Annotated in this window: 57 protein-coding genes (1 of these 57 cut by a window edge); 25 read left to right on the forward strand and 32 right to left on the reverse strand. The window is 72.3% G+C overall.

Features of this window, described 5'->3' with window-relative positions; all coding sequences use genetic code 11:
* The first annotated feature begins 128 nt into the window (after positions 1-128).
* Complete coding sequence (locus ACFT2C_RS14795) at positions 129-266, forward strand: hypothetical protein (protein ID WP_377207816.1); 138 nt, start codon at positions 129-131, stop codon at positions 264-266.
* A gap of 68 nt (positions 267-334) precedes the next feature.
* On the opposite strand, the gene ACFT2C_RS14800 is transcribed toward ACFT2C_RS14795, so the two are convergent.
* A complete protein-coding gene (locus ACFT2C_RS14800; RefSeq protein WP_377207817.1) occupies positions 335-1,615 on the reverse strand; it encodes an MFS transporter in 1,281 nt (426 codons plus the stop codon).
* 55 nt (positions 1,616-1,670) lie between these two features.
* Here ACFT2C_RS14800 and ACFT2C_RS14805 point away from each other — a divergent pair, with 55 nt between their 5' ends.
* Entirely contained in the window at positions 1,671-2,660 is a 990-nt protein-coding gene (locus ACFT2C_RS14805; protein ID WP_377207818.1) for a DUF5937 family protein, read from the forward strand.
* Positions 2,661-2,732: 72 nt separating this feature from the next.
* On the opposite strand, the gene ACFT2C_RS14810 is transcribed toward ACFT2C_RS14805, so the two are convergent.
* Positions 2,733-3,731 carry an NADP-dependent oxidoreductase gene (locus ACFT2C_RS14810; RefSeq protein ID WP_377207819.1) on the reverse strand — a complete coding sequence of 333 codons (999 nt, stop codon included), beginning with the start codon at positions 3,729-3,731 and terminating at the stop codon, positions 2,733-2,735.
* A 69-nt stretch (positions 3,732-3,800) separates the two neighbouring features.
* Between ACFT2C_RS14810 and ACFT2C_RS14815 the strand changes: the two genes are divergently transcribed.
* On the forward strand, positions 3,801-4,760 hold the full coding sequence (locus tag ACFT2C_RS14815) for a GlxA family transcriptional regulator (protein ID WP_377207820.1): 960 nt from the start codon (positions 3,801-3,803) through the stop codon (positions 4,758-4,760).
* 89 nt (positions 4,761-4,849) lie between these two features.
* Here the strand turns inward: ACFT2C_RS14815 and ACFT2C_RS14820 are convergent, their stop codons facing one another.
* Positions 4,850-5,461, reverse strand: coding sequence for a small multidrug efflux protein (locus ACFT2C_RS14820; protein ID WP_377207821.1), 612 nt, complete (start codon positions 5,459-5,461; stop codon positions 4,850-4,852).
* A 237-nt stretch (positions 5,462-5,698) separates the two neighbouring features.
* The gene (locus tag ACFT2C_RS14825) at positions 5,699-6,175 is read right to left on the reverse strand and encodes an Lrp/AsnC family transcriptional regulator (protein ID WP_377207822.1); all 477 of its coding nucleotides are present in this window, start codon (positions 6,173-6,175) and stop codon (positions 5,699-5,701) included.
* Between the two features lie 116 nt (positions 6,176-6,291).
* Here ACFT2C_RS14825 and ACFT2C_RS14830 point away from each other — a divergent pair, with 116 nt between their 5' ends.
* The 3 genes from ACFT2C_RS14830 to ACFT2C_RS14840 are packed head-to-tail and all read left to right on the forward strand — an operon-like array spanning position 6,292 to position 9,676.
* On the forward strand, positions 6,292-7,398 hold the full coding sequence (locus ACFT2C_RS14830) for a thiamine pyrophosphate-dependent enzyme (RefSeq protein WP_377207823.1): 1,107 nt from the start codon (positions 6,292-6,294) through the stop codon (positions 7,396-7,398).
* Positions 7,398-8,402, forward strand: a complete 1,005-nt coding sequence (locus ACFT2C_RS14835) for an alpha-ketoacid dehydrogenase subunit beta (protein WP_377207824.1) — start codon at positions 7,398-7,400, stop codon at positions 8,400-8,402. Before ACFT2C_RS14830 ends, ACFT2C_RS14835 begins: the two co-directional genes overlap by 1 nt.
* On the forward strand, positions 8,399-9,676 hold the full coding sequence (locus ACFT2C_RS14840; protein WP_377207825.1) for a dihydrolipoamide acetyltransferase family protein: 1,278 nt from the start codon (positions 8,399-8,401) through the stop codon (positions 9,674-9,676). The genes ACFT2C_RS14835 and ACFT2C_RS14840 overlap by 4 nt, the downstream gene beginning before the upstream one ends.
* Positions 9,677-9,735: 59 nt before the next feature.
* Here the strand turns inward: ACFT2C_RS14840 and ACFT2C_RS14845 are convergent, their stop codons facing one another.
* The 7 genes from ACFT2C_RS14845 to ACFT2C_RS14875 all read right to left on the reverse strand — a co-directional run bounded on the left by ACFT2C_RS14845 (position 9,736) and on the right by ACFT2C_RS14875 (position 14,777).
* Positions 9,736-10,506, reverse strand: coding sequence for an enoyl-CoA hydratase/isomerase family protein (locus ACFT2C_RS14845; protein WP_377207826.1), 771 nt, complete (start codon positions 10,504-10,506; stop codon positions 9,736-9,738).
* A complete protein-coding gene (gene paaE / locus ACFT2C_RS14850) occupies positions 10,503-11,654 on the reverse strand; it encodes a 1,2-phenylacetyl-CoA epoxidase subunit PaaE (RefSeq protein ID WP_377207827.1) in 1,152 nt (383 codons plus the stop codon). Before paaE ends, ACFT2C_RS14845 begins: the two co-directional genes overlap by 4 nt.
* Entirely contained in the window at positions 11,654-12,175 is a 522-nt protein-coding gene (gene paaD / locus ACFT2C_RS14855; protein WP_377207828.1) for a 1,2-phenylacetyl-CoA epoxidase subunit PaaD, read from the reverse strand. The genes paaE and paaD overlap by 1 nt, the downstream gene beginning before the upstream one ends.
* The gene (gene paaC / locus ACFT2C_RS14860; protein ID WP_377207829.1) at positions 12,175-13,002 is read right to left on the reverse strand and encodes a 1,2-phenylacetyl-CoA epoxidase subunit PaaC; all 828 of its coding nucleotides are present in this window, start codon (positions 13,000-13,002) and stop codon (positions 12,175-12,177) included. The genes paaD and paaC overlap by 1 nt, the downstream gene beginning before the upstream one ends.
* A 44-nt stretch (positions 13,003-13,046) precedes the next feature.
* The gene (gene paaB, locus ACFT2C_RS14865; protein ID WP_377207830.1) at positions 13,047-13,352 is read right to left on the reverse strand and encodes a 1,2-phenylacetyl-CoA epoxidase subunit PaaB; all 306 of its coding nucleotides are present in this window, start codon (positions 13,350-13,352) and stop codon (positions 13,047-13,049) included.
* On the reverse strand, positions 13,349-14,350 hold the full coding sequence (paaA, locus tag ACFT2C_RS14870) for a 1,2-phenylacetyl-CoA epoxidase subunit PaaA (protein ID WP_377207831.1): 1,002 nt from the start codon (positions 14,348-14,350) through the stop codon (positions 13,349-13,351). The genes paaB and paaA overlap by 4 nt, the downstream gene beginning before the upstream one ends.
* 61 nt (positions 14,351-14,411) lie before the next feature.
* On the reverse strand, positions 14,412-14,777 hold the full coding sequence (locus ACFT2C_RS14875) for a winged helix-turn-helix transcriptional regulator (RefSeq protein WP_377207832.1): 366 nt from the start codon (positions 14,775-14,777) through the stop codon (positions 14,412-14,414).
* A gap of 80 nt (positions 14,778-14,857) precedes the next feature.
* On the opposite strand from ACFT2C_RS14875, the gene ACFT2C_RS14880 reads away from it, so the two are divergent.
* The 6 genes from ACFT2C_RS14880 (at position 14,858) to ACFT2C_RS14905 (ending at position 21,024) form a co-directional block, all read left to right on the forward strand.
* Positions 14,858-15,562: an SDR family oxidoreductase gene (locus ACFT2C_RS14880; RefSeq protein ID WP_377207833.1), complete on the forward strand. Its 705-nt coding sequence runs from the start codon at positions 14,858-14,860 to the stop codon at positions 15,560-15,562.
* A 28-nt stretch (positions 15,563-15,590) separates the two neighbouring features.
* The gene (locus ACFT2C_RS14885) at positions 15,591-16,217 is read left to right on the forward strand and encodes a TetR/AcrR family transcriptional regulator (RefSeq protein WP_377207834.1); all 627 of its coding nucleotides are present in this window, start codon (positions 15,591-15,593) and stop codon (positions 16,215-16,217) included.
* Positions 16,218-16,581: 364 nt separating this feature from the next.
* Entirely contained in the window at positions 16,582-17,325 is a 744-nt protein-coding gene (locus ACFT2C_RS14890) for an enoyl-CoA hydratase/isomerase family protein (RefSeq protein WP_377207835.1), read from the forward strand.
* Between the two features lie 94 nt (positions 17,326-17,419).
* Positions 17,420-18,274, forward strand: a complete 855-nt coding sequence (locus ACFT2C_RS14895) for a 3-hydroxyacyl-CoA dehydrogenase family protein (protein WP_377207836.1) — start codon at positions 17,420-17,422, stop codon at positions 18,272-18,274.
* A gap of 36 nt (positions 18,275-18,310) precedes the next feature.
* Positions 18,311-20,404: a phenylacetic acid degradation bifunctional protein PaaZ gene (gene paaZ, locus ACFT2C_RS14900; RefSeq protein ID WP_377207837.1), complete on the forward strand. Its 2,094-nt coding sequence runs from the start codon at positions 18,311-18,313 to the stop codon at positions 20,402-20,404.
* Positions 20,405-20,448: 44 nt separating this feature from the next.
* A complete protein-coding gene (locus tag ACFT2C_RS14905; RefSeq protein WP_377207838.1) occupies positions 20,449-21,024 on the forward strand; it encodes a hypothetical protein in 576 nt (191 codons plus the stop codon).
* Between the two features lie 57 nt (positions 21,025-21,081).
* Here ACFT2C_RS14905 and ACFT2C_RS14910 read toward each other — a convergent pair whose 3' ends face one another.
* Positions 21,082-22,338, reverse strand: coding sequence for a hypothetical protein (locus tag ACFT2C_RS14910; protein ID WP_377207839.1), 1,257 nt, complete (start codon positions 22,336-22,338; stop codon positions 21,082-21,084).
* Between the two features lie 92 nt (positions 22,339-22,430).
* Here ACFT2C_RS14910 and ACFT2C_RS14915 point away from each other — a divergent pair, with 92 nt between their 5' ends.
* Positions 22,431-22,832, forward strand: coding sequence for a RidA family protein (locus tag ACFT2C_RS14915; protein ID WP_377207840.1), 402 nt, complete (start codon positions 22,431-22,433; stop codon positions 22,830-22,832).
* Here the strand turns inward: ACFT2C_RS14915 and ACFT2C_RS14920 are convergent, their stop codons facing one another.
* Both ACFT2C_RS14920 and ACFT2C_RS14925 read right to left on the reverse strand, forming a co-directional pair.
* Positions 22,833-23,426, reverse strand: a complete 594-nt coding sequence (locus tag ACFT2C_RS14920) for a dihydrofolate reductase family protein (RefSeq protein ID WP_377207841.1) — start codon at positions 23,424-23,426, stop codon at positions 22,833-22,835.
* A gap of 62 nt (positions 23,427-23,488) precedes the next feature.
* Positions 23,489-24,853: an MFS transporter gene (locus ACFT2C_RS14925; RefSeq protein ID WP_377207842.1), complete on the reverse strand. Its 1,365-nt coding sequence runs from the start codon at positions 24,851-24,853 to the stop codon at positions 23,489-23,491.
* 163 nt (positions 24,854-25,016) lie between these two features.
* Here ACFT2C_RS14925 and ACFT2C_RS14930 point away from each other — a divergent pair, with 163 nt between their 5' ends.
* Entirely contained in the window at positions 25,017-25,823 is an 807-nt protein-coding gene (locus ACFT2C_RS14930; RefSeq protein WP_377207843.1) for an LLM class flavin-dependent oxidoreductase, read from the forward strand.
* A 30-nt stretch (positions 25,824-25,853) separates the two neighbouring features.
* On the opposite strand, the gene ACFT2C_RS14935 is transcribed toward ACFT2C_RS14930, so the two are convergent.
* The 3 genes from ACFT2C_RS14935 to ACFT2C_RS14945 are packed head-to-tail and all read right to left on the reverse strand — an operon-like array spanning position 25,854 to position 28,724.
* Positions 25,854-26,642 carry an MBL fold metallo-hydrolase gene (locus tag ACFT2C_RS14935; RefSeq protein ID WP_377207844.1) on the reverse strand — a complete coding sequence of 263 codons (789 nt, stop codon included), beginning with the start codon at positions 26,640-26,642 and terminating at the stop codon, positions 25,854-25,856.
* Positions 26,643-26,650: 8 nt separating this feature from the next.
* Positions 26,651-27,475 carry an aspartate/glutamate racemase family protein gene (locus tag ACFT2C_RS14940; protein ID WP_377207845.1) on the reverse strand — a complete coding sequence of 275 codons (825 nt, stop codon included), beginning with the start codon at positions 27,473-27,475 and terminating at the stop codon, positions 26,651-26,653.
* Entirely contained in the window at positions 27,465-28,724 is a 1,260-nt protein-coding gene (locus ACFT2C_RS14945) for a carboxylate--amine ligase (RefSeq protein WP_377207846.1), read from the reverse strand. Before ACFT2C_RS14945 ends, ACFT2C_RS14940 begins: the two co-directional genes overlap by 11 nt.
* Before the next feature lie 389 nt (positions 28,725-29,113).
* Here ACFT2C_RS14945 and ACFT2C_RS14950 point away from each other — a divergent pair, with 389 nt between their 5' ends.
* On the forward strand, positions 29,114-29,983 hold the full coding sequence (locus ACFT2C_RS14950) for a phosphatidylinositol-specific phospholipase C/glycerophosphodiester phosphodiesterase family protein (RefSeq protein ID WP_377207847.1): 870 nt from the start codon (positions 29,114-29,116) through the stop codon (positions 29,981-29,983).
* Here ACFT2C_RS14950 and ACFT2C_RS14955 read toward each other — a convergent pair.
* Genes ACFT2C_RS14955 through ACFT2C_RS14965 form a run of 3 tightly spaced genes read right to left on the reverse strand, consistent with a single transcriptional unit; the run spans position 29,980 to position 31,588 of the window.
* Complete coding sequence (locus tag ACFT2C_RS14955) at positions 29,980-30,237, reverse strand: DUF6510 family protein (protein WP_377207848.1); 258 nt, start codon at positions 30,235-30,237, stop codon at positions 29,980-29,982. The two genes, ACFT2C_RS14950 and ACFT2C_RS14955, sit on opposite strands and share 4 nt — an antisense overlap.
* Positions 30,237-30,998 (reverse strand): ferredoxin reductase, encoded by a 762-nt coding sequence (locus ACFT2C_RS14960; protein WP_377207849.1) that lies wholly within the window; start codon positions 30,996-30,998, stop codon positions 30,237-30,239. The genes ACFT2C_RS14955 and ACFT2C_RS14960 overlap by 1 nt, the downstream gene beginning before the upstream one ends.
* Positions 30,995-31,588 carry a molybdopterin-dependent oxidoreductase gene (locus ACFT2C_RS14965; RefSeq protein WP_377207850.1) on the reverse strand — a complete coding sequence of 198 codons (594 nt, stop codon included), beginning with the start codon at positions 31,586-31,588 and terminating at the stop codon, positions 30,995-30,997. Before ACFT2C_RS14965 ends, ACFT2C_RS14960 begins: the two co-directional genes overlap by 4 nt.
* A gap of 159 nt (positions 31,589-31,747) precedes the next feature.
* On the opposite strand from ACFT2C_RS14965, the gene sigJ reads away from it, so the two are divergent.
* Both sigJ and ACFT2C_RS14975 read left to right on the forward strand, forming a co-directional pair.
* Entirely contained in the window at positions 31,748-32,701 is a 954-nt protein-coding gene (gene sigJ / locus ACFT2C_RS14970) for an RNA polymerase sigma factor SigJ (protein WP_377207851.1), read from the forward strand.
* Between the two features lie 106 nt (positions 32,702-32,807).
* Entirely contained in the window at positions 32,808-33,989 is a 1,182-nt protein-coding gene (locus ACFT2C_RS14975) for an NAD(P)/FAD-dependent oxidoreductase (protein WP_377207852.1), read from the forward strand.
* A gap of 82 nt (positions 33,990-34,071) precedes the next feature.
* Here ACFT2C_RS14975 and ACFT2C_RS14980 read toward each other — a convergent pair whose 3' ends face one another.
* Positions 34,072-35,427 carry a sulfatase gene (locus tag ACFT2C_RS14980; protein ID WP_377207853.1) on the reverse strand — a complete coding sequence of 452 codons (1,356 nt, stop codon included), beginning with the start codon at positions 35,425-35,427 and terminating at the stop codon, positions 34,072-34,074.
* Positions 35,428-35,493: 66 nt separating this feature from the next.
* Between ACFT2C_RS14980 and ACFT2C_RS14985 the strand changes: the two genes are divergently transcribed.
* The gene (locus ACFT2C_RS14985) at positions 35,494-37,182 is read left to right on the forward strand and encodes an FAD-dependent oxidoreductase (protein WP_377207854.1); all 1,689 of its coding nucleotides are present in this window, start codon (positions 35,494-35,496) and stop codon (positions 37,180-37,182) included.
* A gap of 70 nt (positions 37,183-37,252) precedes the next feature.
* Here ACFT2C_RS14985 and ACFT2C_RS14990 read toward each other — a convergent pair whose 3' ends face one another.
* Positions 37,253-37,723: a MarR family winged helix-turn-helix transcriptional regulator gene (locus ACFT2C_RS14990; RefSeq protein WP_377207855.1), complete on the reverse strand. Its 471-nt coding sequence runs from the start codon at positions 37,721-37,723 to the stop codon at positions 37,253-37,255.
* 97 nt (positions 37,724-37,820) lie between these two features.
* Between ACFT2C_RS14990 and ACFT2C_RS14995 the strand changes: the two genes are divergently transcribed.
* The 4 genes from ACFT2C_RS14995 to ACFT2C_RS15010 all read left to right on the forward strand — a co-directional run bounded on the left by ACFT2C_RS14995 (position 37,821) and on the right by ACFT2C_RS15010 (position 41,658).
* On the forward strand, positions 37,821-39,626 hold the full coding sequence (locus ACFT2C_RS14995) for a flavin-containing monooxygenase (protein ID WP_377207856.1): 1,806 nt from the start codon (positions 37,821-37,823) through the stop codon (positions 39,624-39,626).
* A gap of 14 nt (positions 39,627-39,640) precedes the next feature.
* Positions 39,641-39,775: a hypothetical protein gene (locus tag ACFT2C_RS15000; protein ID WP_377207857.1), complete on the forward strand. Its 135-nt coding sequence runs from the start codon at positions 39,641-39,643 to the stop codon at positions 39,773-39,775.
* 161 nt (positions 39,776-39,936) lie between these two features.
* On the forward strand, positions 39,937-41,082 hold the full coding sequence (solA, locus tag ACFT2C_RS15005) for an N-methyl-L-tryptophan oxidase (RefSeq protein ID WP_377207858.1): 1,146 nt from the start codon (positions 39,937-39,939) through the stop codon (positions 41,080-41,082).
* A gap of 78 nt (positions 41,083-41,160) precedes the next feature.
* Positions 41,161-41,658, forward strand: a complete 498-nt coding sequence (locus ACFT2C_RS15010) for a hypothetical protein (RefSeq protein ID WP_377207859.1) — start codon at positions 41,161-41,163, stop codon at positions 41,656-41,658.
* A gap of 170 nt (positions 41,659-41,828) precedes the next feature.
* Here ACFT2C_RS15010 and ACFT2C_RS15015 read toward each other — a convergent pair whose 3' ends face one another.
* Complete coding sequence (locus tag ACFT2C_RS15015) at positions 41,829-43,004, reverse strand: NAD(P)/FAD-dependent oxidoreductase (protein ID WP_377207860.1); 1,176 nt, start codon at positions 43,002-43,004, stop codon at positions 41,829-41,831.
* Between the two features lie 129 nt (positions 43,005-43,133).
* On the opposite strand from ACFT2C_RS15015, the gene ACFT2C_RS15020 reads away from it, so the two are divergent.
* Positions 43,134-43,784: a hypothetical protein gene (locus tag ACFT2C_RS15020; protein WP_377207861.1), complete on the forward strand. Its 651-nt coding sequence runs from the start codon at positions 43,134-43,136 to the stop codon at positions 43,782-43,784.
* A 23-nt stretch (positions 43,785-43,807) separates the two neighbouring features.
* Here the strand turns inward: ACFT2C_RS15020 and ACFT2C_RS15025 are convergent, their stop codons facing one another.
* The 3 genes from ACFT2C_RS15025 to ACFT2C_RS15035 all read right to left on the reverse strand — a co-directional run bounded on the left by ACFT2C_RS15025 (position 43,808) and on the right by ACFT2C_RS15035 (position 46,392).
* Complete coding sequence (locus tag ACFT2C_RS15025; RefSeq protein ID WP_377207862.1) at positions 43,808-44,638, reverse strand: transglutaminase family protein; 831 nt, start codon at positions 44,636-44,638, stop codon at positions 43,808-43,810.
* Positions 44,639-44,767: 129 nt separating this feature from the next.
* On the reverse strand, positions 44,768-45,592 hold the full coding sequence (locus ACFT2C_RS15030) for an SDR family NAD(P)-dependent oxidoreductase (RefSeq protein WP_377207863.1): 825 nt from the start codon (positions 45,590-45,592) through the stop codon (positions 44,768-44,770).
* Positions 45,593-45,645: 53 nt separating this feature from the next.
* The gene (locus ACFT2C_RS15035) at positions 45,646-46,392 is read right to left on the reverse strand and encodes an SDR family oxidoreductase (RefSeq protein WP_377207864.1); all 747 of its coding nucleotides are present in this window, start codon (positions 46,390-46,392) and stop codon (positions 45,646-45,648) included.
* Between the two features lie 100 nt (positions 46,393-46,492).
* Between ACFT2C_RS15035 and ACFT2C_RS15040 the strand changes: the two genes are divergently transcribed.
* Both ACFT2C_RS15040 and nhaA read left to right on the forward strand, forming a co-directional pair.
* The gene (locus ACFT2C_RS15040; protein WP_377207865.1) at positions 46,493-47,320 is read left to right on the forward strand and encodes a helix-turn-helix transcriptional regulator; all 828 of its coding nucleotides are present in this window, start codon (positions 46,493-46,495) and stop codon (positions 47,318-47,320) included.
* 28 nt (positions 47,321-47,348) lie between these two features.
* Positions 47,349-48,749 (forward strand): Na+/H+ antiporter NhaA, encoded by a 1,401-nt coding sequence (gene nhaA / locus ACFT2C_RS15045; protein ID WP_377207866.1) that lies wholly within the window; start codon positions 47,349-47,351, stop codon positions 48,747-48,749.
* A 12-nt stretch (positions 48,750-48,761) separates the two neighbouring features.
* Here nhaA and ACFT2C_RS15050 read toward each other — a convergent pair whose 3' ends face one another.
* From ACFT2C_RS15050 to ACFT2C_RS15075, 6 genes are all read right to left on the reverse strand, one after another.
* Positions 48,762-49,643, reverse strand: coding sequence for a slipin family protein (locus ACFT2C_RS15050; protein WP_377207867.1), 882 nt, complete (start codon positions 49,641-49,643; stop codon positions 48,762-48,764).
* Between the two features lie 195 nt (positions 49,644-49,838).
* Positions 49,839-50,429 carry a DsbA family protein gene (locus tag ACFT2C_RS15055; protein ID WP_377207868.1) on the reverse strand — a complete coding sequence of 197 codons (591 nt, stop codon included), beginning with the start codon at positions 50,427-50,429 and terminating at the stop codon, positions 49,839-49,841.
* Complete coding sequence (locus ACFT2C_RS15060) at positions 50,426-51,163, reverse strand: helix-turn-helix transcriptional regulator (protein ID WP_377207869.1); 738 nt, start codon at positions 51,161-51,163, stop codon at positions 50,426-50,428. Before ACFT2C_RS15060 ends, ACFT2C_RS15055 begins: the two co-directional genes overlap by 4 nt.
* A 10-nt stretch (positions 51,164-51,173) precedes the next feature.
* The gene (locus tag ACFT2C_RS15065) at positions 51,174-52,136 is read right to left on the reverse strand and encodes an alpha/beta hydrolase (RefSeq protein ID WP_377207870.1); all 963 of its coding nucleotides are present in this window, start codon (positions 52,134-52,136) and stop codon (positions 51,174-51,176) included.
* Positions 52,137-52,201: 65 nt separating this feature from the next.
* Positions 52,202-53,017, reverse strand: a complete 816-nt coding sequence (locus ACFT2C_RS15070; RefSeq protein WP_377207871.1) for a class I SAM-dependent methyltransferase — start codon at positions 53,015-53,017, stop codon at positions 52,202-52,204.
* Positions 53,017-53,398 carry the 3' portion of a GbsR/MarR family transcriptional regulator gene (locus tag ACFT2C_RS15075; RefSeq protein WP_377207872.1) on the reverse strand. 68 nt of this gene lie beyond the right edge of the window, so the window shows 382 of its 450 coding nt (coding positions 69-450); the start codon falls outside the window, past its right edge — the gene reads right to left on this strand; the stop codon is at positions 53,017-53,019. The genes ACFT2C_RS15070 and ACFT2C_RS15075 overlap by 1 nt, the downstream gene beginning before the upstream one ends.

Consider the following 53,398-nt stretch of genomic DNA (forward strand, 5'->3'; position numbering starts at 1 on the left):
TACTTTAACCCCCTGCCCCCCGCCGCCACGAAGCCCCTGTTCTACCGACTGTCCCGCCCGCCCCGCCGGCGCCCTGCCCACTGCGGTGGGCCTCGACGACGGCGGGCACCTCTTCGTTCGGATCCCCGATGCTGCTCTCGGGCGCAGGCGCGCTCCTCCTCGGTGGTGCGGTCGGCTTCGTCGTCGGACGGCGCAGCCGCCCCGCCCCGAACGCCTCCATCGGCGATGAAGCACACCCGGGCGACGAACCGTCGTCCGACGTGTGAGCGCACTGGCCGGCCTGGTTCGGAGTAGAGCTCGGAGCGCAGGGCGCGGCTGAGCGTGCTCCTGAGCGTCAGCGAGCGGAGCCCGACGCGCGCGAGGCGGTCGCGGCCGGCGGACCGACGTCGGCCCCGGGGCGGCGGCTGCGGGCCACCACCGCGGCACCGGCACCGGCGGCGACGAACAGAGCGGCCAGACCGAGCCAGCCCACGGTCCCGTGCTCGATGGCCGTGGCGGTGACGAGCGCCGGTGCGACCATCGACGCGAGGGCGTAGCCGGTCTGGCTGAGGCCCTGGTACGCGCCGGCGCGGCGGGGGTCGGCGAGCTCGAAGGCCATGCCCCAGCCGCCGGCTTCACCGAGGATCTCTCCGACCGAGTGGGCGAGGGCTGCCACCACCAGCAGGACGCAGGCGCCCACGAGGTTGCCGTACCCGGCCAGCGCGTACAGGACGCACGCGAGCGCGAGCAGCCACGACGCGCGCCGGACGGTGATCCCCGCCCGGCGCACGTCGTGCGTGCCGCGCGATGCGCGCACCTGGAGCGCGGCCACCACGACGGTGTTGAGGACGAGCAGCACCGCCACCATTGCGGTCGGCGCCTCGGTGGTGGCGACCCAGAGCGGGACGCCGACGGTCTGGAGGCCGAAGTGCATGGCGATGACGGCATTGCACGCCACGCTCGCGACGTAGGTGCGGTCCCGCAAGGGAGACGGCCCGCGTGGTGCGTCGGTCGTCTGCTCGTCGGCGGAGTGCTCGGTCATCCTGGCGGCGAGCTCGGGCACTCGGCGGCCGAGCCGCGCGAGCGGCACGGTGGCGAGCAGGAGCAGAGCGCCGACGGCGAGCATCGCCGTCTGGTAGGCGGCAGGCGTGTCGACGAGGAGGGCGGCAGCGGCCGCCACCGTGCCCAGGCCGATGAAGACGTTGGTGACCACGCGCATGCGGGCCCGCACCTCGACCCGCTCGGGCCCGGTGTACCAGCGGGCGAGCATCGCCTGCTTGGACGAGCTGCTCGCGGACCGCATGCCCACGGCGACGCACGCGACGAGGGTGAACACGACGGCGTCCGGGGCGAGGGTGTAGGCGAGCATCGCCGCCCCGTTCAGGCCCGTGGCCCAGGCCTGGACGCGGTGGGCGCCGACCCGGTCCGACAGCCTGCCCGCGGCGTAGGCAGCCAGGACACCCACACCGCCGGCGATACCCAGCCCGAGGCCGACCGTCGTGGGGCCGAGCCCGATGACGCGGGTGAAGTACAGCGCGCTCACGGTGTAGAAGACACCGCTGGACAGCGCGAACGCCATGGTGCTGAGGGTCAGGGAGCGCGCGACGCGGTCGCGAGGGAAGAAGGTCTGCTGCACGCCCCTTTCTCCGTCGTGCGAGAGGCTCGGAGCAACTGATGTAGCGTCCAGCTTCATGGAACGCGCACGGACCGGCGGCGGGCTGATCGAGTACGAGCTCGCCGGGATGGACGTCGCCGACGTGCGTTTCGCGGTATCGCCGCTCACCGAGCTCACGCTGTCGCTCCGCACGTTCCGTGACCCCGGCCGGTACCCCGTTCACCTGCCCTGGCTGCAGCGCACCGAGCGCGCCCGTTCGGCGCTGGACCTGCCGGTGCTGCGGGCCCTGACCAACAGCGTTCTGTGGACGCCCGACTACCTCACGCCCCGGCCGTACAGCCCGCTCACCCGGATCGGGGACGAGCTGGACGCCATCGAGAACGTCCCGGTGCCGCGCGTGGTCGGCGACCTGCGCGCCGTCCACCCCGGCGACCTGCCCGCGGCGCTGCGCGGCGACCCCGAGGCCGTGCGTGCGCGCATCACCGCGGCGCTGCGGGCGTACTGGGATACCTGCTTCGAGCCCTGGTGGCCGCGCATGCGGTCCGTCCTGCAGGCCGACGTCGTCCACCGCGGGCAGGTCATGTCCGCCTATGGGATGGCGTCGATGTTCGCCGACCTCAGCGAACGCGTCCGGCTCGTCGACGGCGTCGTGCGGGTGCGGCTGGCCAGCGACGCCTGGTTCCGGAGACCCACCACCGGCGAAGGGCTCACCCTCGTGCCGACGCTGTTCTCCCGGGGAGCGACGACCCCGATCTCGCCGGACGAGCCGCCCGTGATCATGTACGGCGCACGTGGCGTGGGGACCCTCTGGCAGACCGAGCCCCACCAGTCGCCGAAGGCGCTCGCGAGCCTGGTGGGCGCGACGCGAGCCGGCCTGCTCACGGTCCTGGCGACGCCGGCGTCGTCGACCGAGCTGGCGGGCCGGCTCGGCGTGACGACGTCCGCGGTCAACCAGCACCTGCGCGCGCTGCGCGCCGCCGGACTGCTCACCAGCGCACGCCATGGGCGCTCGGTCCTGTACCTGCGCTCCGAGCTGGGCGACGCCCTGGTCGCCGGGGTGTCGTAGCGACAACGATCACCGGCGGGAGTGGCCGTCGCCGAGTGGCGACGGCCCCCGCGGACCTGCGGCCTGCGTCGGTCAGAGCACCGTGTTGTCGTTGGCGGCGTTCTCCTCCATGGTCAGCACGATCTTGCCGGTGGTGCGGCCGGTCTCGCCGAGGGCGTGCGCCTTGGCGGCCTGGGCGAGCGGGAACGTGGCCTCGATGTGGGCGCGCAGGGCGCCGGTCTCGGCGAGGTCGGCGATGGCCCGCATCCCGGCGTGGTCGGCCTCGACGAGGAGGGCCTCGAAGCGGATGCCCCGCTCGGCGATCTCGGCCAGCTCGGCGGGGTCGATGGGCACCACCGGAAGGATCGAGATGAGGGTGCCGCCCGGGCGCAGCACGGCGAGGGAGCGGGCGCGGCCGACGGGGTCGATCGAGAGCGGGTCGAGGACCACGTCGACGTCGCTGACGACCTCGGTGAAGTCGACCGAGCGGTAGTCGACGGCCTCGTCCACGCCGATCGACCGCAGGAAGTCGTGCTTGGCGGCGCTGGCGGTGCCGATGACGTACGCCCCGCGGGCCTTGGCGATCTGCACGGCCAGATGGCCGACGCCGCCGGCCGCGGCCTGGATGAGGACCCGCTGCCCGGGCTGGACGTCGGCGGTGTCGACGAGCGCCTGGTAGGCGGTCAGAGCGGCGAGGGGCAGGGCGCCCGCTTGGACATGGTCGATGCCGGCCGGCTTGAGGGCGAACGAGCGGGCGGGCGCGGTCACGTACTCGGCGTGGGAGCCGACCCCGTAGGGGTAGGGCAGCATGCCGAAGACCTCGTCACCCGGCTTGAACACGGTGACGCCGATGCCGACGGCCTCGACGACCCCGGAGACGTCCCAGCCGAGGACGAGCGGCAGGCGGTCGAGGGTCGCGACCCGGGCGCGGTTCACCCAGTCGGTCGGGTTGACGCCGGCCGCGCGCACGGCGACCAGGATCTCGCTGATGCCCGGCACGGGCCGGGGAAGCTCGACGTCCTTGAGTACCTCGGGGGAGCCGTGGGTGTCCTGCTGGATGGCGCGCATGGTGGCGACGTCGGTGTGTGTCATGCCTCCAGCGTCGCCGTCGCCGTCGTCGAGTACCATGGCATGATCGCCAACTTTCGACGGGATCCTGCCATGGCAAGCGTTCATCGAGTAGTAGTTCTCGCCATCGACGGCGCCTATCCCTTCGACCTGGGCATACCCAGCCGGGTCTTCGGCGACGTGGACGGCCGCTACGAGGTCCTCACCTGCTCGGTCGATGGCCGCCCGGTCCGCACCAACTCCGACTTCTCGATCACCGTCGAGCACGGTCCGGAGGCGCTGCGCACGGCCGACACCGTCGTCATCCCGCCCTTCGTCACCACCGCCATCACCCGGGAGATGCCGGCGGCGCTGCTGGAGGCGCTCGGGTCCGTGCGCCCCGGAACCCGCCTCGTGTCCATCTGCACCGGCGCCTTCGTCCTCGCCGCCGCCGGGCTGCTCGACGGCCGGCCGGCCACCACCCACTGGGCGCTCGCGGACCTCTTCCGCGCCTGGTACCCCCAGGTCGCGCTCGACCCGGACGTCCTGTTCATCGACGACGGCGACGTGCTGACCTCGGCCGGTGCCGCCTCCGGGCTCGACGTCTGCCTGCACATCATCCGCAAGGACCACGGCAGCGAGGTCGCCAACCAGGTGGCCCGCATGTGCGTGGCACCCCCGTGGCGCGACGGAGGTCAGGCGCAGTACATCCAGCACCCCGTGCCCGAGGCCACGAACAGTGGAGTTGCGGTCTCCCGCGAGTGGGCCCTGGAGCACCTCCACGAGCCCATCACCCTGGCGGACCTCGCCGAGCGCTCCCGCATGAGCCTGCGCACCTTCGCCCGCCGCTTCAACGACGAGGTCGGCATGAGCCCGGGACGCTGGCTGATCCGGCAGCGCGTCGACCGGGCACGACACCTCCTGGAGACCACCGACCAGCCGGTGGACGAGGTCGCCTACCAGGTCGGCTTCGCCGGCGGCACGTCGCTACGGGAACACCTGCACGCCGCGATCGGCGTCTCGCCGCTCGCCTACCGGCGCACCTTCCGGGGAGCCCTGGCCCAGGCCCGCTGACCTGCGGTCCTGCTCTCCGGAAAGGACCGTGCCGACCGGTGAGGCAACGGAGATGCAGCAGTGCTGCGTGCCCGTTGCCTACCCCAGACTCAGGCCGCTTCGACGGCGGTGATGAAGCCGGCCGCGGCGAGGGTGAGCAGGGTGGTCCACAGCACTATCGCGATCACCTGCCAGGTGATGACCCAGCTCCTGCTGACCCCGGAGGCGACGAGCGTGGCGGCGGTGAGCTGGGTCGGCAGCGCGAGGGGACCGAGGAGACTCGCTCCGGGGACGCCGAACCGCACCAGCCACCGGCGCAGCCGCGCGCGGCCCTTGGCACGCCGCCCGGAAGAGTTCTCGTCGTCCTGGCCAATCGGCATCCGGCCGTCCTGCGTGCGGTTGTCCGGCCCGTCGGCCGTCAGCGTCGTGGTGCCGGACGGCGTGGTCGCCGCAGCGGCGGTGCGACGGGCCCGGCGCGCCAGTGCGGCGTCGCGGACGCGCGAGCTGAGCAGCACCACGAGCACCACGCAGATGATGTTGCCCGCCGCGCCCGAGACTCCGGCGACCAGCGGGTGGATGCCCGCGAACACACCCAGCGCCGCGGATCCCTCACCCTCGATGTAGGGGATCGCGCCGGCGAGAGCGACGATGAGCGGCTGCACGAGCTCTGGCACTCGCGCGACAAGCTCCTGGAGCCCCTCGTAGGGGTTGACGTCTGGCATGTGCGTCTCCTTCGATCGGGCGCCGGGTGGGCCGGCGATGACCAACGCACGTCAGTAGAAACCGTGTCCTCGGAACACGGTCAACCACTCGGGACCAGACAGCGGCGCGGTTCACAGGGAGCGCCGGACCTGACCGGCTGACCGCGTTCAGCCCTCCGTGGCGGCGAAGCCGTTCTTCGCGACGGTCGACCACGTCCGTCGGCTACCGCGTCCGTCGTTCGGGCTCCGGCGGGCCGATCACGGTGCGGCCGACGGCGGCCCTGCGGGGATCGGCTCCTCGAACACCAGCAGCGTGTGCGTGTTCACGATGCCCTTCATGCCCTGGATCTGGTCCAGGATCAGGTGCCGGAGATCGGCGTTGTCCCGGGCGCGGACGAGCAGGACGAGGTCGAACTCCCCACCGACCAGCCCGATGTGGTCGACGCCCCGCAGGGTGCGCAGCTCCTCGCGGACCGAGCGCCACTGCGACTGCTCCAGGTTGACCGTGACATAGGCCGACGTGCCCAGGCCGGCCAGCACCGGATCGATGTCCGCGCTGTAGCCACGGATGACCCCGGTGGACTCGAGGCGCTGCACTCGCGCGTAGGCGTTGGCCCGCGAGATGTGCAGCTTCTCGGCCAGCGAGCGCATGGACATCCGGCCGTCGCGGCGCAGCTCGTCGACGATGCGCTGGTCGACGTCGTCGAGGCCTCCGGCCACTTGTCTCGCAGCCACGCCCTAACTCCTCTCTGAGTTGGACATGTGGATCCCATTGCCTTGATATTGCTGGACGTTCTCTCGGATCCTCACCGTTGATGGAATCCGAATGAGAGTTTGACCAGTATATCTATATGACGAGTGACGCAGATCTCATGTTGCCGTCCCGGGAGCAGATCATGCTCCTGGATCCGGACGGCCGCCCGACGGCCGCCGGCGAGGCCTCGCTGCCCGCGGCCGACGAGCTGCTCCGGGGTCTCGCGGGCATGATCGCCGCCCGCCGCTTCAACGAGCAGGCCAGCGTGCTGGTCCGGCAGGGGCGCCTGGCCGTGTACCCCTCGTCGTACGGGCAGGAGGCCTGCCAGGTCGCCGCCGCCCAGGTGCTCAGCGATGGCGACTGGCTCTTCCCGACCTATCGGGACACCGCGGCAGTCGTTGCGCGAGGTGTCGACCCGGTCGAGGTACTGGGGCTGCTCAAGGGCGACTGGCACTCGGGGTACGACCCGTACGAGCGCTGCGTCGCCCCCCTGACGACCCCGCTCGCGACGCAGCTCCCGCACGCGGTGGGAGTGGCCCATGCCGCTCGGTTGCGTGGGGAGAGCACAGTGGTGCTCGCGATATGCGGCGACGGCGCCACGAGCGAGGGCGACTTCCACGAGGCCCTGAACTTCGCGGCGGTCTTCCGGGCGCCGGTCGTCTTCTTCGTCCAGAACAACCAGTACGCGATCTCGGTGCCGCTGGCCCGGCAGTCGGCAGCGCCGTCATTGGCACACAAGGGCGTGGGCTACGGCATCCCGGGAGAACAGGTGGACGGCAACGACCTCGCGGCGCTCCTCGCCGTCCTGTCCGCGGCGGTCGGCCGCGCGCGGGCCGGCGCGGGGCCCCAGCTCGTCGAGGGACGCACCTACCGGATCCAGGCGCACACCAACGCCGACGACGCGAGCCGCTACCGGTCCGACGACGAGGTCGCCGAGTGGGCGGCCAAGGACCCGCTGGCGCGGCTGGAGGCATACCTGCGCGCGGAGAGAATCCTGGACGACGCCCGGGCCGCCGCCTTCGCCGACGCCGCCGAGGAGGTCGCCCGGCGCACGCGGGACGGGATCAACGTGGACGTCGAGCCGGACCCCGACGACCTGTTCGGCTTCGTCTACTCCCGGCCGACGCCGCAGCTCGTCGAGCAGCGCGACATGGTCCGCGACGAGCTGAGCCGGGACGCGACGAGCCGAGGGGAGGCCCGCTGATGACCAGCATCGCGGTGGCGCACGAGACGCTCAGCACGGCTCAGGCGATCAACCGGGCCCTGCGCGACGCGCTGGCCGAGGACCCCACGGTGCTCGTCTTCGGGGAGGACGTCGGCCCGCTCGGCGGCGTCTTCCGGGTGACCGACGGGCTCACCGCCGAGTTCGGCGAGGAGCGCTGCTTCGACACCCCGCTCGCGGAGGCCGGGATCGCGGGCTTCGCCGTCGGCCTGGCCATGAACGGCATGCGACCGGTGATCGAGATGCAGTTCGACGCCTTCGCGTACCCCGCCTTCGAGCAGATCGTCAGCCACATCGCCAAGATGCGGAACCGGACCCGCGGCCGGGTCGCGCTGCCCCTCGTCATCCGGGTCCCGTACGCCGGCGGGATCGGCGGCGTCGAGCACCACAGCGACTCGTCGGAGGCGTACTACGCGCACACGCCCGGCCTGCACGTCGTCGCGCCGTCGAACCCCGCGGACGCGTACTCGCTGCTGCGCGAGGCGATCGCCTCGCCCGACCCAGTGGTCTTCCTGGAACCGAAGAAGCTCTACTGGACGAAGGGCGAGGTCGCCCTGGGCGCCGGCCGGGAGCCGGGCATCGGCACGGCGGTCGTGCGTCGCGCCGGTACCGACGCGACGCTCATCGCCTACGGCCCGGCCGTGCCGGTCGCGATCGAGGCCGCCGACGTCGCCGCGCGCGAGGGCCGCAGCCTCCAGGTCGTCGACCTGCGCTCGATAGTGCCGTTCGACGACGCGACGGTCTGCGCGGCCGTCGAGTCGACCGGGCGCGCCGTCGTCGTCGCGGAGGCCGCGGGGTTCGCCAGCGTCGCCGCCGAGATCGCGGCCCGGGTGAGCGAGCGCTGCTTCCACTCGCTGGCGGCGCCGGTGCGGCGCGTCACGGGCTTCGACATCCCGTTCCCGCCGCCGAAGCTCGAGCACCTCCAGCTGCCGTCGGTCGACCGGATCCTCGACGCCGTCGACGACCTGCAGTGGGAGGACGCATGACCGGCAACGCTACCGAGCAGAACTTTCTCCTGCCCGACCTCGGCGAGGGGCTGACCGAGGCCTGCGTGGTGCAGTGGCTGGTCGCCGAGGGCGACGTCGTCGCCGTCGACCAGCCGGTGGCGGAGGTCGAGACCGCCAAGTCGGTGGTCGAGGTGCCGAGCCCGTACGCGGGCCGGGTCAGCACGCTGCACGCCGCCGAGGGCGAGACCGTCGACGTCGGAAAGCCGCTGATCACCGTGGTTGCCGGGAGTGCTGACTTGGCTGAGCCGGAGCCCGCACCTGCACCTGCTGGCTCGGGCAACGTACTGATCGGTTACGGCACCTCGGCGCCCGGCGCCCCGGGCCGGTTGCGTCGCCCGCGCGAGTCTCGGCCGACGGCGCAGGCCGTCGCCGGGGCCTCGGACAGCCGGCCGGTGAAGGTGATCTCGCCGCTCGTCCGGCGGCTGGCGCACGAGGCGCACCTGGACCTGCGCGCGATCCGGCCCACCGGGACCGGCGGGGTCGTCACCAGGTCCGACGTGCAGACGGCGATCCAGGGCGCGCGGCCCGGCCCCGCACCCACCGCCATCGGCCCGACTGCTCCCGGCGAGCGGCGCATCCCGCTCAGCGGCTTCCGCAAGGCGGCGGCCGCGGTGCTGTCGCGGAGCCGCGCCGAGATCCCCGAGGCGACAGTCTGGGTCGACGTCGACGCCACGGAGCTCTGCCGCCTGCGCGAAGCCACCCGGACGCCCGCCGATCCCGGGCCGGGCCTGATCGCGCACCTGGCCCGGTTCGTCGTCGCCGGCCTCAAGGCGTACCCGGTGCTGAACTCGCGGCTCGACGTCGAGCGCGCCGAGATCGTCGTGCCCGACGTCGTCAACCTGGGCATCGCCGTCCAGGGCGAGCCCGGGCTGGTCGCCCCGGCCGTGCTCGGGGCGGACTCGATGACCACCGTCGAGCTCGACGCGGCCATCCGCGACCTCACCGCCCGCGCGCGCGTCGGGAAGGCGACGCCCGAGGAGCTCGCCGCCGGGACGTTCACGCTGAACAACTACGGCAGTCTCGGGGTCGACGGCAGTGCGGCGATCATCAACCACCCGCAGGTCGCGATGATCGGCTTCGGCCGCATCATCGACCGGCCGTGGGTGGTCGACGGCGAGATCGTGCCGCGCAAGATCACCCAGATGTCCTTCGTCTTCGACCACCGCGTCTGCGACGGCGGCACTGCGGCCGCCTTCATGCGCCGCATAGCGGAAGCAATAGAAAACCCGCTGGCGTCAATAGTCCGCCTCTAGCCCGTTGAGTGCTGGGTATTTGTGAGTTCGACGGCCGTTTACCCGCAAATATCCAGCACTCAGCTGCCTGTGAAGCGGGGCTCGCGCTTGGACTGGAAAGCCGCGAAGCCCTCGCGGTAGTCGGGCGTCTCGCACAGGGCGGCCTGGGCCTCGTTCTCGTGGGCGATCGAGGTCCAGAACGCCACGCGGTCGTCCCGCAGCTCCGCGACGAGGCGCTTGGAGGCCAGGAAGGCGCTCGTCGCCCCCTGCGCGACCTTCTCGACGCGGGTCCGCGTGAAGGAGAGCAGCTCATCCCTCGGCACCGCGCGGGAGAACAGCCCCGACGCCACCGCCTCGGACCCGCTCATGAGCTCCGCCGTGTAGATGAGGTCGAGCGTGCGGTGCGCGCCCAGCCGCTCGACGAAGAGCGCGTGCCCGCCGGAGTCGAGCGTCGCGCCGAGGGCGGCGAACGGCGACCCGATCTTGGCGTCCTCGGCGACGTAGACGACGTCGGTGGCGATGAGCAGCCCGAGCCCGACCCCCAGGCACGCGCCCTGCGCCGCCGCGAAGGTCGGCGCGGGAAAGTCCGCCATGCGCCGCAGCAGCGGGGTCACGCGGTCCCCGAGATAACCGAGCACGTCATCGGTGACCGGGTCGACGCCGGAGATGTCCCGGCCGGCGCAGAACGCGCGCCCCTCGCCTCGCAGGAGCAAGGCCCGCACGCCGGCGTCCGCCGCGCGCCGGTAGGCGTCGTCCAGCTCCGCCAGCGCCGCCTCGTCCAGCGCGTTGAGCTTGCCGGGGGCGTCGAGCACGACCTCCGCGATCCCGTCGTCGACGGTCAGCGTGATCATGAGTCGTAGTCCACGGTGATCTCCTTGCTCGTCGGGATCGCTTGGCAGGTCAGGATGTAGCCGCGCGCCAGCTCCTCGGGCTCGAGCGCGTAGTTCTCGGTCATCTCCACGGTGCCCGAGACCAGTTTCGCCCGGCACGTGCCGCACACGCCGTTGGTGCACGCGAAGGGCACGTCGCCGCGCACGCGCAGGGCGGCGTTGAGGACGCTCTCGCGCGCGCCGGCGGGGGTCTTCACGGTCGCGGTGGTGCTGTCGAGCCGGAACGCTATCGAGCACGACTCGCCGCCCGAGCCGTCCGGGCCGCCCGGGCCGCCCGACGCCGGAGGGGCGCCGCGGGGCGCCGTCGGACGGTCGGCCCGGCCCGTGGTGAACAGCTCGTGCCGCACCCGCTCCCGGGGCACGCCGAGCTCGGTCAGCACGTCCCGGCACATCTGCACCACCTCGAACGGCCCGCACAGGAACCACTCGGCGACGTCGTCCGGCCCGATCAGGGCGGTCACGATCCGACGGAAGCGGTCGACGTCGAGCCGCCCCGAGAGCAGCTCGGAACCCCGGCGCTCCCGGGTGAGCACGTGGTGCAGCGCCAGGCGCGTGGGGTACCGGTCCTTGAGGTCGGCGAGCTCGTCGACGAACATCGCGTCGATGGTCGTCCGGTTGGAGTAGACCAGGTCGAAGGTGCTCTCGGCGTCCGAGCCGAGGGTCTGCTCGACGAGCGACATCATCGGCGTGATGCCGGACCCGGCCGCGACCCCGACGACGCGCCCGCCCTGGCCCGGCGCGCGGTGCGAGACGAACAGGCCCTCGGGGCTCATGACGTCCAGCGACATCCCCGGCGCGAGGTGGTCGACGGCCCACGGTGAGAACAGGCCGCCCATGTCGCGCTTGATGCCGACCTTCAGCGACCTGCGGGCCGGCGCCTGGCAGATGGAGTAGGTGCGGCGCACCTGCTCGCCGTCGAGGTCGGCGCGGATGGCGATGTACTGGCCCGCCGCGTACGAGTAGGCGTCGGCGAGCTCGTCGGGGACGTCGAACGTCACCTCGATGGCGTCCGCGGTCAGGGGGCGTACCTCGGCGACGGTCAGCGTGTGGAAGCGTGCGTGGCGCCGTCCGACGGGCGCGGCCGGGACCGGAGCGTCGGTGAGCCGCATCAGTGCTCCTTGAAGTGGTCGAAGGGCTCGCGGCAGCGCTGGCACACGTACAGCGCCTTGCACGACGTCGAGCCGAACCGCGCGAGCTGCCGGGTGTGCAGGGACCTGCACCGGGGGCAGCGGACGCCGAGGCCAACCGACACGACCCCGCCCGCCCGACGTCCCGGGGGTGCGATCCCGTGCTCCGCCAGCTTGCGGCGGCCCTCGTCGCTCATCCAGTCGGTGGTCCAGGCGGGGGAGAGCACCACGCGCACGCGGGCCCCGGGGAACCCGCGCTCGGCGAGGACGGCGACGATGTCGTCGCGGATCGCGTCGACGGCGGGGCAGCCCGAGTACGTCGGCGTGATGTCGACGACGGGCACACCCGCCACCAGCCGCGCGGCCCGCAGCACGCCGAGGTCCTCGATGGACAGCACCGGCACCTCAGGATCGACGACCGACGCCGCGGCGTCCCACACCGCCCGCTCCGGACCCGCGTCCGGGCGGGGCCGCGCGACCCGCTCCTGGTCGACGGCGGTCATCACCACACCGCCCCCGGGTGCCGCCGCGCCAGCACCTGCATCTCCGCGAGCAGCGGGCCCAGCGCCTCGGAGTGCACCCCGAGCCGCCCCCCGCCGCGGGCCGACGGCGTCGCCGGGACGGGGAGCTCGGCTCGGGCGAGCGCCGGCAGGACCAGCGCGTCGAACGGCTCGCGCAGCGTGGCGGGTGCGATCGCGACGTCCGGGACGGCGTCGGCGGCGGGATCGTCCGCGAACAGCTCGTCGACGAACGGCCAGGTCGCCTCGAGCCCGGCGACCATCCGCCGTCGGGACTCCCCGGTGCCGAGCGCGAGCCGCACCAGCCAGATGATGCTGTGGTCGAGGTGGTAGGCGACCTCCTTGGCCGCCTTGGCGGCGATCGCAGCCAGCGTGGCGTCGGCGCTGCCGGCCAGGCCACGGTAGAGCACCGCGAAGTAGGCGGACACGACCAGCTGACGCGCGACAGTGCGGGCGAAGTCGCCGTTCGGCTGCTCGAAGACCTGCCGGCAGCGGAAGTCCGCCTCGTCCCGGAAGTACGCGAGCTCGTCCTCGGTCGTGTTCCACGCGGAACCGGCGTAGGTCAGCAGGCTCCGGGCATGCCCCAGGACGTCGAGCCCGATGTTCCCGAGCGCGACGTCCTCCTCCAGCTCGGGCGCGCCCGCGATCCACTCGCCAAGCCGCTGCGCGAGGACCAGGGCGTCGTCACCCAGGCCGAGCGCGTAGCGGGCGACGTCGGCAGAGGCGCTCGCGGCGCCGTCCCGCGGGTCTGCCGAGGCGGCTGTCGCCTCGGGCGTCAGGACCGCGAAGGGGGGCTGCTGCTGATGCTGCATGGATCTCCATCGATCAGGGGTACGGAACGAGGTGCGGAACCCGGTCAGAGGTGCGGTACCGACGCCGACGCCGTGTAGTACGCCGCGTGCCGGAAGTCCTTGCCCCGGGGCGACTCGAAGTACGCGTCCTTCTCGCCCGGGTCCGACGCCGTGACGGCCGAGGCCGGCACCACCCAGATCGAGACGCCCTCGCTCCGGCGCGTGTAGAGGTCGCGGGCGTTGCGCAGCGCCAGCTCGGCGTCCGGGGCGTGCAGCGATCCGGCGTGGACGTGGGACAGGCCGCGCGACGAGCGCACGAACACCTCCCAGAGGGGCCAGGCCGGGCGGGGCTGGGGCGTCTCGGCGGTCATGACGCGATCCGTTCCTCGCTCGACGCCGCCCGCTCGGCATATGCCCGGGCGGCCTCGCGCACCCAGGCGCCCTCGTCGTGCGCGGCGCGGCGCTTCGCCAGCCGCTGCGCGTTCGCCTGCCCGTTGCCGCGTAGGACCTCGTGGAACTCGTCCCAGTCGAGCTCGCCGAAGTCGTGGTGGCCGCGTTCCTCGTTCCAGCGCAGGTCGGGGTCGGGAAAGGTGACCCCGAGGACCTCGGCCTGCGGGACGATCATGTCGACGAACCGCTGGCGCAGGTCGTCGTTCGGGAAGCGCTTGATCTTCCATGCCATGCTCTGCCGCGAGTTCGGGGACTCGGCGTCGGGCGGGCCGAACATCATGAGTGCTGGCGCGTACCAGCGGTTCACCGACTCCTGCGCCATCCGCCGCTGGTCCTCGGTGCCGTTCATCAGGGCCAGCAGGATCTCGAAGCCCTGCCGCTGGTGGAACGACTCCTCCTTGCAGATGCGCACCATCGCGCGCCCGTACGGCCCGTACGACGCGCGGCACAGCGGCACCTGGTTCGCGATGGCGGCGCCGTCGACCAGCCACCCGATCGAGCCCATGTCCGCCCAGGACGGCGCGAGGTAGTTGAAGATCGACGAGTACTTCGCCCGGCCGGTGTGGAGCTGGTCGAGCATGTCGTCGCGCGTGATGCCGAGCGTCTCGGCGGCCGAGTAGAGGTAGAGCCCGTGCCCCGCCTCGTCCTGCACCTTGGCCATGAGGATCGCCTTGCGCTTCAGGCTGGGCGCACGCGTGATCCAGTTGCCCTCGGGCTGCATGCCGATGATCTCGGAGTGCGCGTGCTGCGACATCTGCCGGATGAGCGTCTTCCGGTACTTCTCCGGCATCCAGTCCGACGGTTCGATCCGCTGGTCGCCCGCGATGAGCGTGTCGAAGGCCGCGAGCCTGGCCGCCTCGTCGGCAGGGGGCTCGGCGAGGGCCTCGGCGGAGGTCGTGGGCGAGGTTCCTGCGGGCATGGCGCCTCCTGACCTGACTCTTGCTGACCCGATCCTACTTACCGATCGTTCAGTCAGGCTATCAGTGGTCGGGGACGGCAGCAACGGCCCGGGCGGCCTCGATGTCGGGGACGTGCTGCTCGGCCCAGAGCCGCACTGCGCGGAGTGGGACGAGGAGCGAGCGCCCCAGCGGTGTCAGGGCGTACTCGACGCGCGGCGGGTTCTCGTCGTACTCGTGTCGGCTGATCAGGCCGTCGGCCTCGAGGGAGCGGAGGGTCTCGGTCAGGACCTTCGGGGTGATGCCCTGGATGTGCGCCTTGAGCTCGGTGAACCGGCGGGGACCCTCGTCGAGGGCGTTGACGACGAACACGGTCCAGCGGGCGCCGATGCGGTGGAGCACGGTCCGGCTCGGACAGGTCGCCGCCATCACGTTGTACGCCTTGCCCATGGGGTGCTCCCAGTTCCGTTGTAGATACCGGTATCAAATCCATACCGTGAGTCCCGATCCTACGAGAGGGAGTGGCGAAGATGGAGCGGATTCTGGTGATCGGCGGCGCACGGGCGCTGGGGGCGGCGGTCGCGCGGCGTGCGGTGGACGACGGGTACGACGTCGTCATCGGCGCGCGTGACCTGGCGGCCGGCGAGGCGCTGGCGGCCGAGATCGGTGCGACCGCGGTGCGCATCGATCTGCAGGACGAGACGACGATGGCCGCCGCGGCCGCGCGGCTCGCGGACGGGATCGACCACATCGTGACCACCGGCTCGGCGCCCCACGACGGGCGGGCCGTCGACCTGGACCACGACAAGCTGATGGCTGCGTTCACGGCGAAGGTGACCGGACCGATGCTGGTCGCCAAGCACTTCGCGCCGGTGCTGCGGCCGGGCGGGTCGATGGTGCTGTTCTCCGGCGTCGTCGGGTGGCGGCCGGGACCGGGCTCGCTGGTCAAGGGCGTGACCAACGGCGCGGTCGAGTTCGTCGCCCGCCATCTCGCGGCGGACCTCGCCCCGGTGCGGGTCAACGCGATCTCGCCCGGCGTCATCGACTCGGGTGCCTGGGACCGGCTGGGCGAGGGCAAGGCCGGCGTGCTGGGCAAGAGCGCCGCCGGAACGCTGGTCGGACGGCACGGCGAGTCCGACGACGTCGTCGACGCGGTGATGTGGCTGCTCCGCGCGGGCTTCATCTCCGGCGAGACGGTCCACCTCGAGGGCGGTGCCCGGCACAAGACCTCATGATGTCGTAGGCACGCCGTAGGTTGGGCTCATGGATGAATCGGCCAGCGCACCTCCGCCCGCCCGCCGAGGCGGGAACGGGCGCGCCGGGCGGGCCGCGTACGACCTCGACGCGGTGCTCGACGTTGCCGTGCGGGCGTTCAACGAGCGCGGGTACGACGCGACGTCGATGGGCGCGCTCGCCGAACGGCTGGGGACCAGCAAGTCGGCGATCTACTACCACGTGAGCGGCAAGGCGGAGCTGCTGCGGCTCGCGCTGGAGCGCGCGCTCGGCAACCTCGAGCGGCTGCTGGAGCAGCCCGCCCTGGCCGACGCGGCCGCCCTGGATCGGCTCGAGAGCGTGATCCGGGGCGCCGTGCACGTGCTCGTGGAGGAGCTGCCCTTCGTGACCCTCCTGCTGCGCCTGCGCGGGAACACCGAGGTCGAGCGCGAGGCGCTCGCGCGGCGGCGCGAGTTCGACCACGCGGTCGCCAAGCTGGTCGAGGAGGCGATGGCCGACGGCGCCCTGCGCTCCGACGTCGACGCGCGCACCGCCACGCGGCTGCTGTTCGGCATGGTCAACTCGCTGGTCGAGTGGTACCGCCCCGGCGGAGGGCTCACCGCCGACCAGGTCGCGGACGCCGTCGTCGTCATGGCGTTCGAGGGGCTGCGGCGGTAGCGGCCAACCCTGCGGCGTCGAGCCGCAACCTGTGTGTCCCGTGGGCCGTGTTCCGGTGTCGAGCCGCAAGTTTGCGTGTCCTGGCGTCGCCCAACCGAAGGTTGCGCGTCCGCCAGGCGGCTCGGCGACCATCAAGTTGCGGTTGAGGTTGCGGGGTGACGATCAAGTTGCGGTTCGGCACGCGGTGGCGGGCCGGCGGACCCGCAACCTTCGGTTCGAGCGGGCCCTTGAACCAGACGGTCGCGCATGCGATGCTGCAGCAGAACGAACGGTCAGTAAGTAGCGTGTCCACGCTACGCCGGACCCAAGGTGATGAAGCCATGGCAGCAGGGTTCCGCGGCACACCCGGCGTCGGGGCCAGGTAATGGCCGTTGCCCTGCGGCGCGTCGACGATCGTCCGGACCGCCTGCACGTCCGCCTCGACCGGCCCGAGGTGCGCAACGCGATCGACCGGACGATGGTCGGCGAGCTCCACGAGCTCTGCGCCGAGCTGGAGGCCGCGCCGCGGATCCTGATCCTGTCCGGGACCGAGCGGGTCTTCGCCTCCGGGGCCGACATCGCCGAGCTGCGCGAACGCGGCCGCGACGATGCGCTCGCCGGGATCAACTCGCGGCTGTTCCTGCGGATCGCGGCGCTGCCGATGCCCGTGATCGCCGCCGTCGACGGCTGGGCGCTCGGCGGCGGCGCCGAGCTCGCCTACGCCGCCGACTTCCGCCTCGCCGGCGAGAACGCCCGGTTCGGCCACCCCGAGGTGGGCCTCGGCATCATCGCCGGGGCGGGCGCGACCTGGCGGCTCAAGGAGCTGGTCGGCGAGACGCTCGCGCTGGAGATCCTCCTCGCCGGGCGCGTCCTCGACGCGCAGGAGGCGCTCGCGGCGGGACTGGTGAGCGAGGTCGAGCCGCCGTCCGCCCTGATCGCGGCGGCCGACGGGCTCGCGGACCGGATCGCCGAGCAGGACCCGACGGCGGTCCGCTACACGAAGCGGGTGTTCCGTGCCCCGCGCGAGGCGCACCCGGAGGTCGACGAGCTCGCGCAGTCGGTGCTGTTCGAGTCGCCGGCGAAGCGCGACCGCATGACGGCCTTCCTGACCCGAAAGACCCGCTCATGACCGCCCCCGCCACCCTTCGGTGTGGGCGCGATCGTTGCGCCTATAACGGGCACATAGTCGCCAGGATCCCGCTCACAGCAAGGGGGGAGGGGCGATGACAGTGCCGCGGACCGTCGGCGTGGCGGGCGGGGGGCGGATGGGCGTCGGGATCGCTCATGCCTTCCTGCTCGCGGGGGCCGACGTCGTGGTCCTCGAACGGGACGCGGAGTCGGCGTCCGGCGCGCGGGAGCGGCTGGAGCGCGCGGTGGCGACCAGCGTCGAGCGCGAGACCACCCAGCGCACTGCCGAGGAGCTGCTGAGCCACGCGGGCGTGACCGCCGACGTCGCGGACGTGCACGGCGCCGGTCTGGTGGTCGAGGCCGTGCCCGAGGACCTGGCGACCAAGGCCGACGTCCTCACCCGGGTCGAGAAGGGGCTGGCGCCGACCGCGTGGCTGGCGACCAACACCTCGTCGCTGTCCATCGACGCCCTGGCCGGTCACCTGGAGTGGCCCGAGCGTCTCGTGGGGCTCCACTTCTTCAACCCCGTCCCCGCGTCGACGCTCGTGGAGATCGTGCGGGGCCGGGCCACCGACCCGCTGCTCGTCGAGGCGGCGGCCAGGTGGGTCGCCGCGATCGGCAAGACCTCGATCGTCGTGCGCGACTCGCCGGGCTTCGCGAGCTCGCGCCTCGGCGTCGTGATCGCGCTGGAGGCGATCCGCATGCTGGAGGACGGCGTCGCCTCCGCCGACGACATCGACACCGCGATGGTGCGCGGCTACCGGTTCCCGGTGGGGCCGCTCCGCCTCACCGACCTGGTCGGCCTCGACGTGCGGCTCGACATCGCCGAGCACCTCGAGCGGGAGCTGGGGGAGCGGTTCGCGGTCCCGCGGCTCCTGCGGACGATGGTCGCCGAGGGCAGGCTGGGGCGGAAGAGCGGCCAGGGATTCTTCCGCTGGGACGAGGGATAGACCGATGAACGTCCGGACGCAGGAAAGGAACAGGTCATGACCGCAACCGAGACCCCGGTTCGCCCGCTCGACAGCTATCTCCTCGGATCGTGGCGGCCTCCGGCGTCGGACGGCGAGGCCCAGGTCGTGCGCGACGCCTCGACCGGAGAGCCGATCGCCGCCGTGGCCGGGAAGGAGATCGACCTGGGCGCCGCCGTCGACTACGGCCGCCGGGTAGGCCAGGACAGCCTTGGCGCGCTCACCTTCCACCAGCGGGCGCTCCTGCTCAAGCAGCTCGCGCAGCACCTGACCGGCGTGAAGCAGGACCTCTACGAGGTCAGCCTGCGCACCGGCGGGACCCGCGTGGACGCGCAGGTCGACATCGACGGCGGTATCGGCGTGCTGTTCACCTACGGGTCGAAGGGGCGCCGCGAGCTGCCCAACGCGCGGATCCTCGTCGACGGCCCGCCGGAGAGCCTGTCGCGCGACGGGTCGTTCGGCGGCCAGCACGTGCGCGTCCGCCGGGCGGGCGTCGCGTTCCAGGTCAACGCGTTCAACTTCCCCGTCTGGGGCATGCTCGAGAAGTTCGCGCCGGCCTTCCTCGCCGGGGTGCCGACGATCGTCAAGCCGGCGTCGGCCACCGCGTACCTCGCCGAGGCGGCGGTGCGGGCGATCGTCGACTCGGGGATCCTCCCGGAGGGCTCGCTCCAGCTCGTCAGCGGCCCTGCCCGCGGGTTCATGGACTTCCTCGACGTGCGCGACGCCGTGAGCTTCACCGGGTCGGCGTCCACGGCGCGGACACTCGCGACCCACGACGCTGTCATCCGTCGGGGCGTCCACTTCACCGCGGAGACGGACTCGCTGAACGCGGCGATCCTCGGCCCGGACGCGGAGCCGGGGAGCCCGGAGTTCGCGGCCTTCGTCGCCTCGGTGGTCACGGAGATGACGGTGAAGGCCGGGCAGAAGTGCACGGCGATCAGGCGGGTGATCGTCCCGGCGGACCGGCAGGACGCCGTCGTCGACGCCGTGCGCGAGCGCATCGCCCAGCGCGTGGTCATCGGCGACCCGCGCGCGGACGGCGTCACGATGGGGGCCCTGGCGAGCGTCGCGCAGCAGGATGAGGTGCTGCGGAGCGTCCGCGAGCTGGTCGCCGGGGGTGGCGAGATCGTGGTCGGCGACCTGGCGGAGCCCGAGGTGGTGCACGCCGACGGGACGGTGGCGGTCGCCCCGGGGGGCGCCTTCGTCCGGCCCGTGCTGCTGCGGTTCGCCGACGCCGACGCGCCCGCGGTGCACGACATCGAGGCGTTCGGGCCGGTCGCCTCCGTCATCGGCTATCGCGACCTGGACGACGCCGTCCGCCTCGCGAACCTCGGCGGCGGCTCGCTGGTCGCGACCGTCGCCTCCGCCGACCCCGACGCCGTGCGCCACCTGGTCACGGGGATCGCGCCGATGCACGGGCGGGTGCTGGTGCTCGACCGGGACGACGCGCGGTCGTCGACCGGCCACGGCTCGCCTGTCCCGCACCTGGTCCACGGCGGCCCGGGCCGGGCCGGCGGAGGCGAGGAGCTCGGCGGCATCCGGGCGGTGGAGCACTACATGCAGCGGACGGCGCTCCAGGGCACGCCGACGGCGCTCACGGGGCTGACCGGCCGGTGGCGGGCGGGCGCGCCGTCGCGGACCGACTCGGGTCATCCGTTCCGCAAGTCGCTGGCCGTGCTGCGGCTCGGCGACGCCGTCGAGTCCGGGGCCCGGGTGGTCACCCTCGACGACATCACGCACTTCGCCGAGTTCACCGGCGACACCTTCTATGCGCACACCGACGAGGAGGCCGCGGCGGCCAACCCGTTCTTCCCCGGGCGCGTGGCGCACGGGTACCTCCTCGTGTCGTTCGCGGCGGGGCTGTTCGTCGATCCGGCGCCCGGGCCGGTGCTCGCGAACTACGGCCTGGAGAACCTGCGCTTCCTCACGCCGGTCGTCCCGGGGGACGCGATCCGGGTGCGGCTGACGGCCGCCGAGATCACGCCGCGCGAGAACGAGGAGTACGGCGAGGTGCGGTGGGACGCCGTGCTCACCAACCAGCGCGACGAGGTCGTGGCGACGTACGACGTGCTCACGCTGGTCGCCAAGGAGGGCCGGGGGACGCCGGTGTGACCTGGTGAGCCGCACGGTGCTCGTCGGACTGCCATGATGAGCATGTGCCTGCCTACACGCTGCATGTCGCCGAGGGTGACCCGGCTCGCGTCGCCACGATCCTGCCCGGCAGCGGCTACACCGCCATGGGGCCGCTGCTCTGGTACGCGAGGGCGGCGCTGAGCGATCAGGGCTGGACGGTCCGCACCGTGGAGTGGACGGACACGCCCACCTGGGACCAGGCGCGCGGCGCGTACGAGGAGATCCTCGACGGCGCCGACGCACCCGACGAGGACGCGCTGCACATCGTGGTGGCCAAGTCCCTCGGCACGCTCGCGATGCCGCTGGCGGTCCGCCTCGGCCTGCCGGGCGTGTGGCTCACCCCCGTGCTCACTGGCGAGGACGCGCCCGAGGTGCGCGAGACGGCCGCCGACCTGGACGAGGACCACCTGCTGATCGGCGGCACGGCCGACGACCTGTGGGACGGCGACCTCGCCGACGGCTCGCAGGCCGACGTCGTCGAGGTGGAGGACGCCGACCACAGCCTCGAGGTGCCGAACGACCGGGCGGAGAACCTGGCGATCCTCGACGAGGTCATCTCGGCGATCGAGGAGTTCGCGGGGTCGTTCGGCGAGAGCTGACTCTCGTCTGGTGCTAGGCCCCGCTGGCTGGCCTCGCTGTTTGCCAGGCCTCGCCGGCTACCAAACGGCGACCTCGCTCAGGACGGAGCCGGCCCCGGCGTCGTCCCGGACACAGACGAGGCCGGTCCGCACCGGCTTGTCGAAGCGGACCGGATACACCTCCTCGAACGCGTCCCCCTCCACGGTGCTGCTGCCGACGGTCCGGTGCTCGGCGTCGAGCAGCTCGACGACCTGGCCGACCGGGTTGAACGGCGTCCGCACGACCACCAGGCTGACCTCGCGCGGCTCCGGGAGCACCACGCAGACCCGCGGGTGGTTCGGTTCGGTGCACTCGTCGTCAGCGGGGCCGCTGCTGGAGCTCTCGCCGCCCGCCGTCTCGGCGGCGCATGCGCCGGGCAGACGGACGCCGTCCGTGTCCCACTCCACGTCGCCGTCCGTGAGCGGGCACGGCGACACGGCTGGCTCGAGCTGCCCGGAGGCCTCGTCCTCGGCCAGGCACTTCGCCCCGCGGGACGGCGGCTTCAGGTCGCCGGGCGGGGGAACGCCGGCGCTGCGATACGCGGCCTCGACCCGTTCGCCGTCGATCTTGACGGCGGTCCGCGCGACGACCATCAGCTCCGACGTCGCGTCGGCGTACACCCGGGCGTCCACCTGGGCGCTCGTGCCGGTCGTCGGGCCGGCGAGGAGGAGCGGCTCGGACGCGGTGTCGCCCGTGCTGGCGGACACCACCGTGTAGGTGACCTTCTTGCCGGCCGGCACGCCGGTCGCCGTCGGCCAGCGGACCTGGAGCAGGCCGTCCTTGCCCGTCACGGTGAGCTCGGGTTCCCAGTACACGAGGTCCGGGACCCGCCGCGGCCCTTTCGCGCCCGACCCAGAGCTCGACTCCGGGAGGGTGAGCGTGGTGCTCGGGCCGAACACGGCGTCGTCCACGTGCAGCGTCGCGGTGGCCTGCAGCCCGGCCGCGGCGTCGCCCAGCTCGTCCTCCTCCAGCGACCAGAGACCTTGCCCGTCCGGCTGCGCGGACACCGGCCGCGGGCAGAACGGGCCCGGGAGCAGGCAGAAGAACCCGAGCGACATGGTCGCGGTGACGGCCTTGACGTCGTTCGCGGTGTCGTACAGGTACACCGAGACGGACGAGCGCGGGGCCGAGTGCCCGTCCGCGTGCATGACCCGGCTGTAGAGCGCGCCGGTCGGTTCGGGGCTCGGCGCGAGCTCGCCGCGTACGGGGGCATCGCGGTCATAGGTGCACCCGGCCAGCGCCAGGACGGCGGCGACCAGCGCCAGGACGACGGCGCGACGCGGCTTCGGGAGCACCAGCGGAGGTTATCAGCCCGATTTCACCCGGTGTGGGGCGGCTTGCGCCGGGCCCCCGCGGTCGTGTCAGTGGCTCGTGCGAGCATCCAGGTATGGAACGCATACAGGTCCTTCGCCCAGACGGGCTCGTCTCGAGCCCGGCCTTCAGCCACGTCGCCATCGTGCCGCCCGGTGCGACCACCATCTACGTCGGCGGCCAGAACTCCGTCGACGCGGACGGCGCCCTCGTCGGTGCGGACGACGTCGCTGCGCAGTCGGTTCGCGCCGTCGAGAACGCGCGGATCGCGCTCGCCGCGGCAGGCGCGACCTTCGCCGACGTCGTGCAGTGGACGGTGCTCTTCGTCGACGGCGTCGACCTCCAGGCCGCGTACGGGGCGATCGCGCCGCTGCTCGCGTCCGACGAACCGCCGCTGGTGACCGGCGCGCGCGTCGCCGGGCTCGGGGTACCCGGCGCGCTCATCGAGGTCGGCGCGGTCGCCGCCGTGCAGCACTGACTATGCCGGCTCAGCCGCCGGACCGGCCGCCGGTCCCGCCGCAGGGAGCACGCGGTAGCGCAGGCATGTACGCACCCCGACCTCCTCGACGCTCACCTTCTCCAGGTTGGCCGGCGGGCGGCCGCCGTCGAACAGGCGCACGCCGTCGGCGAAGAGGACCGGCATGATGTCGACGGCCAGCTCGTCGACCAGAGCCAACGCCATGAGCTGGCGGAACAGGTCGGGGCCGCCGACGAACGTCACGTCGCGCTCCCCGGCGGCCTCGACAGCCTGCTTCACTGCCGACTCGACGCCGTCCGTGACGAACGTGACCCACAGCCGCTCGTTGCGCTTCGGCTCGACCGGCGGCGGGGTGTGCGTCACGACGAAGATCGGCGCCTGGAACTCGTAGTCCTCCGCGTAGCTGTCGGGATCCTCGGCGAGGTCGAACGTGCGCCGGCCCATGAGCACCGCACCAGTCTTCTCCTGCAGCCTCCGCATGTACGAGCTGTCCATGAGCTCGTCGAAGTCCGCGTACAGCGCCGAGAAGTCCCCGTCCGCGTCCTGGACGAAACCGTCGAGCGACACCGTCGCCCCCGCGATCACCTTGGCCATGATGTTCTCCCTCTCCGCGCACGGTGCCCGGTCCCGAGGCAGACCCGATCACGGCGCACGACTCATCGGTCGGCCTCCGCGGGCTCCGGCGTGGATCCGCCGGCACCGGACAGGGGAGCTGTGGTGGTCGACGTGGTGCGGCGGTTCGAGCGGAAGATTCCCCACAGGACGAGCAGCCCCGCGATGGCGGTCAGGACGATCGCGGCGAGCGTCGTGGCCTCGCGGAACTGTGCGGTCTGGGCGGGGGTCCAGTCATGGGCTGCGATGCTGCCGGTGAAGATCCCGGCGACGATCGTGCCGCTCAGCGCGATGCCGACGCCGGTGGTCAGCTCGCCGGCCGTGTCGATGAGCGCGGCGCCGATCGTCGTGCGGTCGGCGGGCAGGCCGCGCATGACGTTGTTGCCCGCGACGACACCGACGACGCGCATGCCCGCGGCGACGAGCACGAGGGCGAGCGCGATCCAGGCGTACCCGAGCTGACCCAGGGCCGCGTAGACGGCCAGCCCGCACACGATGACGGCCGCGCTCACCCAGGCCGCCTTCTCCAGGCCGATGCGCCCGATCAGCGGGCTGATCACGGCCCCGCCGGCGATCAGGACGACCACCTGCGGGAGCATGCCGACGGCGGCCTGTGCCGCCGTCCACCCCCAGTCGAGCTGGAGCTGCAGGGTGACCAGGTAGCCGAGCCCGGCGACGGCCAGCCCGGCCGCGGCCTTGAACGCCAGGCCGCTGGAGACCAGCGGGCGGGCGATGAGGGCGAGGTCACCGCCGACGTCGATCGGATCGGCGTGCAGTTCTTCCGGCCGGTCGGCCGGGATGCCGAAGCGGATGCACAGGACGGCGACGGCGGCGATCGGGACGTTCACGAGCAGGAGCGTCTGCCAGGGCGCGAAGCTGAGCACCAGGCCTCCCGCGGTGGGTCCCACCGCCAGCCCGACGAGCCCGACCGTCGAGATCAGCGTCATCGCGCGCACGCGGAGCTGGTCGTCGTCGAACAGCCGGAACGCCAGCGCCATCGAGCCCGGGGTGGTCATTGCGGCCGCGATCCCCATCACGGCGCGCACGGCGATCAGCTGCTCCGCCGTGCTCACGAAGGCCGTCGCGAGGCTCGCGAGCCCGAGCAGCACCAGCCCGATCAGCATGACCTTGCGCCGGCCGACCCGGTCGGCCAGGGCGCTCAGCGCGATCATCAGGCCGCCGAACACCACGGCGTAGGAGCTGGTGACCCACTGCAGCGCCGTCGTCGACGCTCCCAGCTCGCGGCCGATCGTGGGCAGGGCCACGTTCAGCACCGAGTTGTCCAGCATCTCGAACAGGAACACGGCCGACAGGCCGGACAGGGCGACCCACGCGGCTCGCAAGGACCGGGGTCGAGGCCCGTTCCGGACAGCCGACGGCGGGGTCTCGGAAGCACGGTTGTTGCTCACGGCGCACACTCCTCACGGGGGAGAAGTGGCGGCTCGACGACCCGCGTGTGCGCACGACACTGGCGTCGTGTTTTTACTTCCGGTGCTGCGGAGGCTACCACCGGGTCCAGGGCGACAGTTGCTAGTGTCGCTCTGCGTCGGTACCGGACGGAGGAGTCCCGCCATGACCAGACCGTTCAGGTTCGGGGTCGTGACCCCATTGATGGCTGACCTGCGTTCTTGGCGGGAGCAGGTGCGCCGGATCGCCGACAGCGGCTATTCGACGCTGCTGATGCCCGACGTCCCGCACTGGCAGCCCGCGCCCGCCCCGACGCTCGCCTTCGCGGCGGCACAGGCGGACCTGCGCGTCGGCACCTGGGTCTACGCCTCCCCGCTGCGCCCGGCCTGGAGCATCGCCTGGGAGGCGCACTCGCTGTCCGTGCTCACCGAGGGCCGCTTCGAGATGGGCATCGGCACCGGCCGGCCGGGCATCGAGGACGAGCTCCGCAGCCTCGGGATGCCCGTGGTTCCACCGCGAGAGCGTCTGGCCGTGGTGCGGGAGACCGTGACGAGGCTGCGCGACCTGGACGGCCCCGATCTGCACACGCCGGTGGTGATGGCCGTTCGCGGTCCGAGGGCCCAGGCGCTGGCGGCCGAGGTCGCGGACACGGTCACCTTCGCGGCGATGCCCTATGACTCCCGTGCCGAGGTCGCGGGGAAGGCACGCGGGTTCCACACCACGCGGGACGTCGAGCTCGCGCTGCACGTGCCCGTCATCGGCGACAGCGTCGCGCCGTTCATGGCGCCCCCGGACATCGACACGGCCGCACTGCGCGCGGCGGACTCGCTCGCCATCCTCCCCGATGACCCGGCGGCGGCCGCCGAGGAGATCCAGCGGCGGCGGGAGGAGATCGGCTTCTCCTACTTCATCTTCGGCGCGGGCCCGGCCGAGCGCCTCGCGCCGGTCGTCGCCGAGCTGTCCGGACGTTAGCCCGCGCCGCGCGTCTGGCCGAGTCCCCGGTCAGCGCGCGAGCGCGGCCACGGTGAACTCCTCCGGGTACGGCGAGCGCGGCACGGCCTGCTCGACGCTGAGACTCCCGGCGGCGACCTCCCGGCACAGCTCGGCGACCAGCACCAGCTCCGCGCGCTGGTCCCGGACGAAGTCGCGGCCCACCGGGTCACCGTGGCCGGGCAGGACGATCGGCGCGTCCAGCGCGAGGATGCCGTCCAGCGCGGCCGGCCAGCTCTGGGGGAAAGCGTCGCCGAACTGTGGCGGCGCACCGTGCTCGACGAGGTCGCCCGCGAACACCGCGCCCGCGTCCGGGACGTGTACGACCAGGTCGTGGTCGGAGTGCGCGGGCCCGAAGTGCCGCAGGTGCACGCGGCGGCCACCGAGGTCCAGCTCGGCGCCGTCGTCGACCAGGTGGTCCGGCAGGACCAGGCGCACGGCCGCGACGCGGTCGCCGACCTCCCCCTCACCGCGTTCGCGGTAGCTCCGCGCCCACTTCTCACGCTGCTGCTCGCCCGTGGCCACCAGGTCGGCGTGGCAGCGCCGGTGCGCCCACACCGCGCAGGGGGCGAAGGCCTCGGTGCCGAAGCTGTGGTCGAAGTGGGAGTGGGTCAGCACCACCTGCCACGGCAGCGGCGTCACCTCGCGCACGGCTGCGGCGAGCTCCGCGCCCTGTCCGGCGTCCCCGCCCGTGTCCACGACCAGGCACGATTCGCCGCCCACCACGAGTCCGACCGACAGGTCCAGCTCCTGGTACCGCCGCACCAGCACGCCGTCCGCGGCCTCGATCCAACGTCCCATGACCCGACCTAAGCAGACCGACGAGGGTGTTCAACACCCTCCGCGCGCAGCCGGCGCCCAGCCCGCAGCACCGTTGTCCGCGCCAGCTCGTCGAGGGCGTCCACGAGCACGACGTCGGGCAGGAGGTCCGGAGGCGTCGCCTCCGCCGCGACCGACAGCTCGGTGCAGCCCAGCACGATCGCACCGGCCCCGCGCGACCGCAGGTTGGCCGCGACGTCCGCCAGGGCGGTCAGGTCGCCGCCACGGCCGGCCTTCACGCCGTCGTAGATGAGGGACGTCACGGTCGCCTGACCTGCGACGTCGGGCACCAGGGTCTTGATGCCGTGCGCGTTGAAGGCGTCCAGGTAGACGCCGGACGCGATGGTCCCCTCCGTCGCGAGGAGGCCAACGACGTCGGGCCGCGACCCGCTGAGGCGACCCGTCCAGGCGTCGCTCGACAGCACCGCGGACACCGTCACGTCCACCGCGGACAGCAGGGGGACCGGCGTCGCCGCGGCGATCGCGCCGGCGAACGCGTGCGCCGTGTTGCACGGCAGCACGAGAAAGTCGGCCCCCATCCTCGCGAGGCGCCGGGCGTCGGCGGCGAGCACGGGCGCCGGATCGTCGGCGGAACGGCGCAGGACGAACGCCGTCCGGTCCGGGACTGTCGCGTGCTGCAGCACCACCATGTCGACGTGGTCCTGGTCGCGTGCCGCGTCGGTCAGCCGGACCACGCGCTGCATGAAAAGGACCGTCGCGAGCGGCCCGACCCCGCCCAGTACCCCGACGAGCGTTCCCCCGGCCTCGCCCCCGGCCCCCGCGCCCGCGCCCGGCGCGCCGTCGTCAGGCAACATCACGCTCCGCGGACGGGAGGGGCTCCTCGAGCCCCGACTGCCCGCGGGCCCCGCCCGGCTCCTGCAGTGGGTGGTACTGCGCGAACTTGCGCACCTGGTTCAGCTCGGCGAGACGAACCCAGGCGTCACGGCGTGGCGACAGGTCCCGCTTGTACTTCAGCGGGTGCACGACGTGGGCGCGGCGCACGGTGGCGCGCACCGACTCGTCGTGCACGTACTTGTCGAGGAGGAAGCCCGGGACTATTCGGTACAGCACCTCCAGCGGCTCCATGAACTTCGGCCAGTGCCCGGTGAGATGGTCACCCATCCAGTAGGCGGCGGGGTTCAGCCCGCTCGCGGTCAGGTAGTAGTTCGACCGCCCCGTGCGCGGGTTCAGCTCCAGGAAATGGCCGACGCCGGTGCGCGGATCCACCTTCACGTCGAAGTTCGCGAACCCTGTCCAGCCCAGGTGCTCGACGATCCGGCGGGCGTCCGCCTCGACCTGCGCGAGCCTGCCGGTGAGGATCGCCGCCGGGTTCCCCAGCGTGCCGGGCGTGTGCTCCTCGAGCAGCACGCGACCGCCCCACGCCATGCGTACTGTGCCCGCGAGATCGGAGTAGGTGGTCATGATCCGCATCTGCGCGTCGTCGCCGGGTATGTACTCCTGGATGATCATCGGACGCCGGTAGCCCGCGTCCCCGGCTGCCTTGAGGAGCGCGGCCAGCTCGTCGCGGTCCCGCACCAGGTGCACCTTCGCCTTGCCGCGGAACGACACCTGGTGCCACGCCGTGTTGTCGCCGGGCTTGGCGATGAGCGGATAGGTCAGGTCGAGCTCGCCGACCGGCTCCCCGCCGTCGCGCACCTCCGTGCGCGGGTGCGGGACGCCGATCTCGTGGCAGAGCTCGGAGAACCGCTGCTTGTCCATCACGTGGTCGAGCAGGTCGAGCGACGGGTAGGGGACGACCACGTCCCCCAGCCACGCGCGGTGCTCGGCGAGCGCCCGCACGTACCAGTCCACGCAGGTGAGCGCGATGACCGGGCCCGACGCCGTCGCGGCGAGGCGGCGGATCAGCTCGACCATGACGGCGGGGTCGTCGAGGCGCGGCTCGACGACGTTCCGGATGATGCTGGAGCGCGCGACGTTGGGCGTCGGGCGGATCGACACCACCGTCGACCTGACGCCGTAGCCCTCGTGGAAGGCGCGGGCGAGGCTGTAGGCGCCGGCATCGCCACCGAGGATCACCGGATGTACCGCTGGGTTGTCCGTCATGCCACCTCAGACGGGCAAAGCGGTCGGAAGGTTGTGCCCCGGAGCGGGTGAATTGGAAAATTCGGACACTTGTCGAGCGTGTCGGTCTGGAGTCGATCACGGCTGGAGTCGATCGCAGCCGGAGTCGGTCGGCCCGGTGAGAAGGTGCCAGGTGGGCCGAAATCCGTTCGGTTCAGCCCTGCCTAGTTCACCTCCGCTGAATAGTTCGGGGGAGGCGAACTGGGCGGGGCTGGAGCGCGCAAAGTTCAGCCCACCTGGCACCTTCTCACCGGGCCGACCGACTCCGGTCGGGTCCCGGTCGCGCGAAGTTCACCTTGCCGTCAGCGCCCGGCGCTTGCATGAGCTGACCGAGTCAGCAGCCAGCACGTAGCAGGTACGAGGAGACAACCATGCGCGGAAGAACCATCGTCGGCGCGGCCCTGGCGGCCGCGTCCCTGCTCGGAGGGCTCGCAGCGCCCACGTCCGCCACGCCCACGCCGGCGTCCGCCACGTCGCTCGGGGGCGGCGTCGACCTGGGCGAGCCGCACGACGCCGCGCACGCTCACAACGACTACGAGCACGAGCGTCCGCTCTACGACGCGCTGTCCCACGGCTTCACCAGCGTCGAGGCGGACGTCTGGCTGGTCGACGGCGAGCTGCTCGTCGCGCACGACCTCGTCGACGTCGACCCCGCCAAGACCCTGGAGAGCCTCTACCTCGACCCGCTGGAAGACCTCACGCGCGGCCGTGACCGGAGCGTCTACCCCGGCTCGGACGGCAGCCTCCAGCTCCTGATCGACATCAAGTCCGACGGCGAGCCCACCTACGCCGCCGTCCACGAGGCGCTCGCCGAGCACGCGCGGATCATGACGCGCTCCGTGTACGGACGGGTGCGGACCGGCCCGGTGACCGCCGTCATCAGCGGTAACCGGCCGCTGGAGACCATGCAGGCGCAGCCCGTGCGGTTCGCGTTCTACGACGGGCGGTCCGGCGACCTCGGCTCCGGCCTCCCGGCGAGCCTGATGCCGCTGGTCAGCGACAACTGGACCAAGCTCTTCACCTGGCAGGGCGAGGGCGCGATGCCCGACGCCGAGCGCGAGCGCCTGCACGCCTTCGTGGACCAGGCGCACGCCGCGGGCTACCGGGTCAGGTTCTGGGCCACACCCGACCAGCCGGGGGCCGCGCGCGACGCGGTGTGGACCGAGCTCGCCGACGCCGGCGTCGACCACATCAACACCGACGACCTGCCAGGCCTGGACGCCTTCCTCTCGGCCCGCTAGCGGCGGAGCTCTATCGCGGTGAGGCCCGCCAGGCTCAGGATCACGCGGTCGCCCGTGTCGACGATCGTCGCGAGCACCTGGTCGCAGCCCGCGCACCGGGCCACGAGCCCAGGCGCGTTGGTGTAGACCATGGCCTCGGCCATCGCCGACATGCGGCCGCAGCCGCCGCAGCGGGCGCGCGCCGCCGTCACATCGCCCGTGAACACCTCGGAGAGTGCGCCCGCGAGAACGTTGCCGTCGAGATGATCGGTCATCAGAGGCCTCCGAAGCGTTCGGTGTGGATGTCCGCCGCCGCGTGGCCGAGCTCCTGCAGCCAGCGGGCGACCGCCTCGACGAAGCCCGTCGAGCCGCAGACGTAGAGGCGCGGCCGCTCCGCCGCGGGGATCGTGCGGGCGGCGAGCGTCTCCTGGGTGAGCCGCCCGACGGGGTCGAGCCAGCCGTCCGGCGCCTCGCGCGTGTAGACGAGGTCCAGGCCGAAGGCCGGCCCGGCGAGCGCGGCGAGCTCGTCCGCGAAGAAGACGTCCGCCGGGGTGCGGGCCGAGTACAGCAGCCGGAACGGCGCGGCGTCGTCGGCGGTGCCGTGCGCGGCGGCCATGGCATACAGCGGGACGACGCCGGAGCCGCCCGCCACGAGCTGGACCGGACGGCTGCTCTCGCCCGGGCGCCAGACGAAGAACGCGCCCAGCGGGCCGTGCAGCTCGAGCTGGTCGCCGGGCCGCACCTCGCGGACCAGGAAGGGCGAGACCTCGCCGTCCGGCAGCTCGTCGACCGCGAGGACCACCTGCCCCTCCGGCGTCGACGAGGCTATCGAGTAGGACCTGCTGGCCTGGTAGCCGTCCGGGGCGGTGAGGCGCACGTCGACGTGCGAGCCGGCGTCGCTGCCCGGCCACGTGGGCACGTCGAGGACGAGCCGCGCGGCGGTGGTCGTCTCGTGGCGGGTCTCGGCGACTGTCGCGACGTGCCAAGCGGGGCGCGGCCGCGTCCGGCGGACCGGGGTCACGGGCTGGGCGCTCACCAGTACCGCTCTTCCTTCCACGGGTCGCCGTAGAGGTGGTAGCCGTACTGCTCCCAGAAGCCCGGGTCGTTGCTCGGCATCATCGTCAGGCCGCGCACCCACTTCGCGCTCTTCCAGAAGTACAGGTGCGGCACGAGCAGCCGGGCCGGGCCGCCGTGCTCGGGGTCGAGCGGCTCGCCCTCGGCCTCGGTGGCGATCCAGGCCTTGCCGTCCAGCAGGTCCTCCAGGGGCACGTTCGTCGTGTAGCCGCCGTAGGAGTGGGCCATGACGAACTCGTGCTCGGACTCGACGTTCTCGAAGATCTTGTCGAGGCTGACGCCGCGCCAGCCCATGTCGAGCTTCGACCAGTGGGTGACGCAGTGGATGTCGACCGTGACGTCCTCGACCCCGAGTGCGAGGAGCTCGTCCCAGCTCCACCGGTGGTCGGCGCCGGTCTCGTCCCGGACCGTGAACTCCCAGTCCGCGGTGTCGATGTGCGGGGTGGGCCCGGCGCTGAGCACCGGCCAGTCCTGGACCAGCGTCTGGCCGGGAGGGAGGCGCGCGTCCGGTTCACGTCGGCGGCCGGAGAAACCACGGGTGGCGAAGGACATGCTGACTCCCGTCCGGGCGATCGGGACCGGCCGACCGGCCCGACTCGATGGTGGGGACAGCGTATTGCCGTACCGCACCCCGTGGCGCGCGGAACCGGCTCCTCCCTGCGGGCGAATATTCGCGCCGGCCCCGTCCGCCGACGTCGTAGGGTCGGTGCCATGACCAAGGAGCCGCTCCGGCCGGACGAGCTGGAGGCCTTCGAGCGCCTCCGGCCGCGCCTCGAGGCCATCGCGTACCGCCTGCTGGGCTCGGCCGCCGAGGCGGAGGACGCCGCCCAGGAGGCGTTCCTGCGCTGGGCGGACGCCGACCGCGACCAGATCAGGGTGCCCGACGCGTGGCTGACCCGAGTGCTGACGAACCTGTGCCTCACCCAGCTCAAGTCGGCGCGCGCCCGGCGGGAGGTCTACGTGGGCCAGTGGCTGCCAGAGCCCGTGCTGGGCGGCGACCCGATGCTCGGCCCGGCGGACACCGCCGAGCAGCGCGAGTCCGTGTCGACGGCCATGCTCGTGCTGATGGAACGTCTCACCCCGAACGAGCGCGCCGTCTACGTGCTGCGGGAGGCGTTCGCCTTCTCGCACGCGGAGATCGCCGAGATGCTCGACCTCACCGAGGTGGGCAGCCAGCAGATCCTGCACCGCGCCAAGCAGCACCTGGCCACCGAGCGCAGGCGCGCCGACGTCGACCTGGCCGCCGCCCGGCCGGTCGTGGAGGAGTTCCTGGCGGCCGCCACGAGCGGCAAGATCGAACCGCTGGTCCGGCTGCTGACATCGGACGCCATGGGGATCGGCGACGGCGGCGGCAAGGTCCCCGCCCGCGCCCGGACGGTCTCGGGCGCCGAGGCCGTGGCCAAGTTCCTGCGCGGCCTGTTCCGGCCCGCCGAGGCCAAGCGGGCGGTCGTCGGCGGGAGCCCCGACATCTACGCGTGGACCGCCAACGGTCGCCCGGCGCTGGTCGCCGTCGTGAACGACGAGCTGGTCGGCGTCATGACCCTGGAGCCGACCGCCGAGGGGATCTCCGCGGTCCTCACCCAGGTCAACCCGGACAAGCTCGGGCGGGCCGCCCAGCAGTGGGCCGCCGCTGACCACGGGGAGCCGCTGCTCAAGGGGTGGTGACGCCGCCGCCCGCAGCGGAGTGACCGCCGTCACACGCGGCGGGTGTCAGGGATCGGGCCGCCGCCCAGTTCAGGAGGCAGATACCGTCCCACGACAGGAGCTGCACATGAAGCACCGCATTGTCATCCTCGGCGCCGGCTACGCCGGAGCGTCGGCGGCCGGCCGCCTGGCGCGGCGCCTGCACGCCGACGACGTCGAGCTCACCCTGGTCAACGCCGAGCCCGACTTCGTCGAGCGGGTCCGCATGCACCAGGTGGCCACCGGGCAGGAGCTCCGCCACCGGCCGCTGCGCGACGTGCTCGCCGGCACGGGCGTCACCCTGCGCGTCGCGCGCGTCACCGCCGTCGACGTCGACCGCAGGGCCATCTCTCTCGCGGGGCCGGACGGCGCCGGCGAGCTCAGCTACGACACGCTCGTCTACGCCCTGGGCAGCGCGTTCGACGACCACGGCGTGCCGGGCGTCGCCGAGCACGCCCACGAGCTCGCGAGCCGCCCCGGCGCGCTCCGGCTGCGCGAGCGCCTGGGCGAGCTCGCCCCCGGAAGCCGGGTCGTCGTGGTCGGCGGCGGCCTCACGGGCATCGAGGCGGCCAGCGAGATCGCCGAGGCCCACGCGGACCTGGAGGTCGCCCTGGCGGTCCGGGGCGACCTGGGCGACTGGCTCTCGCCGGCGGGGCAGCGGCACCTGCGCGGGACCTTCGGCCGCCTCGGCGTCACCGTCCGCGAGCACGCCGCCGTCGAGCAGGTTCGCGCCACCGAGGTGCTGACCGCCGACGGCGCCGCGCTCCCGGCGGACGTCACCGTCTGGACCGCCGGGTTCGCCGTGCACCCGATCGCCGCTGCCACGGCGCTGCAGGTCTCGCCGCGCGGGCAGATCGTCGTCGACGGCACGATGCGGTCCGTGTCCCACCCCGACGTGTACGCCGTGGGCGACGCCGCGCTCGCCGACGGCCCGCTGGGCAACCCGCTGCGGATGTCGTGCGCGTCGGGCATCCCCATGGCGTGGCAGGCGGCCGACTCCATCGCCGCGCGCCTGACGGGCGGCAAGCTCCCGGACATGCCGCTCGGCTACGTCCACCAGTGCATCAGCCTGGGCCGGCACGACGCCGTCATCCAGCTGGTCACCGCCGACGACCGGGCCAAGCCGGCCGCGCCGGGCGGCCGCCTCGCCGCCCGGTACAAGGAGCTGATCTGCAAGGGCGCGGCGTACATGGTCGCCCACCCGCTGCCCTACCCGGCCCGCCGCCGCCGCGTCCCGACCCGCCGAATCCCCGCCCTGACCGCAACCTGACGCCTGGTTGTGGGCGCGATCATTGCGCCCAAAGCGGGCGTGTTGTCGCAACGATCACGCCCACAACCATCGCGCCCCGCCTTCAGCCGCGTTGGACGAACTGCGGGTCGATGATCGCCGTCCGCTTTGCGCGGCGGGGGCGGGCCGCCGGGGAGAGCCGGGCGGCGCGGATCGGGCCCTGCAGCACCGGGTCGCCGGTCTCGTGCTGCCAGGTCGCGAGCCGTTCGGCGAGGTCCTTCTCCACCTCGGCGAGGGCCTCGCTCCCGGCGAGGTTGTTCCGCTCGAACGGGTCGGCGTCGAGGTCGTAGAGCTCGACCGGGGGACGCCGCGCGGCGTCGTCCACGCCGACGGCCGAGCCCGAGGCGGCGATGTCGCCGGGGAGCGGTATGGCCGGCCGGTCCTCGTAGCTGACTATGTACTTGTACCGCTCGGTGCGCACGCAGCGGATCGGGTCGTACTGGCGCAGGTCGTGCCAGTTCTTCTCGGCATAGACCGCCTCCCGCCGCGGGCCTTCGCCGCCGCCGCCGTCGACGGCCTCGACGAGCTCGGCCGCGAAGCTCGTCCCCTGGACGTTGCCGGGCACGGGCGCGCCGACGAGCTCGAGCAGGGTCGGCACCACGTCAACATGGCTCACGAGCCTGCGGCTCCGCGGCGTCGCGCGAGCCGTTCCCGTGGGCATCCGGACGATCAGCGCGGTCTCGATCCCGGCGTCGTACAGCGTGGACTTGGCCCGCGGGAACGGCACGCCGTGGTCGGTCGTGAAGATGACTATCGTGCTGTCGTCGAGCCCGAGCGCGGCGAGCTGGTCGAGGATCCGCCCGGTCGCGGCGTCGGCGTAGGTGACGGCGGAGCTGAAGCCGCGGAGGTCGTCGAGCGCCTCCTCCGTGTCGGCCAGGTGGTGCGGCACGTCGACGGCCATGTCCGGCGACGTCGGGAACCGGTGCTTGGGGAACGGCCGGTGGGGCTCGAACATCCCGACCACCATGAGGAACGGGTCGTCCTGCGCGGCCAGCGTGGCCAGCCGGTCCACCGCGAGCTCGGCGACGGCGGGAGCCGCCTGCCGGTCGGCGTTGAGGTCGAGGACCTCGTCGTAGCCGAGCGTCGTCGGGTCGGAGCTCTCGTGCTGCAGCCCGACGAGCACCGAGCGGTAGCCGTGCGGCGCGAGCAGCATCGGCAGGGTGTGCTCGTTCGCGTGGTACTCCCAGCCGAGGTGCGCCAGGCCCATGAGGCCGTTGCTGTGCGGGTAGCGCCCGGTGAACAGCGAGCCGCGTGAGGGGGAGCAGAGCGGCGCGGTGGCGAACGACCGCTCGAAGACGACGCCGCCGGTGGCCAGGCGGTCGACGTTCGGAGTACGCACGTGCTCGAGGCCGTAGGCCCCGAGGTGGCGGCCGGTGTCGTGCCAGTGGACGAGGACGATGTTCGGCGTCGCTGAACCCATGGAACGGAATCTACTCGCCCAGATTTCCCCCGCCCGGTGTCACTGGCACCGTCTACGCTGTCCGCCATGGACGACAGGCCAGTCATCCTCCTGGTCGTGGGCGAGCACGCCGACGTCGTCGAGCAGGAGTTCCGCGCCCGGTACGAACGCGACTACCAGATCGAGGTCGCCGTGGGCTTCGACGCGGGCCTGGACCGGGCGCGCGACCTCGTGCGCGAGGGCGCGCAGATCGCCATGGTCGCGTCGGAGCACCTTCTGGACGAGGGCACGTCGATCGAGTTCCTGCACCACGTGCCCGCGATCGTCGCGACGGCGCGGCGCGTGGCGCTCGTCTGGTTCGACGACTTCGCCGACGCCATCGACGACCTGCGCGCGGCGGCGCTCCGGCGGGACATGGACACGTTCGTCCTCATCCCGCGCGGCCCGCGCGACGAGGAGTTCCACACCGCCCTGATCGAGCTGCTGTCGGAGTGGGGGTGGTCAGTGGGGCGGCCCTTGGTGACCGTGACCGACGTCGTGGCGGAGCCGGGGGACCGGGGCGCGGCGGCGGTCCGGGACCTGCTGGAGCGCCTGGGCTTCCCCTACCGTTCGCTCGGGCCGGGCGACGACGAGGCGGAGGATCTCGTCGAGGCCGCCGGCGCGGGCGCCGAGCTGCCCCTGGTGCGTACCTTCACCGGCCGGGTGCTGTCCGCGGCGACGCCGGCGACGGTCACCGAGGCGATCTACGGCGGGTTCGACTCGATCCCTGACGGCGTCATCGCCGACGTCGCGATCGTCGGCGGCGGTCCCGCGGGTCTCGCCGCGGCTGTCTACGCGGCGTCCGAAGGGCTCGCCACGGTGATGCTCGAACGGGACGCGATCGGCGGCCAGGCCGGGTCGAGCTCGATGATCCGCAACTACCTCGGCTTCCCGCGGGGGATCTCGGGCATGCGGCTCGCCCAGAGGTCCCGCATCCAGGCCGGCCGGTTCGGCGCGCGTTTCTTCACCGGGCGCCCGGTGAACCGGATCGAGCCGGGCCCGGCGAACGAGCCCGAGCACCAGCACGTGCACGTCGCGGGAGCGCAGATGTGCGCCCGCACCGTCGTCATCGCGACGGGCGTGACCTACCGGCGCCTGGGCGTGCCCGGCGTCGACGACCTCGTGGGCGCGGGCGTCTACTACGGCGCGGCGACGTCGATGGCGCGCGAGATGCAGGACCGCGACGTCTACGTCGTCGGGGGCGGCAACTCGGCGGGCCAGGCCGCCGTCCACCTCGCCAAGTTCGCGGGCGCGGTGACGATAGTGGTGCGGCGCGCGAGCCTCGACGAGACGATGTCGGCCTACCTGGTGCGCGAGATCGAGGCGACGTCGAACATCCAGGTGTGGACCCGGACCGTCGTCGCCGACGGCGGCGGGGACGGGCGGCTGCAGTGGCTGCGGCTCGAGAACCTCGACACCGGCGAGCCCACCAAGACGCTCGCCGACGGCCTGTTCTGCCTGCTCGGCGCCGAGCCCGACTGCTCATGGCTGCCCGACGGCGTGGCGCTCGACGAGCGCGGCTTCGTCCTCACGGGCCGCGACGTGCCCCGCGAGGCCTGGGTCGACGGCCACCCGCCCGCCAGCCTCGAGACGACGGTGCCGGGCATCTTCGCGGTCGGCGACGTGCGCGCCGGGTCCATGAAGCGGGTCGCGTCGGCGAGCGGCGAGGGCGCGTCGGTGCTCCCGCTGGTCCACGCCCACCTGGCCGAAATCCGATCCCGCGAGTTCACCCCCTGACCGCCCCCGGCCCCGTTGAGTGCTGGCTATTTGTTGCCTGACAGGCCGAAACTCAACAAATATCCAGCACTCAGCGATCGGCCTGGTGGAGGCGGTCCAGTTCCGCGCCTACGGCTGTCATGCCCTGGGCCAGGGCGCGCAGGTCGTCGAGCGGTAGGCGCGCGAGGATGTCGTCGGCGAACTCGGGGCGCGAGGCGACGAGCCGCCGCATGGCGGACCGGCCGAGCTCGGTGGCGTGGACCCGGCGCACCCGAGCGTCGTGAGGATCGCTCGATCGCGCGACCATGCCCTGCGCCTCGAGCCGGTCCAGCAGCCCGGACATCGACGCCATGGACACCCCGAACGTCTCCGAGAGCCCGCTGCCGGTCATGCCGTCGTCCGTGGTGACCAGCATGGTGAGGACCTTGAGCTGCTGGATCGTGAGCTCCACGGTCAGCAGCGGGTTGAGCAGGGTCGGCAGCGCCCCGGACTCGAACGAGATGTTGAGATTCCGGATCCGCGCGGCCAGCCGCGCGCGCTCGTCGTCACCGGTCCCCGTCACGTGCCCACCGTAGTTGGTGGAGTGACCTCCGGCACGATTTACTTAGGATCTGCCTAACCTATTTACTTAGGATCGGGTTAAGTTTATCGTCCCAGGCATGACAACTTCACCCCCGGACGCCGCCACCTTCGAGGAGCTGGACGTCGCCGCGCTCCGCGCGAAGTACGCGGCCGAGCGCGACCGCCGGATCCGTCCGGACGGCGCCACCCAGTACCGCCGCGCGGCCGGCTCCTTCGGCTACTACGCCACGGACCCCTACACCCCGCGGGCTGAGCGCGAGCCGCTGACCGACTCGGTCGAGGTGCTCGTCGTCGGCGGCGGGTTCGGGGGGCTGGTCACGGGCGCGCGGCTCCGGCAGGCGGGCGTCGAGAACCTGCGGATGATGGACGAGGCCGGGGACTTCGGCGGCACCTGGTACTGGAACCGCTACCCCGGCATCCACTGCGACATCCAGTCCTACGTGTACATGCCGCTCCTGGAGGAGGTCGGCTCGGTGCCGGAGTGGCGCTACGCGCCCGGCGAGGAGATCCGGCAGCACGGCGTCGCCATCGCCCGGAAGTTCGACCTGTACCGGGACGCCGTCTTCCACACCCGGGTGACCGCGCTGGACTGGAACGAGGCGGCCGACGAGTGGGTGGTGCAGACCGACCGCGGCGACCGCATCCGCGCCCGGTTCGTGATCACGTCCTCCGGCACGCTCAGCGAGCCCAAGCTCCCCGGCATCCCCGGGATCGAGACGTTCCGCGGCCACACGTTCCACACCAGCCGGTGGGACTACGGCTACACCGGCGGCGACCAGTTCGGCGGGCTCACCGGGCTCGCGGACAAGAAGGTCGCCGTCGTCGGCACGGGCGCCACCGGCGTCCAGGTCATCCCGTTCGTGGCGCGCGACGCCGAGCACCTCTTCGTGTTCCAGCGCACGCCGTCGTCGGTCGACGTCCGCGACAACCGGCCCACCGACCCGGAATGGGCGGCGTCGCTGCGCCCCGGCTGGCAGCGGGAGCGCATGGACAACTTCCTGTCCGTCGTCTCCGGCGAGCCGGTCGGTGAGGACCTGACGCGCGACGGCTGGACCTCGACCGCGCAGCTCCAGCGCAAGATGATCACCGGCGCCCTCGACACGAGCGTGTCCGCCGAGGGGCGCGAGCGGATCGACGAGCTCGTCGACCTCGCCAAGATGAACGAGATCCGCGCCCGCGTCGACGAGGTGGTCACCGACCCCGCGACCGCCGAGCTGCTCAAGCCCTGGTACCGCTACATGTGCAAGCGGCCGACCTTTAGCGACGTCTACCTCCCGACGTTCAACCGGCCGAACGTCACGCTCGTCGACACCGCCGACTTCGGTGGGATCACCCGGATGACGGAGACCGGCATCGTCGTCGGCGACACCGAGTACGAGGTCGACTGCGTCATCTTCGCCACCGGGTTCGAGGTCGGCGTCTCCGGCGTGCTGTCCGGAACGATGCCCGTGACCGGCCGGGGCGGCCAGCCGCTGCTGGAGGCCTGGGGCCGCGGCCCGACGACGCTGCACGGGTTCTACAGCCACGGGTTCCCGAACCTCTTCCACCTCGGGTCCCTGCAGAACGCCAACTCCGTGAACTTCGTGCACATCCTGCAGGAGCAGGCCGAGCACATCGCCGCCGTCATCGCCGAGAGCCGCGCGGCGGGCGCCCGCTACGTCGAGCCCTCCGAGCAGGCGCAGGCCGACTGGTCGCGGACCATCCGCGAGTCCAGCCACGACAACAGCGCCTTCCAGGCCGAGTGCACGCCCGGCTACTACAACCGGGAGGGCGCCAGCGCAGGGCCCAGCTTCTCCTACGGGCCGGGGCCGGTCGCGTTCCACCGTTTGCTGCGGGAGTGGCGCGCGAGCGAGCTGGGCGACGTCCTGGTGGCGGCGGAGTGATGGGGTTCCGGGGGATGACAAGGCGATCCGGGGGCCTTCGGGTGCCGGGCACCACCGACGCCTACATGACCCGCAGCGGGGCGGCGGGCGGGTTCGTCTACGAGTTCGACGCGCTCGCCGAGGGCATCCGCCAGTCGAACGGCGGCTGACCCGCCGGGGCTCGCCGCAGGTCCGCTTCGAGCACAACGTTGCGCGTGCTTTCGACTCGAGAAGCGTGCGTAACCCTGTGCTCGAAGCGGACCTCCATCTCGGCGACCAAGGACACGAGCGCCGACGGCTGACGCGGACGGCGTCGGGTAGAAAAGACCCCATGGAAACCATCACCTCGGACGTCGTGGTCGTGGGTCTCGGTGGGTTCGGCAGCGCGGCGCTGTGGCGCCTCGCCGAGCGCGGCGTCGACGTCGTGGGGATCGAACGCTTCGACATCGGGCACAACCTGGGTTCCTCGCACGGTGTGACCCGGCTGTTCCGGGTCGCCTGCATGGAGCACCCGGGCCTGGCCGCCGTGGCGCGCAAGTCCCTGGAGCTGTGGACGGGGCTGGGGGAGCGGTACGGCGAGACGTACGTCGAGCAGATCGGGTGCCTGAGCGTGGGCCGCCCGGGCTCGCGGCCCGTCCAGGGCACAACGGTGGCGGCCGACGGCGCGGGGATCGCGGTGACGCACCTGACTCACGCCGAGCTGGTCGAGCGGTACCCGCAGTTCGCGGGCTACGACGAGGACGCCGTCGGCGTGCTCGACCCCGAGGGTGGCCTCTGCTTCCCCGAGCGCAACGTCCGGGCCCAGGTGCGCGCGGCCGCCGAGGCCGGGGCACGGGTGTACCCGGGCACGCGCGTGACGTCGGTCGAGCTGGTGGACGGCGGTGTGCGCGTGGTGACGCCGACCGTCGTCTTCGAGGCCGCGCAGGCCGTGGTCGCCGCCGGGGCCTGGAACGCGAAGCTCCTGCCCGGCCTGCCGCTGCGGCCGCGGCGTACCCCGCTGTACTGGTTCGCGCCGAAGGCGGACGCCACGGAATCGTTCGACCTGTCGGCCTTCCCGTCGTTCATCTACGAGCTCGCCGACGGCCGGAGCGTGTGGGGCCACGGGAGCGGCGACGGCTTCCACATCAAGATCGGGCTCGGCGACCACGGCTCCGACGACACCGACCCCGACGAGCTCGACCGCTACATCCACCCGCGCACCGACGTCGACCGGCTCGCCGACGCCGTCGCGACTGCGTTCCCGCAGGTGGACCCGGTACCGGTCAAGGCGATCCCGTGCATGATCACCAACTCGCCGGACGAGCAGTTCCTGGTCGGCCGGCCGGACGGCGACCCGCGCCTGGTCATGGCCGGCGGGGACAGCGGGCACGGGTTCAAGCACGCAGCAGGTGTGGGCGAGCTGCTGGCCCAGATCGCCGTCGGGGAGCAGACCTACGGCGACGTCGGCTTCATGGACCCCACCCGATTTGCGGGTTAGGTCACATTTTCACCGGGTGAAACCGCCACACACCGGATGTGGCGCGGAGCACCCCTCGGCATGCGGAAAGATGCGCGCATGAGGTTCGAGTATTTCGCAGTCCCGGACGACGAGACCGCAGCCCTGACCATCGACGGCGGCGAGATCGACGGAAGCGTGGCATCCCACGTCGTCGACCCCGCCTCGGTGCTGGGCCAGCTGGAGCGGTTGCTCGGCGGCCCGGTCGGGGACGACGGCCTGCGCAGCGCGCAGCTCGTCGCCGAGAGCCCGGACGGCGCCCGGCTCGTGATCCGGCTGTCCAACCACCTGGTGTCCCTCTTCGGCATGGTGCGGCCGACGACGCTGGACGACGTCGTGCGGCACTGGTCGCTCTCCCGGCGGTTCCGGCGCGCCGACCCGGAGGACCTGAACGCCTTCGCCGCCGGCCTGCACGAGCTGTGCAAGGGCAGCGGCCTGCGCGTCTACTGCCGGGCGACGGCGGACGAGGCCGAGCTGGCCGCAGCCATGGCGCCGGCCTCGGCCGGGCTGGCCGGCGGGGACTCCGACGAGCCGAGGCCACTGCCCCGACGCCGCTGACGATCGAGGTTTCATCGACGTGGCGACCCCGGCTGGGGCGACGGGCGGTGGCAGTCCACTCCTCCTGACCTGGGTTCAGCAGGTCCCGGACGACCGTAATTCGACGGTGAATGGTCGCTCCGAGCCTGCTGAACACGAGTCAGTCCGGACCGGACGCCGGACAGCGCGCCTCAGCGGGTGGTCGGGGCGTCGTTCGCGTAGATGTCCCGGTAGAGGCGGAGCGCCCCGGTGGTGAGCTCCTGGCGGTCGCGTCCCGCGAACCGGCCGATCGCCAGGGCCTCCGGCGTCGGCGTCTCGCCAGTGAGCGCGCGGCGGAGCATGCGGACTGCGCCCGCCGCGTGGGTGACCCAGAGCGCCTGAGCGATCCAGACGCCGGGCGCATCCGGGTGCGGGCCCAGGAACGGCAGGTTGTCGGGTGTCACCGCGAAGACCCCGTTGACCCGCTCCTCGGGCTCGAACCGCGCCGCCGGGTCGAGAAGCTGCTGCGCCTCGTCGATCGCCGGCGTGAGGTCGGGCGACCAGGCCAGCCCGGTGCCCTGGTCGAGGGTGTCCTGCTCGATCGCGACGGGTGCGTGGTCGTAGGACCCCAGGCCGAGGCGGTCGCCGTGCACCCGGCCGTAGACGTGCTGCTCGGGCCAGCGGAGGAAGGGGCCCTCGCGCAGGTCGGAGCGCCGCGGGCCGTAGACGTAGGGGTGGGCGACCGGGACCAGCGGGAGCTCGATCCCGACCAGGTCCGCGAGGGTCGGACCCCAGACCCCGGCGGCGAGGACGACGTCGTCGGCGGCCCACGTCTCGCCGTCCTTCGTCCGCACTGTGGCCCGCTGCCCGGGGGTGATGCCGACGACCTCGGCGCCGCCGACGAACCGTGCGCCCGCGGCGGTCGCCTGCCGGCGCAGGGCGGCGGTGAGGACGGCGGGGGCGGCGGTGCCGTCCAGCTCGTAGTGCCAGGCCGCCACCACACGGTCCACGTTCACCAGGGACCCGACAGAGCCGGGCAGGGAGCCGCGGCCCCTCTCCGTGACCAGCAGGCCGGCTGCGCGGGCCTGCTCGGCCCGCTGGGACAGCTCGTGGGCGCCGTCGTCGGAGGTGGCGATCTCGATCCCGCCCGACCGCGAGAAGCCGGAACCGAGCGACGCATACACCTCGGCGGACTCACGCGCGAGGGCCGTGAGGATCGGCGCCTCGTTGTACAGGCCGACGAGCCCGGGCGCGAGCGACGTCGAGCCGCGCGGTGCGCCGGCCTCCCGCTCGAGTACGGTCACCTCGAACCCGTCCAACGCCGCGAGCTCCGCTGCGAGGGCGGTTCCGACCACTCCAGCTCCGATGATCACGATCTGACGCGCCATGTTTCACTGCCTTCCTGCGGTATGTGGTACCGGCCGGTCGAGCCGACCTTCCGTGGCCATCGATTTCGGCGATCGTAGCGACGAACAAATCGCTTTCGCGGGTCCAGGAGCTCACCTACGCTCCGGAGCGTGAGCTCGTTCGAGGCCTTGCGCGACCTGCCCCACCGTGAAGCGGCCGGGCGCCTGCTCGCCGAGGGCTGGAACGTGTGCGGCATCGGGGACTGGGCCACGGTCTGGCGCTCGCCGGACGGAACGCAGGTCGCCCGGGTGAGTCCGTTCGAGCCGGCCTACGAGGTCTTCGTCGAGCTGTGCCGCCGCCTCGAGGGACACTCGCTGCTGCCGCGAGTCGACTTCGACGCTCCCCTGGGGGGTGGGGGTCGCCTCACGGTGCTGGAGTTCCTGCTGCCGGCAGAGTCGGCCGAGGCGGACGGCGTCGTCGAGCGCTGGGCTGCTGCCCTGCCGGACGACCCGATCACCCAGGTCCGTCGCATGGCCGAACAGCTCGACGCCGAGGCGGCCGCGCAGATTCCGTTCTGGGGCGGGCTCGACCACAACCCGGGCAACGTCATGAAGAACGTCGCCGGCGAGCTCAAGCTCGTCGACCTGTTCTATGCCGCCGGCCTGGAGATCTACCGGGTGCTGCTGGAGGACCCGGCGAAGATCGCCGAGTCCTTCGCACCCGAGCGGCGCGAGCACATCTGCGACATCGCGGCTCTGGCCCGCATGTCGTCACCGGATGAGATGGCGGCACTTCGGACGGCGGCGGCGAGCATCGCTTAGGGTCCTCTCTCGGTGACCGCCGATCACGTGAGCAGGTGCTCGGGTACCGCCAGATCCTCGTGGCCGAACAGGTCGGTCAGGGCTTGCGGATCGTCTTCCGCGCAGGTCTCGGCAAGTGTGTCGATCAGCTGGTCGTAGTCGTGGCCCGTCTTGCCCTCGAACGCGGCAGTCATCCGGCCCCATTCGTCCCAGGGCAGCATCTCGCGGTTGCACAGCGCGGCGAGATCGCGGACGGCGTTGGCGCTGATCTCGGCCGGCCCCCAGGCGTGGTCCGTGCCGGGCACTCCGAACCGCTGCCCGTCGATCAGCCCCGCCCGGTACCGGGTCCAGGCCTCGCCACCGGTCAGGAACTCGCCCGGCGCGAGATCCTCGAGACGGTCGACATAACCCTTGCCGAGATGTTCGGTGTCGACGCGCACCCAGCGTTGATCGTCGGCGTCCCAGTACTCGGTGATCCAGTGGTCGAAGCCGTGTCCCTCGCGGAAGTAGGTCCCGAAACCGCACCGGGCCCGCGCGGGAATGCCCCGCGCCCGCAGGAACGCGCAGGCGAGAGTGGTGAAGTGACGGCATGTCCCGACCACCCGCTTGTCGGGTGTTCTGCCGTCGTGCAGCGGAGACGGATCGAGCGCGGTGAGCACGGCCAGCAGCTTGCTCGCCGGCCGGATGTTCTTCTCCGGAATCCGGTCATCACCGACCCCGGCCGCTGTGGCGTCGTGGGGCTGGATCACGAGGCCTTGCACGACGGCGCAGATGCCCACGGGATCGTCCGGCAGCCCGTCGACAAGCTGATTCTGCGCCGCGTCCAGACTGGTGAAGCGTCCGGGCCGGGAGTAGCTGAGCGCGTCATCGGTCATGGCACGGGATCGTACGGGGCAGGTCTGACACTCGAGCGGGAGGTCGCCGAGCCCTGACCTTGCTTCAGCAGGCTCCGGCAGAGCCATGACCCCGGGGCGGATGGTCGCCGCGAGCCTGCTGAACACGGGTCAGTCGGTAGTGCCGTGGGACCGGCGGGCCAGGTCCGCGCCGTCCTGCCAGGTCTTGAGGCGGCGCTCGTAGATGCCCGTGACGATCTGCTGCGCCTGCGCGCCGAACAGCGCGCGCAGCGGCGGGTGCTCGCTGTCCACGATCTCCAGCAGCGCCTCGGCGGCTGCGGCGGGTGAGCCGGGCGCCTGCCCGCCCCGCCGTCGGGCAGCAGCTTCGCGGACGAAGTCGTAGGTCGCTGACGGCGCGGAGGTGCGGGCGGACGGCCCGGCCCAGTCGGTGTCGAAGCCGCCCGGCTCGACGAGGGTCACGCGGATGCCCAGCGGCTCGACCTCGATCGCAAGCGACTCGCTGACCGCCTCCAGGGCCCACTTCGACGCGTGGTACGCGCCCAGGTTCGCGAAGGCGCCGACGCCGCCGATGCTCGACATCTGCACCACGTGCCCGCTGCCCTGCTCGCGCAGGATCGGCAGGGCCGCCTGCGTCACCCACATCGCTCCGAAGAAGTTCGTCTCGAGCTGGGCGCGCAGCTCCGCCTCGGTGACCTCCTCCACTGCGCCGAAGTGCCCGTACCCGGCGTTGTTGACGACGACATCGATCCGGCCGAACCGTTCGTGCGCCTGCCGGACGGCGGCCTCGTCGGCCGCGCGGTCGGTGACGTCGAGCTGGAGCGGCAGGATCCGGTCGCCGTACTCGGCCGCGAGGTCGTCGAGGGCCGAGAGCGAGCGGGCGGTGGCGGCCACCTGGTCGCCGCGGCGCAGGACCGCGAGGGCGAACTCGCGGCCGAAGCCGCGGGATGTGCCGGTGATGAACCAAACCTTGGACATGGGATCTCCTTGCTCGTTGGTCTGCTCGTTGATCTGCTTGCTGGTCTGCGCGCTCATCGCTGGGCCGCCGGGCGCACGATGATCTCGTTCACGTCGACGTCGGCCGGCTGGTCGAGGGCGAACGAGATGGCGCGGGCGATCGCGTCGGCCGGGATGAGGTTGCGGCGGAAGGCCTTCATGTAGGTCTGCGCGCCGGCGTCGGAGATGTGGTCGGCCAGCTCGCTCTCGACCGTGCCGGGCGTGATCGTGGTGGCGCGGATGCTCGGGTCCGCCTCCATGCGCAGGCCCTCGGTGATCGCCCAGGCCGCGAACTTGGTGGCGGAGTAGACGGCCGACGTCGGATACACCTCGTGCGCACCGATCGAGGCGACCGTGACGACGTGCCCGCCGGCCTGCCGCTCGAAGTGCGGCAGCACCGCGGCGATGCCGTGGAGCAGCCCCTTTACGTTGACGTCGATCATCTGGTCCCACTCGTCGACCAGGAGGGCGTCGAGCCTGGACAGCGGCATGACGCCCGCGTTGTTCACGATGACGTCGATGCGCCCGTGCTCCTCGACGACGCGGTCGACGACGGCTCGCACGGCGTCGCGGTCGGTCACGTCGAGGCGCTGGGCGCTGGCCTGGCCGCCGTCTGCCCGAATCCTTTCCACCAGCGCCTGGAGGCGGTCGGTGCGGCGGGCGCCGAGGACGATCCGGTGGCCCTCGGACGCGAGCCGCAGCGCGGTGGCTTCGCCGATGCCGCTGCTCGCGCCGGTGACGAGGACGACCTTGGAGGTCTGGGTGTTCGTCTCTGTGGTCATGGATCCAGGCTGCGGCGCCGCCGGGAGCCCAGGAAGGACGCCGTCTTCCTGGGTGCAGCACACCCTGGATAGGCGCGGCGGGCCGAGTACCGTCGAAGGCATGACCTCATCACCGCTCGGCGACTACCTGCGCAGCAGGCGGGCCCAGCTGACGCCGGAGGCGCTCGGGCTGCCCGTGTACGGGAGGCGTCGCGTCGTCGGCCTGCGCCGTGAGGAGGTGGCGATGCTGACGGGCGTCAGCGTGGACTACTACATCCGGCTGGAGCAGGGGCGCGAGGTGAGCCCGTCGCCGCAGGTGCTCGACTCGCTCGGCGAGGTGCTGCGCCTGGACCACGATGGTCGGCAGCACCTGTACCGCCTGGCCGGCCTGAGCCCCCGGCCTGAGCCGCCGGCGCCCGTCGAAGAGGTGGACGCGTCGCTGCTGGAGCTGATGCTCTCCTGGCGGGACAGCCCGGCGATCGTGCTCGGCCGGGCGTTCGACGTGCTGGCGACCAACCCGCTCGGCGAGGCGCTGTTCGGCGGGTTCCCGTTCTCGCGGAACCTGACGCGCATGACGTTCCTCGATCCGGGCGCGCGGACGTTCTATCCCGACTGGCACCTGGTCGCGGAGAACACGGTCGCCGGGCTGCGCCTGGCCGACGGGCTGACGCCGGGCGACCCCGCCATCCGAGGCGTCGTCGACGAGCTGCGCGTGAAGAGCCCGGACTTCGTGGCGATGTGGGACCAGCACGACGCGCGGGGGAAGCGGCTGACGGCGAAGCGGTTCCAGCACCCCGAGGTCGGTCACATGGAGCTGCGGGTGCACGTGTTCGACGTGCGCGGGGCGCCAGGGCAGGAACTCGTGGTCTATCACGCGACGCCGGGCTCGGCGGCGGCGGAGGCACTGTCGCTGCTGGGGACGATCGCGGCTACGCGGGCGGTCGGCTGAGGCTGCCGGACTCTGTCAAACTTGAGGTGTGACAGACCGGATCCCCACCGGCGTACCTACCCGGCCCGGTCCTCGGCCCAGGGTCGACATCCCGTACCCCCGCTTGTCCCCAGGACTGCGCAGCTACTTCGCGACCGAGGGCGGGGGCGCGACGCTCCTGCTCGCGGCGTCGGCCATCGCGCTGGTGTGGGCGAACGTGGCGGGCGCCTCGTACAACGAGCTCTGGGAGACGCCGGTCAACCTCACGGTCGGCACCTGGGAGCTGCACCTGACGTTGCACCACTGGGTCAACGACTTCCTCATGGCCGTGTTCTTCCTGGTGGTCGGCGTCGAGGTCAACCGCGAGCTGACCGTGGGGGAGCTGCGCAGCTTCCGCGCCGCGTCCGTCCCGCTCTTCGGCGCCATCGGCGGGCTGGCGGTCCCGATCGGCATCTACCTGCTGATCAACCCGTCCGGTCCCGACGCGTCCGGGTGGGGCCTGCCGATGTCCACGGACACGGCGTTCGTCATCGGCGTGCTCGCGCTGGTCGGGCCGCGCTGTCCTGATCAGCTCCGCATCTTCCTGCTGACGTTGGCGATCTTCGACGACATCGGCGCCATCACCCTGCTCGGCATCTTCTACTCCGACGCGCTGATGGTGGGCGCGCTCGTCCTCGCGGCGTTCCTCGCGGTGGTCCTGTTCGCCATGCGCTGGATCGGCGTCTGGCAGATCGCCCCGTACCTGATCGTGGGCGCGCTCCTGTGGGTGGTGGTGCTCGAGTCCGGGCTGCACCCCACGCTCGCGGGCGTGGTGGTGGGTCTCGCCGTCCCGACGGCGCGGCACGGGAACGACGACGAGGCGCGCCTCCACTTCGGGTTCTACGGCCGCGCGCTCATGGAGGAGCTCGATCCGGCCCGGTCGCGGCTCGCCGTCCGGGCCGCGCAGTCCGCCGTCCCGACGAGCGACCGCCTGCTCGACGCGCTGCACCCGCTGAGCTCCTACGTCGTCGTGCCGGTGTTCGGGCTCGCGAACGCGGGCGTCGTGCTGTCCGGCGAGTCGATCGGCGCAGCCCTGTCCAGCCCGGTGACGCTCGGCGTGCTGGTCGGTCTGGTGCTCGGCAAGGGGATCGGCGTGTTCGTCGGGGCGATGATCGCGCTGGTGACGGGGATCGGCACCCTGCCAGGTCAGGTGCGGTACGGGCACCTCGCCGGGGGCGCGTTCCTGTGCGGGATCGGCTTCACGATCGCGCTGTTCGTCAGCGAGCTCGCCTTCGACGACGACGCGCTCGTCAACGAGGCGAAGGTCGGCATCATCGTGGGCTCGATCGTGTCCGGCGTCCTCGGCGCGGTGATCCTTCGCTACTTCGGCGACCGCCTGCCCCTGTGCTCGCCGAACGAGGCCAGCGGCCCGCCGCCGCTCCCCGAGGGAGCCTGGCGCCCGCCTGCGTGAGCGTCGTCCGGCTCAGTGCGCCGGAGTCGTGTCGCCGGGTGCCAGCGCACCGTTGGCTTCGGGTGCTGCCACCTGTCCCTGTGCCGTGGTGGCGTCGTCGCCGGCAGGTGCGTTCGCCGCTGCTGCCGCTTCCTCACGGGCCAAGAAGGTGCCGAGCTCGCCGATGGTGCTCATCAGCGGCGCGGGGAACACGACCGTGGTGTTCTTGTCGACGCCGAGCTCGACCAACGTCTGCAGGTTGCGCAGCTGCAACGCCAGCGGATGCGCCATCATGATGTCGGAGGCGTCGCCCAGCTTCGAAGCGGCGAGGTGCTCACCTTCGGCGTTGATGATCTTCGCGCGCTTCTCCCGCTCGGCTTCGGCCTGACGTGCCATGGCGCGTTTCATGCTCTCGGGCAGCTGGATGTCCTTGAGCTCGACCAAGGTGACCTGGAGGCCCCACTCGGTGGTGGTGCGATCGAGGATCAGGCGGATGTCCTCGTTGATGTGGTCGGTCTCCGCCAGGATCTCGTCGAGGGCGTGCTGCCCGACAACGTTCCGCAGCGTGGTCTGGGCGATCTGGTTGATGGCTGAGGTGACGTTTTCGATCACGATCACGGACTTCACGGCGTCGACCACCCGGAAGTAGGCGACTGCGGCCACGTCGACGCTGACGTTGTCCTTCGTGATGATGCCCTGGGACTGGATCGGCATGGTGACGATCCGCAGGGAGATGCGATGCAGTACGTCGACCACCGGGATGATGATCCGAAGTCCTGGGTCGCGGGTGCCCTCGAGTCGGCCGAACCGGAAGAGCACACCCTTCTCGTACTGCTTGACGATCTTGACGGCCATTGCGAGGCCGATCACGACCAGAATCAGAATCAGGATCAGGATCCAGGCCCAGGCGCTCATCGGAATGCTCCGCAAGGTCCGCGCAAGGAGCCGTCAGCTGGCGGTCCGGCCTTCGACGTCATCATGACGCCCCACCCTCTCGAGAAGGTCCTGGACCAGTCCGGGTAGAGGCGCCCTGGACTCGGTCATTCCTCACGATACTCCGGCGAGAACCCGCAGTGCCGTCACGTGCTCCTGGCGCGGTAGGGGCAGGCGTTACCGGCGGAAGCGGGCGCGCTTGCGCGACATCGACATCGTGTCCCGCAGGTCGGTGACCGTGACGTCGCCCAGGTACGGCTCGCCGTTGATGAACAGCGTGGGCGTGCCGTGCACCCCGGCGTCGATGCCCGCCTGGTAGTCCTTGCGGACGGCGTTGGCGAACCGCTGCGCGGGTTCGCCCACCAGGGCGGCCGTGTCGAGGTCGAGCTGCTCGCCGTAGCGGATGATGGACGCGTCGTCGAGGCTGTTCTGGTTCTTGAAGAGCAGGCCCGCCATCGGCCAGAACGCGCCCTGGTGACCCGCGGCCTCGGCGGCGAGGGCCGCAGTCAGCGCGTACGGGTGCGGCTCGAACAGGGGGAAGTGGCGCCACACCAGGCGGACCCGGCCCTCGGAACTGTTGATGAGCTCGTGCAGGACGGGCTTGGCCGCTCCGCAGTACGGGCACTCGAAGTCGCCGAACTCCGTGATCGTGAAGGGCGCCTCCGGGTTGCCGTACGCCCAGCGGAAGGCGAACTCTCCCTCGTGCGGGTCGACCTGCGCAGCGAGCGGGGTCGCTTCCCGCGTGCCGTCGGACTCTGCGTTCGTCATGGCCTCATCCTCGCACCGGCCTGAGACGTCAGGGGAGCGAGTGTGACGGGCGGCACCGCGCCGGAGGCGGCCGAGTCGCGCAGCAGCTCGGCCAGGTCGTGGGGCGGTGCCGGCTCCTCGGTGAGGGTCGCCGCGGTGATCCGGTCGAGCCGGAAGCCGCGCCCGGCCTGCCGCGTGCGGCACCAGGCGATGAGGTACCAGCGGCTGTCCGCGGTGAGCAGTCCGGCCGGTTCCACGAGGCGGTCGCTCTCGTGGCCTGCGGCGTCGACGTAGGCCAGCCGCAGGACCGTGCCGGTCGCGACCGCCTGCTCCACCGCGGCATGGACCACCGGATCGAACGACGACGGCAGCGTCACGATCTGCTGGGCGAGGCGCTGGGTCGCGACTGAGGCAGGCCCGGTCATCGACGCCGCGATCTTGAGGGCCGCCGAGCGCGCCGCTCCCGCGTACGGGGCGGAGGCATCGGCCGCTGCGAGCGCGACGGCCAGCGCCGAGGCCTCGGCCGCGGTGAACCGCATCGGCGGCAGCGTCATCTCGGGGTCGATCGACCAGCCTCCGCCCCGCCCGGAGGTGGAGCGCACCGGGACGCCGGCCTCCATCAGGGTCTGGAGGTCGCGCTGCACCGTGCGGGCATGCACCTCGAACCGGACGGCGAGGGCCGCGACGGTCAGTGATCGCGGCGCGGCCGCGCGCAGCTCTTCCACCAGCGCGTAGAGCCGGGCCGTACGGTTCACGGTGCCGACGCTACCTTCCTGCCGCGAGTTCCCGGCGAGTTCCCGCGGCGAGCAGGAAGTCCTCCTCGCGCCGCAGCTCCCGCTCGGTGATGGTCAGGGGGAACAGGGTGAAGCCGTGCATGGCGCCGGCGACGACGTCGAGTCGGACGGGCGCGCCCGCCGCTCGCCACCGCTGCGCCAGGAACAGGGAGTCGTCCAGCAGCGGGTCCTCGGTCCCGACGACCATCCGGGCCGGCGGCAGGCCGGTCAGGTCGGCGAACAGCGGCGAGACCTCGGGGTCGCGGCGCTGTTCCGCCTCCAGCGCGGGGGTGAAAAGCTCGTAGCTGCCCCGGATGCTCGCGGTGTTGCTCAGGAGCTGGCGCTCTCCGAACAGCCGCTGGCTCGGCGTCATCGACAGGTCGTACGGGCCGAAGGACAGGTGAGCCGCCTGGAACGCACCGGTGACGCCGTGCCGGTCGCGAAGCCGCAGCAGGGTCACCACGCTCAGGTGGGCTCCGGCGGACTCGCCCCCGATCAGCAAGCGTTGCGTGCCGAACTCGGCGGCCGCCTCGTCGACCAGCCACCGCGCGGCGGCCTCGCAGTCGTCGGGCCCGGCGGGGAACGGGTGCTCGGGCGCGAGGCGGTAGTCCACGCTGACCACTGCCAGCCGTGCCCGCTCCGCGAGCCGCCATAGCCTCTCGTCCTGGCCGCTCGCCGAGCCGAACGCCCAGCCGCCGCCGTGCACGTGCAGGTACACGCTGTCGACCTGGTCGGGCACGAACACTCTGACTCCCACCCCGCCCGCGACGACGCGGTCGCGGCCCTGCGGCAGGGTGACGGGCGGCGTGTCGCCGCCGAGGCGGTTGCGCCGCAGTGCGGCCAGCAGGGCGGCGTCCGGCATGCCCGCGCGAGCCGGGCGCGCCGCGGCCGCGGCAGCGAAGCTCTCGTTGAACTCCAGGGTCTCGGCGAGGCAGTCCTCGTCTGTGATCGTCATGCTGTCGACGGTCGCAGGCGCCCGCGACAACGTCGTGTCACCTTTTCCCGGTGACTTGCGTCACGTCAGAACCGGTAGTGGAGCACCCGCGCGCCCTGCCGGGACAGCGCCGCGCTGTGCGACATGAGCCGGGTCAGCGCCCGCACCGGCTGCGGGAACGCAGCGACCTCCGGGGCGCGGGTGAGCAGCTGCTCCTCGACGAGGGTGAGCCCCGCGTCCCACCGCTCCGGCTCGCGCGGATCGTCGAAACCCTCGGCCGCGTCGATGCCGAGCGCCTTGATGGTGGGGTGGTACTTCATCGCCCATGCGGCGAACCGGGTGTAGCCGTTGAGCGCGAGCTCGCCGGTGGGCAGGTGCTCGGTCAGTGCCCTGGCCATGGTCCGGAACGAGGCGCCGGGCAGGAAGGGCAGCAGTCCCTCGGCCACGATCATCGCGGGCCGGTCGCCCGGTACGTCCCGCAGCCAGCCGGGCTGGGTCACGTCCGCGCCGACGACGTGCGAGCGCTCCCCGAGGAGCTCGCGGCGCAGGTCCGCGACCACGGGCAGATCGACGTCGTACCAGTCGACGCCGGACGGCGGGGCGCACCGGACCACTCGCGTGTCCAGGCCGCACCCCAGGTCGAGCACGACGGCGTCGGGGTGGGCGGTGACGAACCGGCGGACCATGTCGTCGAGCTTCCGGGCGCGCAGCGCGGTGCTGGCGACGAGGCTGGGCTTCAGCTTGAGCCGGGCGAAGTCGTAGTCGATCCGGTCCGCGAACTCCGCCGAGAGCGCGTCGCCGAGGATGGGCTCGGGTGCCCTGCTGTCGAGCGCTCGCGCGTGCAGCGTGAGCAGCAGCGTCTCCTGGACGGGGTCGAGGCCGAGGTGCGCTTCGTGCAGCATCAGTTCTCCTGGCGCTTCAGGGGGTTGCGGGCGGCGATGTCCTGCAGCCAGGTCAGGGACTCCCTGGCAGCCTCGATCCGTTCGGTGCCCTTGCCGCCCGCGACGGCGAAGCCCTCGTCGGCGATGTCGCCGAACGCCCCGAGACTGTCGAGCTTGCGCTGGACCACGCGGTGCCAGGCGTCGTCCTCGATGCGGTAGTACGTGGTGCGTTCGCCGGGGCGACGGACCTTCCGCACGAGGCCGATGGTCGTGAGGAACCGCATGTTCGACGTGAGCGACGCGCGGCTGGCCTGGATGGTGTCGGCGATGTCGCCGGCGGACTGCTCGGCCGGGTCGCAGATCATCAGCAGGCCGAGGACGCGCCCGGTGATCGGCGGCAGC

This window comes from Promicromonospora sp. NPDC057138 (genome assembly GCF_042670845.1).
Classification (GTDB): domain Bacteria; phylum Actinomycetota; class Actinomycetes; order Actinomycetales; family Cellulomonadaceae; genus Promicromonospora.

What these genes read in the sequence shown, in the direction of transcription:
- ACFT2C_RS14795 (WP_377207816.1), top strand. Translation starts at nt 129, where the DNA reads ATGCTGCTCTCGGGCGCAGGCGCGCTCCTCCTCGGTGGTGCGGTCGGC.
- ACFT2C_RS14805 (WP_377207818.1), top strand. Translation starts at nt 1,671, where the DNA reads ATGGAACGCGCACGGACCGGCGGCGGGCTGATCGAGTACGAGCTCGCC.
- ACFT2C_RS14810 (WP_377207819.1), bottom strand. Translation starts at nt 3,731, where the DNA reads ATGACACACACCGACGTCGCCACCATGCGCGCCATCCAGCAGGACACC.
- ACFT2C_RS14815 (WP_377207820.1), top strand. Translation starts at nt 3,801, where the DNA reads ATGGCAAGCGTTCATCGAGTAGTAGTTCTCGCCATCGACGGCGCCTAT.
- ACFT2C_RS14820 (WP_377207821.1), bottom strand. Translation starts at nt 5,461, where the DNA reads ATGCCAGACGTCAACCCCTACGAGGGGCTCCAGGAGCTTGTCGCGCGA.
- ACFT2C_RS14830 (WP_377207823.1), top strand. Translation starts at nt 6,292, where the DNA reads ATGACGAGTGACGCAGATCTCATGTTGCCGTCCCGGGAGCAGATCATG.
- ACFT2C_RS14835 (WP_377207824.1), top strand. Translation starts at nt 7,398, where the DNA reads ATGACCAGCATCGCGGTGGCGCACGAGACGCTCAGCACGGCTCAGGCG.
- ACFT2C_RS14840 (WP_377207825.1), top strand. Translation starts at nt 8,399, where the DNA reads ATGACCGGCAACGCTACCGAGCAGAACTTTCTCCTGCCCGACCTCGGC.
- ACFT2C_RS14845 (WP_377207826.1), bottom strand. Translation starts at nt 10,506, where the DNA reads ATGATCACGCTGACCGTCGACGACGGGATCGCGGAGGTCGTGCTCGAC.
- paaE (WP_377207827.1), bottom strand. Translation starts at nt 11,654, where the DNA reads ATGCGGCTCACCGACGCTCCGGTCCCGGCCGCGCCCGTCGGACGGCGC.
- paaD (WP_377207828.1), bottom strand. Translation starts at nt 12,175, where the DNA reads ATGACCGCCGTCGACCAGGAGCGGGTCGCGCGGCCCCGCCCGGACGCG.
- paaC (WP_377207829.1), bottom strand. Translation starts at nt 13,002, where the DNA reads ATGCAGCATCAGCAGCAGCCCCCCTTCGCGGTCCTGACGCCCGAGGCG.
- paaB (WP_377207830.1), bottom strand. Translation starts at nt 13,352, where the DNA reads ATGACCGCCGAGACGCCCCAGCCCCGCCCGGCCTGGCCCCTCTGGGAG.
- paaA (WP_377207831.1), bottom strand. Translation starts at nt 14,350, where the DNA reads ATGCCCGCAGGAACCTCGCCCACGACCTCCGCCGAGGCCCTCGCCGAG.
- ACFT2C_RS14875 (WP_377207832.1), bottom strand. Translation starts at nt 14,777, where the DNA reads ATGGGCAAGGCGTACAACGTGATGGCGGCGACCTGTCCGAGCCGGACC.
- ACFT2C_RS14880 (WP_377207833.1), top strand. Translation starts at nt 14,858, where the DNA reads ATGGAGCGGATTCTGGTGATCGGCGGCGCACGGGCGCTGGGGGCGGCG.
- ACFT2C_RS14885 (WP_377207834.1), top strand. Translation starts at nt 15,591, where the DNA reads ATGGATGAATCGGCCAGCGCACCTCCGCCCGCCCGCCGAGGCGGGAAC.
- ACFT2C_RS14890 (WP_377207835.1), top strand. Translation starts at nt 16,582, where the DNA reads ATGGCCGTTGCCCTGCGGCGCGTCGACGATCGTCCGGACCGCCTGCAC.
- ACFT2C_RS14895 (WP_377207836.1), top strand. Translation starts at nt 17,420, where the DNA reads ATGACAGTGCCGCGGACCGTCGGCGTGGCGGGCGGGGGGCGGATGGGC.
- paaZ (WP_377207837.1), top strand. Translation starts at nt 18,311, where the DNA reads ATGACCGCAACCGAGACCCCGGTTCGCCCGCTCGACAGCTATCTCCTC.
- ACFT2C_RS14915 (WP_377207840.1), top strand. Translation starts at nt 22,431, where the DNA reads ATGGAACGCATACAGGTCCTTCGCCCAGACGGGCTCGTCTCGAGCCCG.
- ACFT2C_RS14920 (WP_377207841.1), bottom strand. Translation starts at nt 23,426, where the DNA reads ATGGCCAAGGTGATCGCGGGGGCGACGGTGTCGCTCGACGGTTTCGTC.
- ACFT2C_RS14930 (WP_377207843.1), top strand. Translation starts at nt 25,017, where the DNA reads ATGACCAGACCGTTCAGGTTCGGGGTCGTGACCCCATTGATGGCTGAC.
- ACFT2C_RS14935 (WP_377207844.1), bottom strand. Translation starts at nt 26,642, where the DNA reads ATGGGACGTTGGATCGAGGCCGCGGACGGCGTGCTGGTGCGGCGGTAC.
- ACFT2C_RS14940 (WP_377207845.1), bottom strand. Translation starts at nt 27,475, where the DNA reads ATGTTGCCTGACGACGGCGCGCCGGGCGCGGGCGCGGGGGCCGGGGGC.
- ACFT2C_RS14945 (WP_377207846.1), bottom strand. Translation starts at nt 28,724, where the DNA reads ATGACGGACAACCCAGCGGTACATCCGGTGATCCTCGGTGGCGATGCC.
- ACFT2C_RS14950 (WP_377207847.1), top strand. Translation starts at nt 29,114, where the DNA reads ATGCGCGGAAGAACCATCGTCGGCGCGGCCCTGGCGGCCGCGTCCCTG.
- ACFT2C_RS14955 (WP_377207848.1), bottom strand. Translation starts at nt 30,237, where the DNA reads ATGACCGATCATCTCGACGGCAACGTTCTCGCGGGCGCACTCTCCGAG.
- ACFT2C_RS14965 (WP_377207850.1), bottom strand. Translation starts at nt 31,588, where the DNA reads ATGTCCTTCGCCACCCGTGGTTTCTCCGGCCGCCGACGTGAACCGGAC.
- sigJ (WP_377207851.1), top strand. Translation starts at nt 31,748, where the DNA reads ATGACCAAGGAGCCGCTCCGGCCGGACGAGCTGGAGGCCTTCGAGCGC.
- ACFT2C_RS14975 (WP_377207852.1), top strand. Translation starts at nt 32,808, where the DNA reads ATGAAGCACCGCATTGTCATCCTCGGCGCCGGCTACGCCGGAGCGTCG.
- ACFT2C_RS14980 (WP_377207853.1), bottom strand. Translation starts at nt 35,427, where the DNA reads ATGGGTTCAGCGACGCCGAACATCGTCCTCGTCCACTGGCACGACACC.
- ACFT2C_RS14985 (WP_377207854.1), top strand. Translation starts at nt 35,494, where the DNA reads ATGGACGACAGGCCAGTCATCCTCCTGGTCGTGGGCGAGCACGCCGAC.
- ACFT2C_RS14995 (WP_377207856.1), top strand. Translation starts at nt 37,821, where the DNA reads ATGACAACTTCACCCCCGGACGCCGCCACCTTCGAGGAGCTGGACGTC.
- ACFT2C_RS15000 (WP_377207857.1), top strand. Translation starts at nt 39,641, where the DNA reads ATGACAAGGCGATCCGGGGGCCTTCGGGTGCCGGGCACCACCGACGCC.
- solA (WP_377207858.1), top strand. Translation starts at nt 39,937, where the DNA reads ATGGAAACCATCACCTCGGACGTCGTGGTCGTGGGTCTCGGTGGGTTC.
- ACFT2C_RS15010 (WP_377207859.1), top strand. Translation starts at nt 41,161, where the DNA reads ATGAGGTTCGAGTATTTCGCAGTCCCGGACGACGAGACCGCAGCCCTG.
- ACFT2C_RS15015 (WP_377207860.1), bottom strand. Translation starts at nt 43,004, where the DNA reads ATGGCGCGTCAGATCGTGATCATCGGAGCTGGAGTGGTCGGAACCGCC.
- ACFT2C_RS15025 (WP_377207862.1), bottom strand. Translation starts at nt 44,638, where the DNA reads ATGACCGATGACGCGCTCAGCTACTCCCGGCCCGGACGCTTCACCAGT.
- ACFT2C_RS15030 (WP_377207863.1), bottom strand. Translation starts at nt 45,592, where the DNA reads ATGTCCAAGGTTTGGTTCATCACCGGCACATCCCGCGGCTTCGGCCGC.
- ACFT2C_RS15035 (WP_377207864.1), bottom strand. Translation starts at nt 46,392, where the DNA reads ATGACCACAGAGACGAACACCCAGACCTCCAAGGTCGTCCTCGTCACC.
- ACFT2C_RS15040 (WP_377207865.1), top strand. Translation starts at nt 46,493, where the DNA reads ATGACCTCATCACCGCTCGGCGACTACCTGCGCAGCAGGCGGGCCCAG.
- ACFT2C_RS15050 (WP_377207867.1), bottom strand. Translation starts at nt 49,643, where the DNA reads ATGAGCGCCTGGGCCTGGATCCTGATCCTGATTCTGATTCTGGTCGTG.
- ACFT2C_RS15055 (WP_377207868.1), bottom strand. Translation starts at nt 50,429, where the DNA reads ATGACGAACGCAGAGTCCGACGGCACGCGGGAAGCGACCCCGCTCGCT.
- ACFT2C_RS15065 (WP_377207870.1), bottom strand. Translation starts at nt 52,136, where the DNA reads ATGACGATCACAGACGAGGACTGCCTCGCCGAGACCCTGGAGTTCAAC.
- ACFT2C_RS15070 (WP_377207871.1), bottom strand. Translation starts at nt 53,017, where the DNA reads ATGCTGCACGAAGCGCACCTCGGCCTCGACCCCGTCCAGGAGACGCTG.